We start from the raw sequence: 56,662 nt of genomic DNA on the forward strand, positions 1-56,662 counted from the left end.
CGGGGGGAACCCGCCAACGGCGAAGGCCCCCCGCGCTTGCGAGAGGCCTTCGCTGTCTGTGCGCCGCCAGGGACTCGAACCCCGGACCCGCTGATTAAGAGTCAGCTGCTCTAACCAACTGAGCTAGCGGCGCCTGCTGACGTCGTAGACCTTAGCATCCTGATCGGCGGGAGGAAAAATCGATATCCGTACGGCTGCGCGGGCCGCCCGCACGGCCGCCCAGAGCAGGATCTCGGGGCCCGGCAGCCAGGGGTGGCGGGTGTCCGGGGCGACCAGCCAGCGGGAGTCGGGGGAGGCCGGCGGGGTGGTCGCGAGCAGGGGCGGGACGGTCACCGCGTCGCCGTTGCCGTGGCACAGCAGCGGCGGGATCGCTCCCGTGCGGCCGAACTCCTCCCAGCGCAGCAGTGAGGGCAGCCGCTGGGCCGTGCCGGGCGCGGCGAACAGCAGCATCCGGCCCCGGAAGGTCGCCACCGGCCCGGAACCCGGCCCCTCGTCCCACAGCCGGTCGACCATCCTGCGCGCGAAGACCGCCGGTGCGCTGACGACGTCGAAGGCCGTGCCGCACGGGAGCACCACCGGGGCGTCGGGGTGCTCCTTCCAGAGGGCGAGCGTGCTGCGCGGGTACGTCCCTGCCGAGGCGAGCCAGGCGGCCCCGTCCGCGGTGACCCCGCTGACGTCGTAGCGGTCGGAGAACGGGTCGATGCGTTCGCTGCTCATGACATCCAGGTCTACCCGCTGTGAACGCACCGCTCCTCACGGTTGCCGGAAACCGGGACAGGTGGGAGAGAAGAGGAGTATCTTGCCCACCTGGCATATGCCAAAGCGAAGTGGACCGTATTCACACCGGGTCCGCGGAGCCCCGCCCTTCGGCCCCGCTCATCAGGTCCCGTCCGTACTCGACCATCTTCTTGGCATAGTCCTCGGTCCACTCGGCGCGTTCCGCGATGTCCGCCGGCGTCAGCCGGTCGAACCGCCGGGGGTCCGCCAGCTGGGCGGCCGCCATCGCCTGGAACTCCACCGCCCGGTCGGCCGCCGCGCGGAACGCCTGCGCCAGCTCCGTCGAGCGGGCCAGCAGCGCCCGCGGATCGTCGATCGACTCCAGGTCGAAGAAGTGCTCGGGGTCGGAGGCCGCCTCCGCGGGCTCGAAGAGCAGGGGCGCGGGGCGTAGCCGCGGTTCGTTCCGACGCGGCGTGGGCTCCGCCATGTCTTCTCCTCCTCGTACGTCGCAATCGACCCGTCCAGGACCGCCGGGCCACCGTCCATTGTCCCGCGCCCACGCAAGTGGGCCCGGAACCCCAGGTCCCTCAAGGCCTGAACGCCACCCGATGTTCCCCGAGCCGCGCCGGCACCGCGGTCACGGCCGCCAGCTCACCCGGTGCTCGGCCAGCCGTGCCAGTACCGCGTGGTTCGCCTCCCAGCCATCAGGGAACTTCACGAGGGTTCCCAGCTGCACCGGCTCCGTGGACGGGTAGTCGTCCAGGAGCTCGCTCACCCCAGCCCGGCAGACCACGATGCAGGCGTGGCGGTGGCGGGAGGCGAGGACGCACAGGCGGCCTGTTTCCAGGTGGAAGGCGGTGGCGTCGGGGCGCCCGGAGAGAGGGTGGAGGACCACCGTGACGTCGTATTCGCGGCCCTGGAGACGGTTCGCCGTGTCGACGGTGACGTCCGTGACCCCCAACTCCGCGAGCGCCGCGCGGATCGCCGCCGCCTGGTCGCGGTGGGCCGTGCCGACGGCGATCCGGTCGGCGGTGAGCGGCGCGGGCTCCTCGGGCGCGCGCTCCGAGGTCGCTGCACCTCCCCGGTCCAGCAGCCGCCGTACGACGGTCGCCACCGCCCGCACCGCCTCGGGGTCCGTGCGCGGAGTGTGCCGCGCGGGCAGCTCCAGCAGGCCCCAGCCCGATACGGCCGCCTCGTCGATCACCCGGTCGGGCCCGGAGCCGTCGGAGGGGACGGCGAAGGCGAGACGGCGGTCGCCGTGGTCCGTGCCGCTGCGGAAGGGTGTGTACGGGTAGAAGGCGTCCGAGACCAGGGGGGCCGCGGAGGCCGGAAGGCGCCAGGACACCGGAAGGCGGTGCTGCGGCAGTTCCGGGTTGTGGGCCAGCAGGGTGGTCACGGCGGAGGCCGAGGGGTCGTACGAAAGCCCCGCCCACTGCTCGCTGCCCACGATGGAGAAGGGGTCGAGCTGCCCGGGGTCGCCCACGAACAGCGCCCGCTCGAACAGCCCCGCCACGGCGAGCAGTGCGTCCGAGCGCATCTGGTACGCCTCGTCCACGATCGCGTGCCGCCACGGCTCGTCGACCTTCACATGCGCCCACTTCGCGGCCGTGGAGACGACGACCGCGAGCCCGGTCAGCTCGCCCGCCTTCGCCGACTTGCGTACGTTCGGCAGGTCGTCGAGCGCCTTGTCGTACGGGTCGGTGTCGCTGCTGTGCAGACGGCCGACCGGGAGCTCGGTGTTCTTTTCCGCGAGCCGCAGAACGAGGTCGTCGACCTGGGCGTTCGTCTGGGCGACGATCATCAACGGGCGTCCCGCATCGGCCAGTTCGAGGGCCGCACGGACGACGAGCGTGGACTTTCCGGCACCGGGCGGCGAGTCGACGACCACGCCCCGGTGGGTGCCGTGCAGGGTGTCGCGGAGGATGGCGTCGGTGGCCTCGGCCGCCAGGGCGCCCGGATCGAATGCGGTGGTGGTCACAGCATGTCCTCCGCGGTCAGGGGATCGGCGGCCTCCGCGGCGGCCTCGCCCGGCGGGCCGCCGTGCGTCCACGGCGTCTCCTCCGGGTCGGGCAGTTTCGGACCGCCCCGCTGCTCGTGCTCGAAGAGGGTGAAGCAGAGCCGGTCGCCCTTCTCGGGCACCGAGCCGGCCTCGGGCTCCTTGCCGCGGCCCATCTTGTCGACGACACGCAGCACGAGCAGATCCTCCGCCTCCCGCCCGACGAACTCCGCCGCCTGCGGCTTGCCGCCCAGCGAGCGGTACACCTTGACCCGCTCGCCCAGGTGCGGACGGTCCTCCGTCCGCACGGTGACCAGCGGGCGGGGGCTCGGCCGCTTGCCCTCGCTGTACGCCATCACGACATCCGTCACCTCCCCGGCGAACGCCTCCCCGGACAGCCGCCGGCCCGCCATCACCAGCGGATCGTCGAGCGCCTCCTGGGCCTCGAGACGGGCCTGTTCGCGCTCGCGTGCGGCGAGCTTGTTGGCAGCGGTGACCGCGTCGTCGCGGCGCGGCTGCGGCGGCTCGCCCGCGGCGATCCGGTCGCGGTGGCCGGTGAACGACCAGCGGTCGCGCGTCCACCGCTCCTCGACATGCGCCCCGTCGGGCAGCGCCCGCAGCAGGTCGAGGCCCTGCCACACCTTCTCCCAGGTGGGCAGGGTGCGGCTCAGCACCAGCTCGCGGATCTCCCGCTCCGCGGCGGTGAGTTCACCGAGCCGGTCGTCCGCCTCCAGACCGTCCTCGGCGACCGCGAGGGCGGAACGCGCGCGGTCGTAGCGCTCGATCGCGGGCGCGAGCAACTTGTTGTCGAACGCCGGGTCGGTGGCCGGTCCGGCGGGCGGGCAGAGCAGTTGGCCCTTGGCGTCGCGGGCCAGCTCGGCATGCAGGGCGGCCTCGGCGCCCGTCGAGCCCTCCGGAGGGTCGATCCACGCGAGCAGGGCGCCCAGATGCTGGTCCTCCAGGGTGGACTGCCCGGTCGCCCAGTGCCGGGCCAGGACATCCGTCATCGCCAGCAGGAGGGAGGATCCGGGGACGCGGGCGCGCTCCCCGAAGTGCGTCAGCCAGCGGCCGAGCAACGGCACGCGCGGGGGCGCGGGATACGGCGCCTCCGGGTCCTGCTCCGCCGTACGCCGGAAGCGCATGGAGCGGCCGAGGAGCCGTACGAAGTCGACGCCCGCGCGGCTCGGCACGATCAACTGCGGGGCGTCCGCGCACAGCTCGACCTCGACCTTGACCCGCTTGCCGGTCTCCGGATCGGTCTCGCCCCGCTCGGCGGCCTCCACGTCCTGCGCGTACGCGTCGAGATACGGCAGGACCACATCGGCCAGCTCGGCCAGGAACGCGAACCTGAGGTCGCGGTCGCGCGGCTGCGGTACGGCCAGCAGGCGCGGCGCGTCCCGGTCGGTCCCCACGAGCGCGCCGAGCGGGGCGCCGGCCTCGCCCGCGGTGGTGAGCGGCACGAAGACGAGGGGCCGCTCGGACAGATGCCGGTGCCGGACGGTGGCGGCGGCCTGTGCGCGGCCGGTGCGCACCGCTTCCAGGCGGGCGAGGGTGGAGATCAGTGACACGGGGTGACCTCCTCACCGAGGGGAGCGAGGGCTTCGGCACGCAGTCGCGCCGCCCTCCGCAGCGCCGCCACCGCCGGGTCGTCCGGGTCGCCGCTCTCGCCGCGGGCCGCCGACAGGACCTCCTCGACCGTCGTCAGGCCGCCCAGTTCGGCGCGGACCGAGCGGCCCAGGGAGGTCACCGCGCCGGCCGCGCGGGAGCGGTCGCGGCAGTGGAAGGCCAGCTCGCAGGCGGACAGGCACTCGGGCGCATACGTGGCCGGGACCGACTCCACGGCCGAGGTCAGCTCGTCGGCGGGCAGCTGAGGGGAGAAGCAGGTGCCCTCGGGGAGCGTGTCGGCGATGTCCTCGATACGGGTGAGACGGGCCAGCTGGCGGCCGGTGACCGCGCGCTGCTTGCGCACGTCGACGGCCGAGGCGGTGGGGAGGTTGGAGAAGTCCTTGGGGCAGACGAGGAGGATCCGGTGCCGCACCTCGGGGACGGGGTCGAGGCGGGCGGCGACCTCTTCCAGAGCCAGCACGTACACCGCCGCCTGGCGTGCCGCCGCGCCCACCTTCGCCGGGTCCGCGCTGCCGTCCAGCATCGGGAAGGACTTGATCTCCACGACGGTCCAGCTGCCGTCGGGATGCACCACCACGGCGTCCGGCTCCAGGAACGCGGGGGAGCCCGCCACGTCGAGCGCGAGCATCGGGTGGTCGAGGAGCGTCCAGCTGCCCGCGGCCGCGGCGGCCTCGCGCAGTGCCAGCGCCGTACGGGCCGCGCGGCCCTCGGGTCCGGTCGCGGAGAGGTCCGGCACCCGCGCCTCGGCGGGCGGCTCCGCGCGCCGGTCCAGCTTCTCGTGCACCAGCCTGAGCAGCTCCGCGCCGCCGTCCGCCTTGACCTTCGCCTCGAACGCGTTGCCCCGCGTGAACGCGAACTGCGACTGCCCGAAGACCGAAGGGGAACCCAGCGCGCTCGCCACCGCCGCCTTGTTCACCCCGGCGCCGTCCAGGATCGCGCGCCGTCTGCACCCGGGGTTGGCGGCGAGGGCGGCCAGGGCGCGCGCGTCCAGCGCCTTGGCCGGTACGTCCGGACCGCGCAGCTCAGCGAGCCGCTGCCGGAGCGCCTTCCCCCGCGTCCGTGGGAGAGGCACCCGGCTCGGCTCCGGATCCGGTCCGGGACTCGCGCTGCCGTGGAATTCGCTCACCCGCGGAAGTCTGGCATCCGGCACTGACAATTGAGGAACCTGCGACCTGAGCGCCCCCTGCGCCGAAGGACAGCCGCTGCTTGATCCCGTCCGCGCCCCGCAGGACGTACGGCGTCAGGACCAGCCCGACGCCCATCACGGCCGCACCCGCGACCGCGTCGAGGAAGTAGTGGTTCGCGGTGCCCATGACCACGATCGTGGTGAGCAACGGGTAGGCGACGGCGGCGGCCTTCGTCGTACGCGTCCTGCCGTACCGCCACAGCATGACCCCGCACCACAGGGCCCAGCCCACGTGCAGACTCGGCATGGCGGCGTACTGGTTCGTCATCCCCCCGAGGCCGCGCGGGGCGCTGGCCTCGCTGCCCCACCAGCCGTACGAGCTGTACTGCGCCATCGTGTCGACGAAGCCGTGGCCGACGGAGAGCAGGCGCGGCGGGCAGGTCGGCAGCAGGGTGAAACCGATCAGGCCGAAGAAGGTGGACGTCATCAGCCAGGTGCGGGCCGCGCGGTAGCGGACGGTGTGCGATCTGAACAGCCAGACCAGGATCGCCGGGGTGACCAGGTAGTGCAGCGACGCGTACCAGAAGTCCGCCGGGACGCCGAGCCATGCCTCGCGGGTGAAGAGCCGGTTGAGCGGGTGCTCGGCGTTGATGTGCAGGAACTTCTCGATGTGCAGGATCGTCACGCCGTGGTCGACGGCGCCCGAGGTGTCACCGCGGGCGAGGAGGCGGCCGGCCGAGTAGCAGGCGTACACCAGCAGGATCAGCGGGAGCTCGGTCCACCAGCGCAGGCGGGTCTGCGGGGTCGCTGCCTCGATGCCCGGTGTCGTCTCGGTCCTCGGCATCCGATCGCCTCCCCCTTCGTTCTCGCGCGGCGCCCGGCGGGCCGGGCGTGCCACTTTACGGCGTACGTGCGCACCCGCTTCGGGCGCCCCGGACCTCAAAGACGCAGAGATCGCCCGCCAGGTTGCCCGCCACCAGCGTGCGCGATGATGGACTGGTTCCGCCTGCGATTTCTCCCGGAAGGCCTTTCAGCTCATGGCACCGCGCATTCTGCTGGCCCGGCACGGACAGACCGCGTGGTCGCTGTCCGGCAAGCACACGGGCAGGACCGACGTGCCGCTCCTGGAGGAGGGCCGGCGGGGCGCCAAGCTGCTCGGCGAGCGGCTGCAGCGGGGGCCGTTCGAGGGGCTTCCCGGGGTGGCCGTCCGTACCAGTCCGCTGGCACGCGCGCGTGAGACGTGTGAGCTTGCGGGGTTCGGGGAGCGGGCCGTCGTGTGGGACACGTTGATGGAGTGGGACTACGGGGCGTACGAGGGGATGACGCCCGAGGAGATTCAGGCTGCGCGGCCGGGGTGGCTGATCTGGCGGGACGGGGTGCCGGAGGGGGAGTCGCTGGCAGAGGTGACCGCGCGGGCCGACGAGGTGGTGGCGTGGGCGCGGGGGGAGGATCGGGATGTGCTGGTGTTCGCGCACGGGCACATCTTGCGGTCGATCGGGGCTCGGTGGTTGGGGCTGCCGTTGGACTTCGCCGCGCGGATTCGGTTGAACCCGACGTCGCTGTCGGTGCTGGGGTGGGCTTATGGCGAGCCTGCTATTGAGAGCTGGAACGACCTGGGGCACTTGACCGGGGTGTGAGCTGTGACCGGCGGTGTCGCTGGCGGGCGGGGGTGTCGCTGGCCGGCGCTTGCCGGGTGCCGCTCTCTTTGGGACGGGTGCCGCCCTTGGCGGCACGATCGCCCGCAGCTACGGCGGCAGGGTTGGCCGCACTACGGCGGCGCGGTTGGCCGCAGCTACGGGGTTCGGGGCTGGTTGGCGTGGCGGTCCAGGAAGGTTGACACGCCTGATGCCCGGCGGTGCGGAAGCAGCACCCTCGCCGTGCCCGCCAGCATCGTCTGGACCCGGGAGGACTGGACCTGGTCCAGGAGGTCCAGTACCTGCATTCCGGCTGTCGCCGCCTCGTCCGGGCGGCCGCCTCTGGCCAGGTCGTCCGCCAGTTCTGCCGTGTAGAGGGCGATGTTGCGGGTGAAGTGCGGGTTCTGGAGCTGGGCCGCGCGGCGCGCGTGGCGGGCGGCGCGGGGCCAGTCGCCCAGCGTCGACCAGCACTGCGCCTCCAGGCCCTCCAGCTCGGCCTCGCCGTAGAAGCTCATCCACTCGGGGTCGGCGTCCGAGGGGCCTCGCTCGAAGAGGGTCTGCGCGCGGACGAGCGCCTGTTCGCAGGCGGTGCGGTCGGCGAGTCCCGCCCAGCCGCCCGCCTCGCGCAGCGCGAGCAGCGACATCAGCCGGGCGGAGCCCAGGGGGCGCGCGACGCGTTGTGCGGCCTGCGCGGCCCGGACCGCCTCGCGCGGGCGTCCGGCGTCGCGCGCCAGGAACGCCGTGTTGCAGAAGGCGTGCGCCTCCAGGGCGTCGTCGCCGGTCATCCGGGCGGTCGCGAGGGCCTCCGCGTAGTGCGAACGGGCATCGTCGAACCGCCCCGAGTCGTGCGCCAGCCAGCCCACGGAGATGGCGAGTTCACCGGCGCCCGAGTGGAGACGGTCGGCGGTCGTCTGCCGGGTCGCCCCGGCGTCCAGGAGCGCATAGGCGGCGCGCAACGGAGCCGACGCGCGCCGGTAGAGCCCGTCCGCGCCGTGCCGGTCGTCGAGCAGCCGGATTCTGCGTACGGCCTCTTCGAGTGCGTACGCGTCGTTCGCGCCGGGGCGGCGGACGGGACGTCCCGCTGCCGCGGCGTCGAAGGCGAGCCCGATCGGGCCCAGCGAGGCGGCGGCCACCGTGGCGCCACCGCCGGTCATGAATGCGCGACGCAGCACGTCGCTCTCCTCGTAGTTCTCGTGAAGCGCAGGGCTCTCGTGACGGCCATGCGGGTCGTAAGGGACGTGCGGGTGGTAAGGGACCTGCGGGTGGTAGGGGACCTGCGGGTCCGGGGTGTCCTGCGTTTCATACGGCTCGTACGCCCCCCGTGTCTCACCGGTGGGGTGCGCCCGGCGTCCGCGGACGGACGAGCGGGGCGCGAAACCCAGGTCGGTGAGCGTGCGGCCGGGGAACATGTGCAGGAACACCCGTTCGTATGCGTAGTTGGGGCAGCGGATCTCGCCCGCCTCGACCCGGCCGATGTAGCGCGCGTCGCAGCTGACCCGCTCCCCGATCTCGCGCGCGGCCCGGCGCACCGCGGCGGCGAACTCGGCCGGCGAGCGCTGTCCGCGCAACTGCCGGAAGACGAGGTTCGGCCGCGGTGGCCTGGGGGGCGTGGGCTGGGACGAGGTCAGGTGTGACGACGCCATGGCCGGGTCCTCTCTTGCGAACCGTCGAACCATGCCGGATTCAGGGTGGGTTGTCCGTGTAGAGCCCTGTCTCCAGCGGGGAAGAACGTACCTGCTGTGTCGGACCGCTCACGCTGGGTTTGGCTACAAACCGGATATCTCATGCGGGATCTGCCATGAACTGCCATCCTTTGTGGCTGACTTCCGCCGTAGCCGTTGACGCGGCAGCCGCGTTGAACCCTGCGGACCGGGAGCCGCCCGACTCCCGACCCGCTTCGTTCAAGGAGGGGTTCCGTGGTGGAGGCCGGGATGGACACCAGACAGAGCGTCGTTCCTCGTACGCCGCCCGCGACCGTGGCGCATGCCCCGGCCCCGGCGCGCGGCGAGCCGCCCCTCCCGGACGGCGCGTGCGACCTCGTCACCGTGCCCACCCGGCAGGGGCTGGAGGCCGTCGACATCCTGCGGCGCGGCGCGGGCGACGCGGTCGGCCCCGTCCTGCACGACGACGACTGCAACACCCTCGGCTTCGTCGTGCCGCCCGGTACGGCCGCTGCCTGGGACGTCCCCGGCAGCACCTGTACGGAGACCGACGGCCGCGGTCTGAGACTGAACCCCGAGCCGCCCGAGGGGGGCTCGGACTGGCTGCTCCCGCCCGGTGAGGCCGATCTCGCGACCGACCCGGCGGTTCTGCGCGCCGCCCTGGGCGAAGCGGCACGGATCATCGAGGCCGCGGACAACTGCCGCTGACCCGGTCGCTCGTGCCACCCCGTGCAGGCGTGGCCGCCCGGCGCCGCCGATAATGGGGCAATGGGAAAGTCCAGGAACCCCCGGCGCGGAAGCGGCGGCGCCGAGGCGGTCGTCGAGGCCGTCGACGGCGGGCTCGCCGAGCTCATGCCGGACCGGGACCGGGCGCGGGCCTGGACGCTGCTGATCGACGGGGCGCCGCAGTCGCACGTCGATCTGGACGACCCCTCCTACCTCTCCTTCGAGTACCAGCGCCGGCTCGGGCATGTCATCGACCTCGTCGCACCGGCCGGGAAGCCCGTGCACGCCGTGCACCTCGGCGGCGGAGCACTCACTCTCGCCCGCTATGTCGCCGCCACCCGCCCCCGCTCCACCCAGCAGGCCGTCGAGCGGGACACCGCGCTCGTCCAACTGGTCCGCCGTGAGCTGCCGTTGGACCCGAACGCCCGGATCAGGGTGCGTTCCGTCGACGCCCGCGAAGGGCTCGCCAAGGTGCTCGACGGCTGGGCCGACCTCGTCATCGCCGATGTGTTCAGCGGGGCCCGCACCCCGGCCCACCTCACCTCGACCGAGTTCCTCGACGACGTCCGCCGGGTCCTGAAGCCGGGCGGCTGCTACACCGCCAACATCGCCGACGGGCCGCCGCTCGCCCACCTCCGCGGCCAGATCGCCACCGCGGCCGCCCGTTTCCCCGAACTCGCGCTGGTCGCCGACCCGACCGTGCTGCGCGGCAAGCGCTTCGGCAACGCGGTCCTCGTCGCCTCCGACGCCCCGCTGCCGATCGCGGAACTGACCCGCAGGGCGGCCTCCGACCCGCACCCCGGCCGCGTCGAACACGGCCGCGCGCTCCTCGACTTCACCGGCGGGGCGCCCGCGGTGACGGACGAGGCGGCGGTCGCCTCACCGGCGCCGCCGCCCTCCGTGTTCCGTTGACCAGTGGTTCCCGGCTAGTAGGTCCCGATCTCCACATGCGGCGGCCCGTCGTGCCAGGTGCAGATCACCGAGACCTTGTTGGTGCCCGAGGTGAACTCCACCCGGATCCAGGTCTCCGTCTTCCACGTCTGCATCGACCAGCCGGTGTCCGGGGTCGCCATGACGAGCGTCGCCGCACTCCTGCCGAGGTCGAAGACCACCCGACCGCCGTCGGTGTCGTAGCTCTTGACCTGGCCGGATGCGGTGGGTGTCGGGGTAGGGCTCGGGGTCGACGGCGTGGGCGTCGGGGAGGGCGTGCGCGAAGGCCTCCTGGACGGTGACGGCGACGGCCGCCTCGTCGACGACGCCAGCGGCTGCGACTCCTGAGTGGTCGCGTCCGCCGCCGCGATCGGCAGGGCCCGCGGCGGGTCGTACGCCGTGCCCGCCATCACCGTGTGGACACCCCACCACGACAGCGTGACCGCCGCGCCCGTGGCGAGCGACCAAGCCAGTACGTGTACGAGTCCTCTGCGCATCGCGGGCCATACTGCCTCACGCGTCCCACCAGCCGCACACGGTCGGAGTTATCCACAGGCCCCGATACGGCCTGCCCGCATGGCGTACGGTGCCGCGCATGGCAAGTGTGCTCGTGGTCGAGGACGACCAGTTCGTACGTTCGGCGCTGATCCGGCACCTGACCGATGCCGCTCACACCGTGCGCAGTGTCGGGACGGCGCTGGAGGCGCTGCGCGAGGTCGCCCACTTCCGTTTCGACGTGGTGATTCTGGACCTGGGACTGCCCGATCTGGACGGGTCCGAGGCCCTGAAGATGCTGCGCGGCATCACCGACGTGCCGGTGATCATCGCCACCGCGCGGGACGACGAGACGGAGATCGTCCGCCTGCTCAACGCGGGCGCCGACGACTACCTGACCAAGCCGTTCTCCGTCGAGCACCTGTCCGCGCGGATGTCCGCGGTCCTGCGACGGTCCCGGTCCGCCCCCGCGGACGCCATGCCCTCCACCGTCCTGCGGGTTGGCGGCCTCACCGTCGACCCGCTGCGCCGCCAGGCCGAGCTGGACGGTATGCGGCTCGACCTCACCCGCCGCGAGTTCGACCTGCTCGCCTTCCTGGCCGGCCGGCCGGGCGTCGTCGTACCCCGCAAGGAACTCCTCGCCGAGGTGTGGCAGCAGTCGTACGGCGACGACCAGACCATCGACGTCCATCTGTCCTGGCTGCGGCGGAAGCTGGGCGAGACGGCGGCGCAGCCCCGCTATCTGCACACGCTGCGGGGCGTCGGCGTGAAGCTGGAGCCGCCCGCCTCCGGGGGAGCGGAGCCGCCGCGATGAGATGGGCACTGGTCAAGGTCTGTCTGGCGGTCACCGCCATGGTCGTGGTCGCCTTCGCGGTGCCGCTCGGGCTCGTCGTCAAGGAGATGGCCCGTGACCGTGCGTTCTCCAACGCCGAGCGGCAGGCGGCCGCGGTCGCCCCGGCGCTGTCCATCACCACCGAGCGCGACCAGCTGGAGCGGGTCGTCGCCTCCGCCGGTTCGGACTCCGGGATGGCGGTGCACATACCGGCGGCCGCCGGACAGTCCGCCGTCGACATCGGGCGGCAGCGCGCCGCCGGCGAGGACATCGCGACCGTGCGCAAGCTGGGCCGCGCCTCCACCACCGCGGTCTCCGGCGGCTCCACACTGCTCCAGCCGGTCGCACTCAGTACCGGTGCGATCGCCGTCGTCGAGGTGTACGTCCCCGAGTCCGAGGTCAGCAACGGCGTCGGTACGGCGTGGGCGGTGCTCGCGGGGGTGGGGATCGCCCTGATCGTCGGATCCGTCGCGGTCGCCGACCGGCTGGGCGTACGGATGGTGCAGCCCGCGCAGAAGCTGGTCGAGAGCGCGCACGAGCTGGGGGAGGGGAAGCTGGGGGCACGGGTGCCGGAGGAAGGACCGACCGAACTGCGGCTGGCGGCGGTCGCCTTCAACTCCATGGCCGACCAGGTCGTACAACTCCTCGCGAACGAGCGGGAGCTGGCGGCCGATCTGTCCCACCGGCTGCGCACCCCGCTGACCGTGCTGCGCCTCAACGCGGCCTCGCTCGGTGAAGGACCGGCCGCCGAGCAGACCCGGGCCGCCGTCGCCCAGCTGGAGCGCGAGGTCGACACCATCATCCGCACCGCCCGGGACGCCAAACCCCAGACCGCGGCCGCCGGTCCCGGCGCCGGATGCGACGCGGCCGAGGTGGTCCGCGAGCGGATGGCGTTCTGGTCGGCGCTCGCCGAGGACGAGGGCCGCAAGTGGCGGATGGCAGGCGCCGACCATCCGGTGCGCATACCCGTGGCCCGGGCGGACCTCGCGGCCGCACTGGACGCCCTGCTCGGCAACGTCTTCCGGCACACCGCCGAGGGCACGGCCTTCGCGGTCGACCTGCACAACGGCGAGGACGCGGTGATCGTGCTGGTCTCCGACGCCGGCCCCGGGATCCAGGACCCCGAGGCCGCCATGGCGCGCGGGCGGGGATCCGGCAGCGACGGATCCACCGGGCTGGGCCTGGACATCGTGCGCCGGCTCGCCGAGTCGACCGGCGGTGACGTGCGGATCGGGTCCTCGGTCCTCGGCGGGACCGAGGTGCGGATCTGGATCCAGCTGGACGGGCGGGAGCGGACGCCCGGACGGGGCCACCGCTCCGTACGGCGACGCAGACAGAAGAAACTCGTCTAGAAATTGGTCTCTACCTTTAACCGTCCCCGATCCCTTCCTTAAGCGCACCCTAAGATCCTCAACCCCCGTCCGGATCAGGCGCTTTGCCCGGTTCCGGCTCGCTAGCGTGCTGCCGCACCCACCCCCGGGGCACCCCGTGAATCCCCGCGAACAGCGAAGGCAGGCACGCGCATGAGCACGCACCGGCGCAGGATCAGTGGCAGGAACAAGGCGATCGGCGGAGCTGTCGCCGCGGCCGTGATCGGTGGCGGCGCGCTCCTGCTCACCGGTACCGCGCAGGCGGCCGGAGTGGCCGCCGCGTACACGAAGACCAGCGACTGGTCGACCGGCTACACCGCGCAGTACGTCGTCACGAACAACACCGCGCAGACGGAGAAGAGCTGGAAGCTGGAGTTCGACCTGCCGTCCGGCGCCAGGCTGAGCTCGCTCTGGAACGCCGAGTCCAGCGTGAGCGGACAGCACGTCACCGTGACGCGGGCCAAGTGGGACACCGACGGCCTCGCGCCCGGCAAGTCCGTCACCGTCGGCTTCGTCGTCAACGGCACCGGCAACCCAAGCAGTTGTCTCGTCGACGGCGCCAAGTGTTCCGCCGACGACGGCCCGACGCCCGAGCCGAGCGGCCGCCCGACCCAGTCCCCGACCCCCACCCCCACTCCCACCAGGACGGCGACCCCCACGGCCACCCCCACCCCGACCCAGAGCTCCGGCACCGGCACCACGGCGGGCGCGGGCTTCGCCCCCTACGTCGACACCTCCCTCTACCCCGCCTTCGACCTCCTCGCGAGCGCCGACGCGACCGGCGTGAAGAACTACAACCTCGCCTTCATCACCGACGGCGGCGGCTGCACACCCAAGTGGGGCGGTGTGACCGACCTCGGCAGCGACGGGGTGGCATCCCAGATCGGCGCCCTGCGCGCCAAGGGCGGTGACGTCCGCGTCTCCTTCGGCGGCGCCTCCGGTTCCGAACTGGCGACGACGTGCTCCTCGGCGGACGCGCTCGCCACGGCGTACGGCAAGGTCGTGGACCAGTTCAAGCTGACCAAGGTCGACTTCGACGTCGAGGGCGGCGCGCTCCCCAACACCACGGCGAACACGAACCGCGCGAAGGCGATAGCCAAGCTCCAGGCGGCCCACCCCGACCTGGACGTCTCCTTCACCCTCCCGGTCATGCCCGAGGGCCTCACCCAGGACGGGGTGAACCTCCTCTCCAACGCCAAGTCCAACGGCGCGAAGATCAACACCGTCAACATCATGGCGATGGACTACGGCGCCTCCTACAGCGGCGACATGGGCACCTACGCCGAGCAGGCGGCCACCGCCACGCAGGCGCAGGTCAAGAGCGTGCTCGGCCTCTCCGACGCTGCCGCCTGGAAGACGGTCGCGGTCACCCCGATGATCGGGGTCAACGACGTCTCGTCCGAGATCTTCAAGGTTGACGACGCCACCCAGCTGACGGCCTTCGCCAAGACCAAGGGCCTCGGCGGCCTGTCGATGTGGTCGGCGACCCGCGACAAGCAGTGCGCCGGCGGGACCAAGCCCACCGCCGACGCCACCTGCAGCTCGATCACCCAGGACAAGTTCGCCTTCTCGAAGGCGTTCGGAGCCTTCAACTGACCACCGTGCAACGGGGGTTGACGCGCCCCGGCCGGACTTCCCCCCACCCGGCCGGGGCGCGGCGTCCCCCTCGGGCGCCGCGCCCCCGCTGTGGGCTCCCGCCCCCGGTCAGTCCGCCGCCACAGGAGGCAACGTCCCCGTCCGAGCAGCCTGCCCGTACCAGAGGGCGCTCGACTTCGGCGTACGAGTCAGCGTGGCGTAGTCGACGTACACCGCCCCGAAGCGCTTCTCGTACCCGTACGCCCACTCGAAGTTGTCCATCAGGGACCACAGGTAGTACCCGCGGACATCCGCGCCGTCGGTGATCGACCGGCGCACCGCCGCGAGATGCTTCTCCAGGTAGGCGATGCGCTCGGGGTCGTGGACGCGGCCGTCGGAGTCGGGCTTGTCGTCGTAGGCCGCACCGTTCTCGGTGATGTACAACGGCAGTCCGGGCGCCTCCCTCGTGTACCGCATGATCAGCTCGTGCAGGCCGGTCGGGTCGATCGTCCAGCCCATCTCGGTGCGTTCGCCCGGGGTCTGGTGGAAGGCGACGTCGTCCGCGCCCGGCCACGGGGAGTGGTCGCTGGCGCCGTGGCCGTCGGCGCGCGGGTTGCTCGGGTCCGCCTCGGCCGCCGAGACCAGCGTGGGCGTGTAGTAGTTGAGACCCAGCGCGTCCAGCGGCTGGTGGATCGCGCCGAGGTCGCCGTCGAGGACGTACGACCAGTCGGTGATCAGCTCGGTCGCCGCGAACAGCGACTCCGGGTACGCCCCGTGCAGGATCGGGCCGTGGAAGACGCCGTTGGCCAGGTCGTCGATCTTCCGCACCGCCGCCAGGTCCCCCGGGTCCTGCGGCGAAAGGGGCCTGACCACCGAGGAGTTGAGGCTGAGCGCGACCGAGTTGCGGGCCGGCATCACCGACCGCAGGGCCGAGGTGCCGAGCCCGTGCGCCAGGTTCAGGTGATGAGCGGCCCTCAGGGACGCCTCCGGGTCCGTCCGGCCCGGCGCGTGCACCCCGGAGCCGTAGCCCAGAAACGCGCTGCACCACGGCTCGTTCAGGGTGATCCACTGCTCCACCCGGTCGCCCAGCGCCTCGCCCACGATCTGCGCGTACTCGGCGAACCTGAGCGCCGTGTCCCGCTCCGGCCAGCCGCCCGCGTCCTCCAGTTCCTGCGGCAGGTCCCAGTGGTAGAGGGTGACGGCCGGCTTGATGCCGTGCTCGAGCAGCTCGTCGACCAGCCGCCGGTAGAAGTCCAGGCCCACCTGTACGGCGGGCCCCCGGCCCGTCGGCTGCACCCGCGACCAGGAGATCGAGAAGCGGTACGCGGACAGGCCCAGCTCGGCCATGAGCGCCACGTCTTCGCGGTACCGGTGGTAGTGGTCGACAGCGATGTCACCGTGCTCGCCGCCGGCGGTCTTGCCCGGCGTATGGCTGAAGGTGTCCCAGATCGAGGGCGTACGACCGCCCTCCCGCACCGCCCCCTCGATCTGGTACGCGGAGGTCGCGGCACCCCAGAGGAAGGCGGGGGGAAAGGTCACCGGGGTCGCCGGCTGTGCGGACTCAGGCATGGAAGCGCTCCCATAAGTGGTCGTCGAGACCGAAGAGTTGGAGGGGTGGGGGAGGGACAGGGGGAGGAACGGCGGGAGAAGAGGGGCCGAGGCGGCGCTGACCCGGCCCCCAGGCGACGTACAACGACTACGGCAGCACCGGAACGCAGCCGGGACGCCGAACCGTCAGCCCTTGATCGCGCCCTGCATGATGCCGCCCACGATCTGCTTGCCGAACAGGATGAACGCGATCAGCAGCGGCAGCGTGCCCAGCAGCGCGCCCGCCATGATCACCGCCTGGTCGGGGACATAACCGGTGCCGAGCGAGTTGAGGGCGACCTGCACGGTCGGGTTCTGCTGGTTGAGGGCGATGATCGGCCACAGGAAGTCGTTCCAGGCGAACACGAAGGTCAGCAGGCCCAGCACGGCCATCGCGGGACGGGCCGCGGGGAAGACCACGTGCCAGACGACTCTCAGGCTGCTCGCCCCGTCCACCCGGGCCGCCTCGATCAGCTCGGTGGGCAGCGCCTGCACCAGGTACTGCCGCATGAAGAACGTGCCGAAGGCGCTGACGAGGGTGGGCAGAATGACCGTCTGCAGCTGGTTGGACCAGCCCAGGTCCGCCATCCACAGATACAGGGGTACGACGGCCAGCTGCGGCGGGATCATCATGGTGCCGATGGTCAGCAGCAGTAGGGTGCTCGAGAACCTGAACCGCAGCTTGGCGAAGGCGAACCCGGCGAGCGTGGAGAACAGGACCGTACCGATGGTGATGGTCCCGGCGACGATCGTCGAGTTGACCATCGCGGTGCCGAGCCCGGCCTGGTCCCAGGCGGCCTGCAGGTTCTTGAACAGGTTCGCGCCGAACCACAGGGGCGGCGGTGACTGCGCGAGCCGCTCGTTGTTGCGCGAGGCCGCGATGGCCGTCCAGACCAGCGGGGCCAGCGAGATCAGTGCGAAGACCGTCAGGACGACATAGGTGACCGGGCCCGCGTGCATCTGCTTGCCCGCGCCGAGCACCCTGCGGCGTCCGGGGCCACGGCGCTCGCCCTTCCCCTTCGCCTGAGGGAGTGTCAGTTCACTGGTCGTCATGGGACTTCCTCAACCGTCGGGTGATCAGCAGGTTGATCGCGGCGATGACCAGCAGGATCAGGAACATCGTCCAGGCGATCGCGGAGGCCTTGCCGAGGTTGCCGATGCCCCAGCCCTGGTCGTACATGTACAGGCCGAGCGTCTGGTACTGGTGCGCGGAACCGCCCTTCGAGCCGCTGACCCCGCCGAACAGGAGCGGCTCACCGAACAGTTGGGTCGCGCCGATCGTGGAGACGACCACCGTGAACAGGATTGTCGGCCGCAGCATCGGGATCGTCACATGGCGGAACTGCTGCCAGCGGCCCGCGCCGTCGATCGCCGCCGACTCGTACAGGTCGGAGGGGATCGCCTGCATCGCCGCGAGGTAGATCAGCGCGTTGTAGCCCGTCCACCGCCAGATCACGATCGTGGAGACGGCGAACTGCCCGCCCCAGTCGGACTCGCGCCAGTTGATCGGGTGGACACCCACGAAATGGAGCAACCAGTTGACCATGCCGCCGTCCCACGAGTACAGCAGCGTGAAGACCAGCGTCGCCGCCGCCACCGAGGTGGCGTACGGGGTGAGCATCACGACCCGCCACAGAGTCGAGCCGCGCAGCTTGTAGTTGAGCAGATGGGCGATCCCGATCGCCATCAGCAACTGCGGAACGGTGGAGATCACGCCGATGCTGAACGTGTTCTCCAGGGCGTTCCAGAAGAACTCCGAGGACAGCAGGTGCTGGTAGTTGTCCAGGCCGGCCCAGGTCTGGTGGTCCAGACCGGACAGCTGCACGTTGTGCAGCGAGTACCAGGCCGTATAGAGGAGCGGGACGAGTCCGAAGGCCCCGAAGATGATGAAGAAGGGGGCGATGAACGCGTACGGGGACGCCTTCATGTCCCAGCGGTACAGCCGGCTGCGCCATGAGTCGGGGCCCGGCGGTGTACCGCGACCGTGAGCGCCCCGGGCCGCGCCCGGCGGGGTGCCGGGCGCGGCCTCGGCGCTCGACGCGGAATGCGCGAGAGCCTGCTGGGAGCTGGTCACTGGCCGAGCACGTCCTTGACCTCGTTCTTGGCCGCGTCCCAGCCCTGCGCCGGGCTCTTGCCCTTCTGCTCGACCTGGAGGATGCCGACGTCGGTGATCGCCGTGTTGATCGGCTGGTCCTTGATGCCGAAGTACTGGACCGGGATGGTCTTCGCCGAGTCGGCGAAGATCTGCGTGATCGGCGCGTTCGAGAAGTAGGCCGTGGTGTCCGCGGCCGGCTTCAGGTTCGCGTACGCCGACGGGGTCGACGGGAAGCTGGCCTGCTTGGCGAAGACCTTCGCCTGCTGCTCGGGCGCGGTCAGCCACTTCGCCAGGGCGATGGCCTCCTTCTGGTGCTTGCCCGCCGTCGGCACGCCGAGGAAGGAGCCGCCCCAGTTGGACGCGGTCGGGGCCGCCGCCACGTCCCAGTTGCCCTTGCCGGAGGCGCCGGACTTCTGCTCGATGTAGCCGATCATCCATGCCGGGCAGGCCACCGTCGCGAAGGTGCCCTTGGCGTAGCCCTGGTCCCAGGTCGGGTCGAACTGCTTCAGCTTCGCCGACATGTCGCTGGTCGCCACGGACATGGCGACGTCCCAGGCCTTCTTCACACCGTCGGACTTGTCCCAGACGACGTTGCCGTCCTTGTCGTAGTAGCGCTCCGACCCGCCGCCGAGGGCCGCGTTGTAGACGGAGGAGGCCGAGTCCACGAACTTGGTGCCCTTGGGCGCCTTCTTCATGTACTCCTTGCCGAGGGCCACGTACTTCGCCCAGTCGCCCTTCCACTGCGCGGCGAGCTTGGTGCGGTCCGTCTCCAGACCGGCCTTCTTGAAGAGGTCCTTGCGGTAACAGATCGCCATCGGGCCGACGTCGGTGCCGAGTCCGATCAGCTTGCCGTCCTTGGTGGTGGCCTGCGCGTTCTTCCAGTCCAGCCACTGGGACTTGTCGACGTCCTTGCCGAGGTCGACGAACTTGCTGCCCTGCGTCTGCACGGCCTCGGTGATGTTGCCGACCTCGATCGCCTGGATGTCGTCGGTGCCGGAGCCCGCCTGCAGCCGGGTGAGGACCTTCGGCCAGTACACGTCGGTACGGGTGGTGACGTTCTCCTTGATGCTGATGTCCGGGTGCAGCTTCATGTACTCGTCGTAGAGACCGGCCTGCTTGTAGCCGAACACACCGAAGGTGCCGATGGTCAGTGTGGTCTTGCCCTTGCCGTTGCCGCCGCTGTCGTTCGACGAGCCGTCGTCCGAGTCCTTGGAGCAACCGGCCAGCAGTCCCGTGGTCAGCGCGGCGACGGCCGCGAGGGCCATCAGCCGGTGGGACCGGCGGGTACTCGTGCGCATTGCGTCCTCCTGTTGCCTGACGTGCCGACCCCCCGGCCAACTGCACTGTTGGGCCCGTTCTACACGCTGCGGCTCGGGCGGGGAACGTGCGGGATGTGTATGTGTCAGGTACTGTGGGAGCGCTCCCACAAGTGATGTGTTGAAGGTTCGCGGGTTCGAGCGGGGGTGTCAAGGGAGTCGGCATGGCGAGATGCGTTCAGTTATCGGGCCGTTAACTGGACGAGAGGACTCCGGTGCGTGAGCGCTCCGCCGGCCGGCCGGTACGCCCTCTGCGGGTACGCCGTGGCCGGTCGCTCCCCCACTCTCGGCTTCGCTCGAGCGGGGGGACCCCCATTGCGGCGAAGCCGCATGTCGATGCAGTCCCGCGCCCCTTCGGGACGCTGGGCGGGAGCCCCCGGGGACGTTCACGGATCCCCCGGGACTGTTAGATTCCAGGCCAGCTGTAATAACGGCGGAAGGCGGAGCCAGATGCGGAACCGGAGCGGTGGTCGACCCACCCTCGAAGAGGTTGCCGCCCGCGCCGGCGTGGGCCGCGGCACGGTCTCAAGGGTGATCAATGGCTCGCCGCGTGTCAGCGACGCGACCCGCGCGGCGGTCGAGGCGGCGGTGGCCGAACTCGGATACGTCCCCAACACGGCCGCTCGCGCCCTTGCGGCGAACCGCACGGACGCGATCGCCCTGGTCGTTCCCGAGCCGGAGACCCGCTTCTTCGCGGAGCCGTACTTCTCGGACATGCTGAAGGGGGTCGGCGCCGAGCTGTCCGAGACGGAGATGCAGCTCCTGCTGATCTTCGCGGGCAGCGACCGCGAGCGCCGCCGCCTCGCGCAGTACCTCGCCGCCCACCGCGTGGACGGCGTCCTTCTGGTCTCGGTGCACGCGGACGACCCGCTTCCCGACCTCCTCGCGCAGCTGGAGATCCCCGCCGTGATCAGCGGCCCCCGGTCGGCCGCCGAGACCCTGACCTCGGTGGACTCGGACAACTACGGCGGTGGCCGCTCGGCGGTGGAGCACCTGCTCTCCCGGGGCCGCCGCAAGATAGCCCACATCACCGGCCGCCTCGACGTCTACGGCGCCCAGCGCCGCGTCGACGGCTACCGCGACGCCCTGCGCGACGCGGGCCAGGAGGCCGACGAACTCCTCATCGAACCGGGCGACTTCACCGAGGAGGGCGGCCGCCGGGCGATGACCAGACTGCTCGCCCGCTGCCCCGACCTGGACGCGGTCTTCGCGGGCTCCGACGTGATGGCGGCCGGCGCCCGCCAGGTCCTGCGCGAGGAGGGCCGGCGCATCCCCGACGACGTGGCGCTCGTCGGCTACGACGACTCGGCCATCGCCCGCCACATGGACCCGCCCCTCACCAGCGTCCGCCAGCCCATCGAGGAAATGGGCCGCCGCATGATCGACCTCCTCCTCGCCGAGATCGCCGACCGCCGCCCGGCCGTCTCCCGCGGCCTGGAACGCCGCCAGATGGTCCTTGCGACGGAACTGGTGCCGCGTACGTCTTCCTGACTCCCGCCCGGGCTGCGCGTCTGCACGGCGAAAGGGAGCGGCCGAGCCGCGCCCCCCCGTACATGTGCCTGCGGGCTCGTCGCAGAAGCCCGGCCCGCCCGGGCCACGGCCGCGGTCCCACGCTCCGCCTCCGAGGCGCGGCTCTGACAGGGGGTGCCGACGACCCGGGCGATCTTCGCGACCGTCCCGGTGATCGTTGCCCGGACGGTGCCCGTCGGCCGGGAGGGGACGGCAGCCATCCCGTCGGTGTGCGAGACGGGGAAAAGGACCCGGAAACGAATCAGCCGGTGACCCTGTCTTCAGGGTCACCGGCTGATTACTCAGGGTGAGTGACGGGACTCGAACCCGCGACATCCTGGACCACAACCAGGTGCTCTACCAGCTGAGCTACACCCACCACGACCGGCGGTTTACTTCGTGGTTTTCCGACCGGCCGAGAAAAAGTGTACAGGGTCCGAAGGGGTGCTCGCGCACGCCTTGTGCCGCGCCCCCTCGGGGGCGTTACTCCGCAGGCAGGACGTGCTTGGCGGCGATGGACCTGGCGGTGTCGGAGTCGGGGCCGGGCTGCGGCACGAAGATCGCCTCGCGGTAGTAGCGCAGTTCCGCGATGGACTCGCGGATGTCGGCGAGGGCGCGGTGGTTGCCGTTCTTCTCGGGGCTGTTGAAGTAGGCCCGCGGGTACCAGCGCCGGGCGAGCTCCTTGACGCTCGACACGTCGACGATCCGGTAGTGGAGATAGTCCTCGAGCGTCGGCATGTCGCGGAGCAGGAAGCCGCGGTCGGTTCCGACCGAGTTGCCGCACAGCGGGGCCTTGCCGGGTTCCTTGACGTGTTCGCGGACGTAGGAGAGGACCAGTTCCTCCGCGTCGGCCAGCGTCGTGCCGCCGGCGAGTTCGTCCAGCAGCCCGGACGCGGTGTGCATCTGACGCACCACCTCCGGCATCGTCTCCAGTGCCTTGGACGGCGGACGGATGACGATGTCGACACCCTCACCGAGGATGTTCAGCTCGGAGTCGGTGACGAGGGCGGCTACCTCGATGAGAGCGTCGTCGGACAGCGAGAGGCCGGTCATCTCGCAGTCGATCCACACCATGCGATCGTTCATGCGACCACCCTAAGGCTGGCGCCCGCAAAATCGGCCCCTCCGGTGTTCGAGGAGCAGGGGTACGGGAGGAGGGGGCGGTGGCCTCGGCCACCGCCCCCTCCTCGCCGTCAGGTACCGCTGCGCTGCCCCGGCAGGCTCGCCCGGCTCGTCACATAGGCCTCGCGGCCGTTCTCCGCAGCGGCCGCGGCGGAAAGCGACGGACCCGAGCCGACGGCACTCGCCGCGGCGCGCCGGCTCTGGATCGGAACCGGCCCCTCCGGATGCAGCAGGGGCGCGGGTCCCGGCGCCCCGGCCGCACCTTCCACGTCGGCAGGCTTGTCGCCCTGCGGACGGCGAGCCCGGTACGCGGCACGGTAGGCCGCCGGGGACGAGCCCAGCTGACGGCGGAAGTGCCCGCGCAGGGCCACCGGCGAGCGGAAGCCGCAGCGGCCCGCGACCTCGTCCACCGAGTAGTCCGACGTCTCAAGGAGGCGCTGCGCCTGCAGCACCCGCTGGGTGATCAGCCACTGCAGCGGAGCGCTGCCGGTGAGCGAGCGGAACCGGCGGTCGAAGGTGCGCCGGCTCATGTAGGCGCGCGCGGCGAGGGTCTCCACGTCGAACTGCTCGTGGAGGTGCTCCAGCGCCCAGGCGACGACCTCCGCGAGCGGGTCGGCGCCGATCTCCTCTGGTAAAGACCTGTCGAGGTAGCGCTCCTGACCGCCCGACCGGCGCGGCGGCACCACCAGACGCCGGGCCAGTGCGCCCGCCGCCTCGTTGCCGTGGTCCGTCCGCACGATGTGGAGACAGAGGTCGATTCCGGCCGCCGTACCGGCGGAGGTCAGCACATCGCCGTCGTCGACGAAGAGCTCTCTCGGATCGACGTGCACCGACGGATAGCGCTTGGCCAGCGTCGGTGCGTACATCCAGTGTGTGGTCGCGGGGCGGCCGTCCAGCAGGCCCGCCGCCGCCAGCACGAAGGCGCCGGTGCACAGCCCGACTATGCGGGCGCCTTCCTCGTGCGCCCGGCGCAGTGCGTCGAGCGCCTCCTCCGGCGGCGGAGACGTGATCGAGCGCCAGGCCGGCACGACGACCGTGCCGGCGCGCGATATCGCCTCCAGGCCATGTGGCGCGGTGAGTTCCAGGCCCCCTGTGGTCCGCAGCGGGCCTTCCTCGCCGCCGCACACCAGCAGTCGGTAGCGCGGCACGCCGGCGTCCTGGCGGTCGATTCCGAACACCGACAGCGGTATGGAACTCTCGAAGATGGGGCCGCCGCTGAACAGCAGCACCGCGACGATCTCCTTGCGGCGTCGCCCGGAAAGCTTCCGGGCCGCGGCTTCCGGCGCGGCGGTGGAGTCGTGGCTCATACTGCTAAGCCCCCCTCGGTGGTCGCGGCTCCTCGGTTGTGTCGCTCCTGCACGTTTCCCCTCGGTCCTGCACGAGTCCCCCGCCGTAAGACGTCAAGATCGAATCTACTGTGTCGCGCGGTGCCGGTGTGACCGGTTCGGCAACCGGCACAATGTCGACATGGCAACTTGGCGTGAAGCATTCGATCACGAAGCGTTGCACTCGCGGGCCGTGCAGGGAAGTGCGCCTTGTCGCAGTGGCCAATCCACGTAGGGTACGCCGGGCCCCCGCACCCCTTTCTCTGCAGGTGGAACGGGGGTTGGGGGGTGGTCGGGGCACGGGATGCACCGGGTCAGGAAGTTGGCTGAAAAGCATCGGACGCGTGCGCGGAAACCGGTCAGCCGACCGGTGTACTTCCCCCAGTGTGACGCCTCCCTCTGTGAGCACCCGTGCCGCTCCTGTGATGGCGGCCCCGACGGGAGGGTGATTCCTCGCTCCGTGGGCGGGCCGCCACGCGCTCGGACTGGCGCAGCAGCAGCCGGCACACCGCGGTGACGGCGGCGAGACCGAACGCCGTGCCCGCGGCGCCGGCGAGCGAGCTGCCGTACCAGAGAAGGACCACCGGGACGAGGACACAGCTGAACGCCGCCCAGCGGACGACATCGGTCACGGTGTCCTGGGGCGGGGCGGTCGCGCGGGGAGTCTCGGGGGTGGGGTGCGGTCCGGACATGCGTGCTCCCTGGTGCCTGGGTCTCGGTGTTCAACGCGTGTTCGACCGGGCGGTCACTGTGCGCCGAGGCCACCGGCCCCCCGGACAAGTGAACCCTGTGCAAACCGCCTGTACAGGGCAGCAACCATTGCGTTACGGGCGCACCTCGTGCATGCTCCCTGGAACCCCCACGCACCGTGGGCGGGATCTGGGCTAAGGAGGCGTGCCGCCGTACCCTTGGGGGTATGGGGTTGGGAAGATGATTCCCGGACACAGCTCCGCCGCACCCGACCGCATCCATCAGTGAGCTCCGCTCGCGGGCCCTTCCATAAAGGATCAAAACGCCGAGACAGCCATGGCCGGTCACGAATTCTTCGAACCCGCGGACCGCAAGCGCCCCGTCGCCGATCCCACGGCGGCCGAGCCCCAGGCGGCCGAAGAGCCACGCCATTCCTGCGATCCAGCCTTCAAGCACGGCGTAGTCGTCGGCTTCGACGGTTCCACGTCCAGCGAGCGCGCCCTCGCCTATGCGATCGGCATGGCCCACCGTTCCGGATCGGGCCTGATCATCGTGCACGTCGCCAACCGGCTGCCCACCACGGTGTGGGCCGGCTGTGAGCCACCGGTCTTCGTCGACGTGCCGGACCACCGCACCGAGGTGCTGGGGCTCGAGCTCGCGTGTGCGGACTATCTGGCCGAGGTGCCCTGGATCCTGGTCGAGCGCGGCGGCGACATCTGCCACGAACTCGAAGAGGTGGGGCGGGAGTACGAGGCGGACGCGATCGTCGTCGGCTCCACGCAGGGCATCGTGGGGCGGATTTTCGGCTCCGTCGCGGGGCGGCTCGCCAAGCGGGCGAAGCGGCCCGTCGTTGTCATTCCGTAACTCCTCGTTCTCCCAGGTGAGATGCGATCCGGGAAGGGTCCGCCTGCTTTGTGCGGCGCGCAAATCTACTCGCGCGTAGAGGTGTTTGTGCCTTTGTGAAGGGCATATATCGGTCACCGCACAACTGCACATGCATGAAGGGAGCCCGCCGTGGACAACGACGTCTCTGCGGGAAGCGGAACCACTACCGTGGTCGGCCGACTCGCCCTGGGTATCACCCTGTTGGCGTTCGGACTCGGATACACCCACGTGATCAATGGCGTGTCGGCCGCTGACGCCGTCTCACTGGCCCACTACGTAGGCGGCGTTGCGCTCTTCGTCGCCGGACTCCTCGCCTTCCGCGACGGTGACTCCGTCAACGGTACGGCGTACTCGGCGCTCGGCGCGCTGTGGTTCACCTGGGCCGTGACGGCCGGCAACTCGATGTCCGCCAACGCGGCGGGGCTGTTCCTGGCCCTGTTCGCCCTCGTGGCCCTGACGTTGACCCTCGCGGGTGGGGATCAACTCACGCAGGGCACGTACGGGTTGTTCTTCGTCTCCCTGGTGCTTCTCGCCATCGCGCAGTTCGCGACCAGCGGGTCGCTCGCGAAGGTGGGCGGCTGGTTCGCCGTGGCTGCCGGGGCGGTTGCCTGGTATGCGGCCACGGCGGCGTTGGCTCACTGGCCGACGGTGCTTCCTCGGCGTGCTGCCGGTCGGGGTGTGACGGCCACCGGCTAGCTGCGCAGGCCGGGGGTTTGGGCGGCCCCCGGCAAATGGAGCGGACCCCCCGTGCTTGGTGGCAACACGTGGGGGTCCGTTCTGTTGTTTGGCCTCTGCGGGTGCGTCGTGGTTGCTCGCGCCCACGCGGCGGAGCCGCACATCGATACGGCCCCGCGCCCCTAAAGGCCAAAGCCGCTACTCGACCGTCACCGACTTGGCGAGGTTCCTGGGCTTGTCGATGTCCCTGCCCAGGGCCAAAGCCGTGTGGTAGGCGAGGAGTTGGAGGGGGATGCCCATCAGGATGGGGTCGAGTTCGTCCTCGTTCTTCGGGACGACGATCGTCTCGTCGGCCTTCTCCTCGTGCTGGTGGGCCACCGCGAGGATGCGGCCGCTGCGGGCCTTGATCTCCTCCATGGCGGCGCGGTTCTTCTCCAGGAGGTCGTCGTCGGGGACGATCGCGACCGTGGGGAGGGCCGGCTCGATGAGGGCCAGCGGGCCGTGCTTGAGCTCGGAGGCCGGGTAGGCCTCGGCGTGGATGTACGAGACCTCCTTGAGCTTGAGGGAGGCCTCGCGGGCCACCGGGTAGCCCCGGACGCGGCCGATGAAGAGCATCGAGCGGGCGTCCGCGTACTGCTCGGCCAGCTTCTTGATCTCCTCCTCCTGCGCCAGGATCTCGGTGATCTGCTGCGGGAGCTTGCGCAGGCCCTCGATGATCCGCTTGCCGTCGCGGACCGAGAGGTCGCGGGTGCGGCCCAGGTGCAGGGCGAGCAGGGCGAAGGCGACCGTGGTGTTGGTGAAGCACTTGGTCGAGACCACGCAGACCTCGGGGCCGGCGTGGACGTAGATGCCCGCGTCCGCCTCGCGGGCGATCGCCGAGCCCACCACGTTCACGATGCCGAAGACCCGGGCGCCCTTGCGCTTCAGCTCCTGGACGGCCGCGAGGACGTCGTAGGTCTCGCCCGACTGGGAGACGGCCACGTAGAGGGTGTCGGGGTCCACGACCGCGTTGCGGTAGCGGAACTCGGAGGCCGGCTCGGCGTCCGCGGGGATGCGGGCCAGCTCCTCGATCATCTGGGCGCCGATCATGCCCGCGTGGTAGGAGGTGCCGCAGCCGAGGATCTTCACCCGGCGGATCTGGCGGGCCTCGCGGGCGTCCAGGTTGAGGCCGCCGAGGTGGACGGTGGAGAAGCGGTCGTCGATGCGGCCGCGCAGCACGCGGTCCACGGCGTCGGCCTGCTCGTGGACCTCCTTGTGCATGTACGTGTCGTGGCCGCCCATGTCGTACGAGGCGGCTTCCCACTCCACGGTGGTGGGCTCCGCCGTGGTGCGGGTGCCCTCCGTGGTGTACGTGCGGAAGTCGTCGGCCTTGAGGGTGGCCATCTCGCCGTCGCCGAGAGTCACTATCTGCCGCGTGTGGGCGACCAGGGCGGCGATGTCCGAGGCGACGAACATCTCCTTCTCGCCGATGCCGAGGACCACCGGAGAGCCGTTTCGGGCCACCACGATCCGGTCCGGGAAGTCGGCGTGCATCACCGCGATGCCGTAGGTGCCCTCGATGACCCGGAGGGTCTCGCGGACCTTCTCCTCCAGCGTCTCGGCCTGGGCGCGGGCGATGAGGTGGACGAGGACCTCGGTGTCCGTCTCGGAGAGGAACTCGACGCCGTCGGCCTCCAGCTTGCGGCGCAGGTCGGTGGCGTTGTCGATGATGCCGTTGTGGACGACGGCGACCTTGCCCTCGGCGTCGAGGTGCGGGTGCGCGTTCACGTCGGAGGGGGCGCCGTGGGTGGCCCAGCGGGTGTGGGCAATGCCGGTCGTGCCCTTGAAGCGGGCCGGGACCTTGGCCTCCAGGTCGCGGACCCGCCCCTTGGCCTTGACCAGCTTCAGGCCGGCCGTCTTGGGGGACGTCACGACGATGCCGGCCGAGTCGTAGCCGCGGTATTCGAGGCGCTGCAGGCCCTCCAGCAGGAGGGGGGCCACATCACGCTTCCCGATGTATCCGACGATTCCGCACATATATACGTAGTCCTAGCCGTAGACGATGCGGCGCAACTGCCTGAGCGTAAGCTCCGGCGGCGCGACCGCCCGGTATTTCAGGTCCGCCTCGATCCGTTCGAAGATCTCCGCGTTCACCAGGCCCTGGGCCTGCAGCTCGCGGTGGCGGCGACGGACGTACTCCACGGTCGTCTCGTCGAAGTAGGCGAGCACGTCCTGGATCACCCGCAGTGCCTCGCCCCTGCTGAGGGGCGTGGACCGCGTCAGGTGATCAACAAGTTCGTCGTGCACCCGGTAGATCCTGAGCTACCGAAGGCCGTTCCGCAAGAATCCTGCCCGATATCGGGCAGACCTCTGGTGTGGATCTTTGGTGCTCTTATGAATCTCTGTTTGCAGACTGTCCATCCTGAGTCTTGTGTGCCGTTGCTCATGTCGACGAGTTTCAGACGCCATGGACATACCTCGTATGGGAGTACCGGAGCAGCTGGCCGAGCGCATGAGCATGGCCGAGCAGCACGAGTACCTGCGCGCGAGATTCTCGCGGCGCAACCTGATGAGAGGCGGCGCCGTGACGATCGGCGCCGTCGCCGGTGGCGCGTTCGTGCCGGGTGCCGTGGCCCAGGCTGCCGTACCCACGCAGCGGACCGCCCCCGCCACCGAGACGGTCGACGGCTCGCTCGTCGCGCCGTTCGGCCGCCACCTCGCCTACGGCAACGACGCCAGGACCGAGATGACCGTCTCCTGGCAGGTGCCGGTCGCGGTGAAGAAGCCCTTCATCCGCATCGGCGCCCACCCCTGGGACCTCTCCCGCAAGATCGAGGCCGAGGTCCGCAGCCTCTACACCCCGGCCGGTGTCGGCGCCAGCGGCGACCACACGCAGTACTACATCCACGCCAAGCTCACCCACCTGCGCCCGGGCAAGACGTACTACTACGGGGTCGGCCACCAGGGCTTCGACCCCGCCGAGCCGCACCTGCTCGGCACCCTGGGCACCTTCACCACCGCGCCCTCCCACAAGGAGCGGTTCACCTTCACGGCCTTCGGCGACCAGGGCGTCAGCTACCACGGTCTGGCCAACGACAGCCTGATCCTCGGCCAGAACCCGTCCTTCCACCTGCACGCCGGTGACATCGCCTACGCCGACCCGGCCGGCGCGGGCAAGACCGCCGACACCGGCTTCGACTCGCGGGTGTGGGACCAGTTCCTGTACCAGACCGAGTCGGTCGCCAAGTCGGTGCCGTGGATGGTGAGTTACGGCAACCACGACATGGAGGCCTGGTACTCGCCCAACGGCTACGGCGGCGAGGAGGCCCGCTTCACGCTGCCCGACAACGGGCCGGACAAGGCGAACCTGCCGGGCGTCTACTCCTTCGTCCACGGCAACACCGCGATCATCTCGCTCGACCCGAACGACGTGTCGTACGAGATCCCCGCCAACCTCGGCATCTCCGGCGGCACGCAGACCAAGTGGTTCGAGGCGCAGCTGAAGAAGTTCCGGGCGTCGAAGGCCATCGACTTCATCGTCGTGTTCTTCCACCACTGCGCCTACTGCACCTCCACCGCGCACGCCTCGGAGGGGGGCGTGCGCCAGGAGTGGGTGCCGCTGTTCGAGAAGTACACGGTGGACCTGGTCATCAACGGCCACAACCACCAGTACGAGCGCACCGACGTGATCAAGGGCAACCAGGTCACCAAGAAGCTGCCGATCGGCGAGACCGCGTACCCCGAGACCGAGGGTGTCGTGTACGTGACGGCGGGCGCCGCGGGCCGCAGCCTGTACGCGTTCACCGCCCCGGACTCCTACGAGGGGCACGAGCACGAGGTCGACTCCGTCGCCTCGTTCGTCAACACCAAGGACGGCAAGGTCAACGAGACCGTCGCCTGGTCCCGGGTGCGCTACCTCAACTACTCCTTCCTGCGGGTGGACGTCGAGCCCGCGCCGCGCGGCCACTACGCCAAGCTGAAGGTGTCGGGCATCGCCGAGACCGGTGACCGCATCGACCACTTCACGGTGGCGCGCAAGGCCAAGTAGGCGTACACCCGGAAGGCGGGGCGTACGCGTCACAGGCGGTCCTCACCCGCGCTACAGGCGCTTGAGGACCGCCTGTTTGGCCATCGTGAACTCCTCGTCCGTCAGGACACCCGTGCGGTGCAGCTCACCCAGTTCCCGCAGCCGCCGCAGCAGCGCGTCGTGGTCGTCCCGGGGCGGCTCCTGAAGCTGCTTCGGCCGTACGTCCACGGGGGCCGCCGACGGATGCGGCAGCCGGGCCTGCACCGCCGCCGCGACCAGCGCCATCAGCGGGTCCTTCTTGAAGCCCCACAGCTCCACGGAGTGGGGGTCGTACTTGGGCGGCGCCTTGGTGGCCGCGCCCCGCACGGTGAAGCGCAGATGCCCGTTCTCCAGGCCGGCCGCGGGCTGCCACTCCACGGCGACGACATCGGTGACGGCCAGGGTGCGGGCGCCGGCGGCGGCCTTGGCGTCCTCCGTCTTCCAGTTCCACTCCAGGCGGATCTGCTCACCGTCGAAGCTGGCGGTGCCGTCCCCGGCGGAGACGGAGAGCGGCACGGACGGGCCGGGGAGCAGGTACGCGTCCACCGGCTCGGACGCGACCTCGTCCAGCAGCAGGGCATTGCGGACCTCGTCCGTGAAGTACTCGGCGACGCCGTAGCGGTCGGACTCGACCAGCAGTTGGTAGGGGTCGTTGGGCTCGGTGAGGCGGCCTCCGGAGGCATGCAGGAGCGGGTCGGCGCCGTCGCGCAGCCGCAGCCTCAGCCGTCCCGACTTCTTGCCCTGCTCGAAGGAGATCCCCGCCAACGCGCCCAGCGGGACGATGAGTTCACCCAGGGTGCGGCGGAGCAGGCTGACGTTTCTGTCCCGCCCGGGCGTCAGCCGAAGGGCATCGCCGTCGAAGACCCACGTGCCGTCCCTCTGGATGATTTCCGCCATGGGGGGATTGTTTCATCGGATCTGCGAGAGAGTGGTCTCTACCAATCGGAGGGAGCGCATGTGAGACTGCACCGCGTTCTGGTGTCGCTTTTGCTCGTGGCGGCGGCCGGCACTTTCTCGGTAGGAGCGACCATGCTGACGAAAGCGAGCCCGACCCCGCTCGGCCGGGTGGTCCCGGCCCCCGCGTCGGTCAAGCCCTGGGGCTCCCCGTACCGCATCACCGGCGCCACCGCCATCCGCGTCGACGACTCCCCGCGGGTGCGCCGGATCGGCGAGTACCTCGCGGACATCCTGCGCCCGTCGACCGGCTACCGGCTGCCCCTGGTCCACTGGGGCCACGGCGGCATCCGACTGCGGCTGGAGCAGAAGACGAAGGACGGGCCCGGGGCGGAGGGCTACCGCCTGGACAGCGCAGAGAGCGGCATCACCATCACCGCCACCGAGCCCGCCGGCCTCTTCCACGGCGTCCAGACCCTGCGCCAGCTGCTCCCGGCGGCGGTCGAGAAGGACTCCGTGCAGCCGGGTCCCTGGCTGGTGGCGGGTGGCACGATCAGGGACAGCCCGCGCTACGCCTACCGCGGCGCGATGCTCGACGTCTCCCGGCACTTCTTCACCGTGGCCCAAGTCAAGCGCTACGTGGACGAGTTGGCGCTGTACAAGATCAACAAGCTGCATCTGCACCTCAGCGACGACCAGGGCTGGCGCATCGCCGTCGACTCCTGGCCACGGCTTGCGACCCACGGCGGCTCCACGGAGGTGGGCGGCGGCCAGGGCGGCCACTACACCAAGGCCGACTACCAGGAGATCGTCCGGTACGCCGCCTCCCGCTATCTGGAGGTGGTCCCCGAGATCGACATGCCCGGCCACACCAACGCGGCCCTCGCCTCGTACGCCGAACTGAACTGCAACGGCACGGCACCCCCGCTGTACACCGGCACCGACGTCGGCTTCAGCTCGCTGTGCGTCGGCAAGGACGTCACGTACGACTTCGTGGACGACGTCATCCGTGAGCTGGCCGCGATCACGCCCGGCCGCTATCTCCACATCGGCGGCGACGAGGCGCACTCCACCAGCCACGAGGACTATGTGAAGTTCATGGACCGGGTGCAGCCGGTCGTCGCCGAGTACGGCAAGACGGTGATCGCCTGGCACCAGATCACCGGCGCGCACCCGGCGAAGGGGGCCCTGGCCCAGTACTGGGGTCTGGACGACACCGACGCGGCGGAGAAGGCGCAGGTCGTGAAGGCCGCGCAGAACGGGACCGGGCTGATCCTCTCGCCCGCCGACCGGATCTACCTCGACATGAAGTACACCGAGGACACCCCGCTCGGGCAGGACTGGGCCGGCCTGGTGGAGGTGAAGCGGTCGTACGACTGGGACCCCGGCAACTACCTCGCGGGAGCGCCCGGTTCGGCCATCCGGGGCGTCGAGGCGCCGCTGTGGACCGAGACGATCGTGACGGACGCCGACCTCGACTCCATGGTGTTCCCGCGGCTCGCGGGGGCGGCCGAGCTCGGCTGGTCGCCGGCTTCCACGCACGACTGGGACGCCTACAAGGTGCGGCTTGCTGCGCAGGCTGCGCGGTGGGATGCGCTGGGGATCGGCTACTACCGGTCGCCGCAGGTCCCGTGGCCGGCGAACTAGGCCGCACATACTGAACGGGCACCCCGGAGGACCGTACTCCGGGGTGCCCGTCCGCTGTGATCAGAACCCCGCGACGGGATTCTTCAGGGTTCCGACCAGTTGGAGGGCGCCCGACGGATCCGTCAGGTCGACCATCTGCCGGTTGTTGCGCAGCTGGAGCCGGTTGAGGCAGGACAGCGCGAACTCCGGGGCGAACATGTCGTACCGCTCGAACTTCTCGGCGAGTTCGGGCACCGACGCCTGGTACGCGCGGGTGACCTCCGCGACCGTCCGCCAGAAGTCGTCCTCCTCCAGGATTCCCTCGGCGGCGAGGTTCGCGGCGAGGAAGCGGAAGAAGCAGTCGAAGACGTCCGTGAAGACCGACAGGAGTTTCGTGTCCTCCGGGACGTCCACGCGCAGCCGCTCCACCGTCGGCGGCAGCACCGCGTCCGGGTCCATGACGGCGATCTCCTCGGCGATGTCCTTGTAGATCGCCCGCTGCACGACCCCGTCCTTCAGGACCAGGATCACGTTCTCGCCGTGCGGCATGTAGACCAGGTCGTAGGCGTAGAAGCTGTGCAGGAGGGGGATGAAGTACGCCCGCAGGTAGTGCCGCAGCCACTCGGCCGGCGCCAGGCCCGACTGCTCGATCAGCGCGCCGGCGAAGGACGCGCCCTCGTGGTCGACATGGAGGAGTGAGGCCATGGTGGCGAGCGACTCGCCGTCCCGGAGGCCGGGAACCGGGCTCTCGCGCCACAGCGCCGCGAGCATCTTGCGGTACGGCGAGTAGCGGTCCGCGGCCTTCTCGTACTCCAGGTGCCGGTAGCCGACGGCGGCCCGCTCACGGATGATCGACAGGCCGGTGGACTTCAACACCGGGTCGCCCTCGATGAGCTGGGCCAGCCAGTCGTTGATGGCGGGGGTGGCCTCCATGTAGGCGGCCGACAGCCCGCGCATGAAGCCCATGTTGAGGACCGACAGGGCGGTCTTCACATAGTGCTTCTCGGGGTGCGAGCTGTTGAAGAAGGTCCGGATGGACTGCTGCGCCAGGTACGCGTCGTCGCCCTCGCCCAGGCACACCAGGTGCCGGCGGGCGACCTCGGAGGCGAAGGTGACGGTGAGCTTGTTCCACCACTGCCAGGGGTGGACAGGGATGAGCAGGTAGTCGGCGGGATCCAGGCCCTGCTCGCGCAGGATGCCGTGGAACCGCTCGACGGTCTGCTCGCCCAGCTCCTCCCGCACGAAGGTCTCGTACTCGACCCCGGCCCCCGCCGTGAAGGCGGCGCGCGAGCGGTGCGCGGCCAGCCACACCAGACGGACGGGGCTCGCCGTCTCGGGGGCGTACGAGAGGTACTCGTGGATGCCGAAGCCGAGCCGTCCGCTGTTGGCGACGAAGCAGGGGTGGCCCTCGGTCATACCGGTCTCGACGGCCTGGAAACCGGAGCGCGCCAGCTCGGCGGCCGGGATCTGCGGCTTGGTGAGCTTGTAGCAGGTGCCGGAGAGGGTGGAGGAGATCTCCTCCAGATAGACGGGGAGGATCTCGTCGCTCAGGCCCAGTGCCTTCTGGAGCTCGATGAAGAAGTCCAGGGCGGCGAGGGGGAGTTCGGTGCCGTCGCGGTGGCGGGTGATCGAGCCGGCGTCGATCTGCCAGTGGTCGAGGGCGCGGATCACCGCCGTGAAGGTGTACCGGGTCAGGCCGTCGTCGCTGCGGACGACGTATCGGCCGTCCTGCTGCTCCGGCGTGATCAGGCGCTCGTGCGCGAACTCGGCGAGGGCCTTGCGGACCAGGAGGCGGTTGGCCTGCTCCCAGCGTTCGGGGGAGAGGTGGGCGACGGTGTCGGCGAGGGTCACGCGGGCACCCCCGTCGTGGCGAAGAACTGCTCGCGGGTGCAGAAGCTCAGCAGGGCCCTCTTCTCCGGCTTCCGGATCTCGCGTTCGGGCACGAACCCGACGGCCTCGTTCAGGGCGTGGACGGCCGTGTTGGAGACGTCCGGCTCGACGACGACGCGCCGCACCGCCGGGTCCTCGAAGAGGCGTGCCATCACAGCGGTGATGACGGCCCGGGTGAAGCCGTGCACGGGTGTGCCGGTGGCGGGGGTGAGGAAGTGCATGCCGATGTCGCCCGGCTGCGGCTCGTACAGGCCGACCAGTTCGCGGTGGGCGGGGTCGTAGTACTCCATCAGGAAGGCGGGTTCGCCGTCCCTGCCGAGCCCGAGCAGCGCGTGATGGTGCTCGTCGGCGGCGATCTCCATGTAGGCGCGCTCGACGTCCTCCAGTCTGGCGTCCTGCATCATCCAGAACGCGGCCTTGGGGTGGGTGACCCAGCCGTGCAGGAGTTCGGCGTCGGTCAGCGGGTCGAGGGGGCGGAAGGTGAAGGTCGTCGGGCTCATGCGGTGAACTCCTGGAACGCGATGGTCTTCTCGACCGGGTAGTACTCGGTGCCGAGCAGCTCGCGGATGATGCAGCTGTTGCGGTAGGCGCCCATGCCCAGGTCGGGGCTGGTGATGCTGTGGGTGTGCACGCCGGCGTTCTGCAGGAAGACGCCCCGGCCGGTGGTGTCGATGGCGTAGTTGCGGGCGATGTCGAAGTTGCCGTGCGAGTCGTAGAGCAGCCGGTCGCGTACGGGCTTCAGGAACTCCGGCTCGGTGTACTTGTAGCCGGTCGCCAGGATCAGTCCCTCGGACTCGATCTCGTAGTCCTTCTCCTGCTCCTCCTGGCGGAAGGAGAGCGTGTACGCGCCGTCCTCGTAACGCGCGCCGGTCAGCGCGGAGTTGGTGAGCAGACGGGTGGGCACGGGGCCGCCGAGGTTCTTCCGGTAGAGCAGGTCGAAGATCTCGTTGATCAGATCGCCGTCGATGCCCTTGAACAGGCCCTTCTGCTCGGCCGTGAGCCGGTAGCGGGTGGCCTCCGGAAGCTCCCGGTAGTAGTCGATGTACTCCGGGGAGGTCATCTCCAGTGTGAGCTTGGTGTATTCGAGGGGGAAGAAGCGCGGCGAGCGGGTGACCCAGTTCAGCCGGTAGCCGTGCACGTCGATCTCGCTGAGCAGGTCGTGGTAGATCTCCGCGGCGGACTGGCCGCTGCCGACCAGCGTGATCGACTCCTTGCGCTGCAACTGCGCCTTGTGCCGCAGATAGCGGGAGTTGTGGATGAAGTCGCCGCCCAGGCCCTGGCAGGACTCGGGGATGTGCGGTGGGGTGCCCGTGCCGAGGACGAGGTGGCGGGCCCGGTAGAGGTCTCCGGACTCGGTGCGGACGAGGTAGTGCCCCACGCCTTCGTCGTACGTCACCTCGGTGACCGTCGTGCCGAAGCGGACGCTGCTCAGGTGGTTCGCGGCCCAGCGGCAGTAGTCGTCGTACTCGACGCGCAGCGGGTAGAAGTTCTCCCGGATGTAGAACGAGTACAGCCGCCCCTTCTCCTTCAGATAGTTGAGGAAGGAGTACGGCGAGGTCGGGTCGGCGAGGGTGACCAGGTCCGACAGGAACGGGGTCTGGAGATGGGCGCCGTCCAGGAACATGCCCGCGTGCCACTCGAAGTCCGGCTTCGACTCCAGGAAGACACCGTCGAGCTCGGCGATCGGCTCGGTCAGACAGGCCAGGCCGAGGTTGAACGGGCCGAGCCCGATCCCCACGAAGTCATGGGTTCCGGCGGGGTTTTCAGGACGCGCGGTCAAGGGACTCTCCCAGGTACTGCTCGGCGTGGCCGGCTATCAGGTCCAGGACGGCGGCGATGTCGTCGGTCGTCGTCTCGGGGTTGAGCAGGGTGAACTTCAGGTAGTGGCGGCCGCCCACCTTGGTGCCCGCGACCACCGCGTCACCGGAGGCGAACAGGGCCCTGCGGGCGTACAGGTTGGCGCGGTCGATCTCGGCCGGGTCGGTGACGGCGGCCGGGATGCAGCGGAAGACGAGGGTGGAGAGGGACGGCTGGACGACCACGTCGAAGCGGGGGTCGGCGGCGAGCAGCTTCCAGCCTTCCCCCGCCAGGTCGCAGACCTCGTCGAAGAGGGCGCCGATGCCGTCGGCACCCATCACGCGCAGCGTCATCCACAGCTTGAGGGCGTCGAAGCGGCGGGTGGTCTGGAGGGACTTGTCGACCTGGTTGGGGATGCGTTCCCGCACCATGCGGCGGGGGTTGAGGTACTCCGCGTGGTAGGTCGCGTGGCGCAGGGTGGAGGCGTCCCGCACCAGCACGGCGGACGAACTCACCGGCTGGAAGAAGGACTTGTGGTAGTCGACGGTGACCGAGTCGGCACGCTCGATGCCCTCGATACGGTCCCGGTACTTGAGGGAGGCGAGCAGCCCGCAGCCGTATGCGGCGTCGACGTGCAGCCAGGTGCCGTACTGGGCGCACAGCTCGGCGATCTCCGGCAGCGGGTCGATGGAGCCGAAGTCGGTGGTGCCCGCGGTGGCGACGACGGCCATGGGGACCAGCCCGTCCCTCCGGCAGCGCTCCAGCTCACGGGCGAGCGCGACGGTGTGCATCCGCTTGTCGTGGCCGACGGGGATGGAGACCACCGCGTCCTGGCCGAGGCCCAGCAGTTTGGCGGACTTCTGCACGCTGAAGTGACTGACCTCGGAGGCGAAGACACGCAGTCTGGCCAGGGAGTCGGTCTTGGCCTCCTCCCTCGCCAGCAGCAGCGCCTGCAGGTTGGAATGGGTGCCGCCGGAGGTGAACACACCGTCCGCGGCGGGGCCGAGACCGATACGGGCGGTGGTCCAGTCGATGAGCTTGCGCTCGATCAGGGTGCCGCCGGCCGACTGGTCCCAGGTGTCCAGGGAGGAGTTGACGGCGGACAGGACGGCCTCGCCGAGCACCGCCGGGATGACGACCGGGCAGTTGAGGTGGGCCAGGTAGCGGGGGTGGTGGAAGTAGACCGCGTCGCGGAGGTAGACGTCCTCCAGCTCGTCCAGGACCGCGCCGGTGTCGCCCAGTGGCCGGTCGAGGTCGATGGCGTCGATCCGGGGAGCGAGGGTGTCGACGGTGACACCGGTGAACGGACGGTCGGTGGTGGCGAGTTTGGCCGCCACCCGCTCGACTCCTTCGGTCACGGAGCGGCGGTAGTGCTCCGCGGTCAGGTCATTGAGCAGGTGCGAGCGCATTGGGGGTCCTCCGGTGGGGACAGTCCGTGCGGGCGGAAGCGAGGGTGGCCCGATTAACTTAGGTAAGCCTAACCTAACTTGTTCTGGGTTGATCCTGCCCCTCCCGTGACCGCCGTCACTCCTGCTCGCGCAACTGCTCCTCGCTCAGGCCCTGTCGCCAGTAACCGACGAAGGTGACCCGCCGCCGGTCGAGGCCGCACTCCCCGATGAGGTGCCGTCGCAGCTGCTTCACGCTTCCGCTCTCACCCGCGATCCAGGCGTACGGATGCTCGGCGGGCGGCAGTCGGTCGGCGCGCAGGGCGTCGAGGGCCATGGGGGATCCCTCGGTGCCCTGCGCGTCCCGGACCAGCCAGGTGATCTCGGCCTCGGCCTCGGTCACCAGGTCCTGGATGTTCCCGGCGTCGTGCACCTCCAGCCAGACCCGGGCACGAGCGCCCGCCGGTAGCGACTCGAGGATCGCGGACACGGCCGGAAGGGCGGTCTCGTCCCCCCAGATCAGCATCAGATCGGTGTCCGCGGGCGGCCGGAAGCGGATCGCGCGATTGTTCGCGACCGCAGGCCCGAGCACTACGACACGATCACCGGCGGCGGCCCTCGCGGCCCACCGCGAGGCGGGGCCGGCGGGGGTGTGCAGCACGAAGTCGATGTCGATCTCGTCGGGGTCGCGGCGCAGGCTCCGCAGTGTGTACGAGCGCATCACCGCCCGTACGTCGTCCGGGAGTTCACGCCAGCCCTGCCACCAGCCGTCACCGAGCTCGTACGGTACGGCGGGCTCGCTCTGGCCGGGGTGCGGCAGGAAGAGGGACAGGGACTGGTCGCGTCCGTCGGAACGAAATGCCTGCAGGTCGTCCCCACCGAAGGTGACCCGTACCAGAGACGGCCCGAGCCGCCTCGTCCGCAAGACCTGGAGGGAGTAGAAACGGAACGGGGCGGCTACGACGGTGGTCATATGGGCTCCTGAGTTGCCGTCAGGTTGTAAGTGGGGGCAGGTGCACCAGGCTTAAGGGGCGCGGGGCTGCATCGATATGCGGCTCCGCCGCGTGGGCGCGACCAGCCACAATGGACCCGCAGATACCCACGGCCTCAAACGTCAACTGACCTTCTTGGCGTTCTCCAGCGCCTCGGCGAGATTCGTGAGCAGCGGCGTGCACTTGTCGTAAGACAAGATCGGCTCGGGCGACCGAGAGATGACCTGCCCCGCCTTCACCGCCGGCAGCTTCTTCCACGTCGCCTTGGTGATGTCGGCCGGCTGAATCGTCGAGGACCGGTCGTCCATCATGATGATGTCGGCCCGGTACTTGTCGACGTTCTCCCAGCTCAGCGACTCGAACCAGCCCCCGCCCTTGGCCTTCGCCTGCTCCGGCGGCTCGACGAAGTTCACGCCGAGCGCCTTGAAGTACTCCAGGTCGATCGAGAGGTTGGTGCCGGACACGTAGAAGAGGGCATCGCTCGCGGAACCGGCCATCACCTTGATGTCGGGCCTGGCCTTCGCGGCCTTGCGCAGCCGGGCGGCGGCCGCCTCGAACTTCTTCTTCGCCTCGGTGGCCCTGGCCGCCTTCATGTCCGCGCCGAGCGACTCCGCGAGCGCCCACATGCGCTGCAGCGGCTCGGTCAGCTGGCGGTCGTAGACGGAGATGCCGATGCTGGGGGCCAGCTTGGCGATCTTGTCCTTGGAGGCCTCGGGGACGTACCAGAGCGTGCCGGCGTCGTCGAACATCGTGGAGATGAGCACGTCGGGCGCGAGGGCCGCGTACTTCTCGACGTTGAACTGGTCCCAGACGTTGCCGAGGATCGTGACCTTGCTGATGTCCATGTCGCCGGCCTGGACGTCGGGCTTGCCGTCCGCGGTCCTCGTCGGGCCGAAGACGCCCTTGACGCTGATGCCGTAGTCGTGGAGAGCGGCGGCGACACCGGTGAACGCGACGATGTTCGCGGGCACTTCGTCCAGCTTCACGGTCTTGCCGCGGTCGTCCTTGAAGGACCAGGGGCCGGACTTGGCGGCGGTCGTCCCGTTGCCGGAGCCGCCGCTTTTCGCGTCGCCGTCGCCGCAGGCCGCGAGCACGGCCCCGAGGCCGAGGGCGCCGCCCGCGGCGAGGATGCCGCGTCGGGTCGGATGGGTGGCTCTGGCGTTGGACATGCTGTGGCTGCTTTCGAACAGGGCGGAACGCCCGCCGGACAACTTCGAAGGTAGGTTAGCCTAACCTCACTAGATGTCCAGGGGTGCGGGCGTTCCGGGCCCGAGCCTGTCAGCAGCCGGTGAGCCGGAGCCGCGGTGCCATGGCCGCGGTCAGCCCACCAGTCCCAACTCCCGTGCGATCAGCATTCGTTGGACCTCGCTGGTGCCCTCGCCGATCTCCAGGATCTTGGAGTCGCGCCACATCCGGGCCACCGGATACTCGTTCATGAAGCCGTAGCCGCCGTGGATCTGAGTAGCCTCGCGCGCGTTGTCGACGGCGACGGTGGAGGAGTAGAGCTTCGCGAGCGCGGCCTCCTTCTTGAAGGGGGCGCCGCTCACGAGACGGGCGGCCGCGTCACGCCAGGCGAGACGGGCGGTGTGGGCCTTCATCTCCATGTCGGCGATCTTGAACTGGATCGCCTGGTTGGAGCCGATGGGACGGCCGAAGGCCTGGCGCTCCTTCGCGTACTTCACGGATTCGTCCACGCAGCCCTGAGCCAGGCCGGTCGCGAGCGCGGCGATGGCGATCCGGCCCTCGTCGAGGATGCGCAGGAACTGGGCGTAACCGCGGCCCAGCTCGCCCAGCAGGTTGGCGGCCGGGACGCGGACGTCCGCGAAGGACAGCTCACGGGTGTCCGAGGCGTTCCAGCCGACCTTCGAGTACGGGGCCGCCACCGTGAAGCCCGGGGTGCCGGACGGGACGATGATCGAGGAGATCAGCGGCTTGCCGTCGGGCTTGCGGCCGGTCACCGCCGTGACCGTGACCAGACCCGTGATGTCCGTGCCCGAGTTGGTGATGAAGCACTTGGTGCCGTTGATCACCCACTCGTCCGTCTCCTCGTCCAGCCGGGCCGTCGTACGGGTGGCCCCGGCGTCGCTGCCGCCGTCCGGCTCCGTGAGGCCGAAGGCGCCGAGGATCTCGCCGGAGCACAGGCGGGGCAGCCACTGCTGCTTCTGCTCCTCGGTGCCGAAGAGATGAATCGGCATGGCGCCCAGGGAGACACCGGCCTCCAGGGTGATGGCCACGGACGAGTCCACGCGGGCCAGCTCCTCCAGCGCCACGCCCAGCGCCAGGTAGTCGCCGCCCATGCCGCCGTACTCCTCCGGGAACGGCAGCCCGAACAGGCCCATGCGGCCCATCTCGCGGACGATCTCGTAAGGGAACTCGTGGTGCTCGTAGAACTCGCCGATCTTGGGCGCCACGACGTCGTGTGCGAACTCCTCGACGGTGCGGCGGAGTTCCTCCAGCTCGGGTGAGAGTCGGTAGTCCATGGCTGTGATCACTGCTCCTGGTGGGAGAGGGCGCGGACGGTGCGGGACGGGCTGGGTCGGCCCAGTTGTTCGGCCATCCACACGCTGGTGGCGACGAGGCGGCCGAGGTCGACTCCGGTGTCGATGCCGAGACCCTGAAGCATCCACACGAGGTCCTCGGTGGCGAGATTGCCGGTGGCGGACTTGGCGTACGGGCAGCCGCCGAGTCCGCCGGCGGAGGCGTCGACGGTGGTGACGCCGTGCTGGAGGGCGGCCAGGGTGTTGGCGAGGGCCTGGCCGTAGGTGTCGTGGAAGTGCACGCCCACCTGCTCGACGGGGACGTCCAGTTCGGTCAGCAGGGCGCGTACGTGGCCCGGTGTCGCGACCCCGATCGTGTCGCCCAGACTCAGCTCGTCGCAGCCCATGTCCAGCAGGGCCCGGCAGACGCGGACGACCTGGGGGATCGGGACCGCCCCCTCCCAGGGGTCGCCGAAGCACATGGAGAGATAGCCGCGGACATGGACCTGCTGGGACTTGGCGCGGGCCACCACCGGCTCGAACATGGCCAGCGCCTCGTCCAGGGTGCGGTTGAGGTTGGCCTTGGCGAAGGACTCGGTGGCGCTGGCGAACACCGCGACGCGACCGGCGCCGAGCGCCAGGGCGCGATCCAGGCCGCGTTCGTTGGGCACGAGGACCGGCAGGTCCACCGGGAGATCGCTGATCTGCCCGAACAGCTGCTCGGCGTCGGCGAGTTGGGGCACCCACTTCGGATGTACGAAGCTCGTCGCCTCGATCGTCGTGAGCCCCGCGTCGGCCAGGCGGCGGACGAACTCCGCCTTCACCTCCGTCGGCACCGTCGACTTCTCGTTCTGCAGGCCGTCACGGGCGCCGACCTCGTGGATCCGCACCCGGGGAGGCAGGTCCGAGGCAGGTACGACCATGGGCAGCGTCATTTCTCCTCCTCGGCCGGCGTGATGACCGCGAGCACCTGGTCCATGGCGACCGTCGTGCCCGGGGTGACGTCCAGTTCGGCGACCGTGCCGGCGTGCGGGGCGGAGATGACGTGCTCCATCTTCATCGCCTCGACGACCAGCAGGCTCTGTCCGGCGCTCACCACGTCACCGACGGCGACCTTCACCACCGTGACCGTGCCGGGCATGGGGGCGGTGAGCGAGTCGGCGCCCGCATGCCGCGCACCCGTGAGGGACGCGGCGACCGGGTCGTGGTCGCGCACATGCCAGGCGTCGCCGTCGCGGCCGATCCAGTCGGCGGCGCGGTGGAAGGTGTGGCGGACTCCGTCGAGGGTGACGGACACGGTGTCCTCGGTGACGGTGTGGCTGCCGCGCGGCACGTACTCCACGGGGTCCTGCACCCGCAGGTGGAAGCCGACGGGCTTCGGCGTCCCGCCCAGACGCCAGCCGCTCGGCACGGAGAACGGGTCGGTCCAGCCCTCCCCGCGGGGCTCCAGGGCCTTCAGCCGTACGGCCGCCGCCGCCTCGTACACCTCCTCCGGCACGTCCGTGGGGACGAGGCCGTCCACCTCCCGCTCGACCAGCCCGGTGTCCAGCTCGCCCGCGACGACGGCCGGATGGGCCAGCAGCCGCCGCAGGAACCCGGCGTTGGTCTGCACGCCCAGCGTCACCGTCTCCGCGAGGGCGGCCCGCAGCCTGCGGATCGCCGTCTCCCGGTCCGGCCCGTACGCGATCACCTTGGACAGCATCGGGTCGTAGAGCGAACCGACCTCCGTGCCCTCGCTGAGCCCGGAGTCGGTGCGGATGCCGTCGCCCTGCGGCTCGCGCAGTCGCAGCACGGTGCCGCCGGAGGGGAGGAATCCGCGGGCAGGGTCCTCGGCGCACACGCGTGCCTCGATCGCATGCCCGGTCAGCGTGATGTCGCCCTGCTTGAAGGGCAGTTGCTCGCCCGCCGCCACCCGCAGCTGCCACTCCACCAGGTCGAGGCCGGTGATCAGCTCGGTCACCGGGTGCTCCACCTGGAGCCGGGTGTTCATCTCCATGAAGTAGTACGAGGACGGGTCTCCTCCCGGCACGATGAACTCCACCGTGCCGGCGCCGCGATACCCGCACGAGCGGGCGGCCTGCACCGCCGCCTCGCCCATCGCCGCCCGGGTCTCCTCGTCGAGGAGCACGCTGGGCGCCTCCTCGATGATCTTCTGGTGCCGGCGCTGCAGCGAGCACTCGCGCTCGCCGAGGTGCACCACGTTCCCGTGGCCGTCCGCCAGGACCTGGATCTCGATGTGCCGGGGCCGGTCCACCCACCGCTCCACCAGGAGCGTGTCGTCACCGAAGGAGGCGCGGGCCTCGCGGCGGGCGGCAGCGATCTCGTCCGCCAGCCGCTCCGCGTCCCGCACCAGCCGCATGCCCTTGCCGCCCCCGCCGGCCGACGGCTTCAACAGCACCGGCATCCCGATCTCCCGGGCGGCGCCCGCGAGTTCGGCGTCGGTCAGCCCGCTGCCGCTGGAGCCGGGCACGACCGGCACCCCGGCCGCCTTCACCGTCTCCTTGGCGCGGATCTTGTCGCCCATGAGGGCGATGGCCTCGGCGGGCGGCCCGATGAAGACGAGTCCCGCGTCGGTGCACGCGCGCGCGAAGCCGGCGTTCTCCGCGAGGAAGCCGTATCCGGGGTGCACCGCCTGGGCGCCGGTGCGGGCGGCGGCCTCCAGCATCCGCTGAACCGACAGATAGCTCTCCGCCGCGGGCGCCGGGCCGATCCGTACCGCCGTGTCGGCCTCGCGGACGTGCCGTGCGTCGGCGTCGGCGTCGGAGAAGACGGCCACCGAGCGCACGCCCAGCGAGCGGAGCGTACGGATCACGCGGACGGCGATCTCGCCCCGGTTGGCCACGAGCACTGTGTCGAACATGGGTCCCCTCCTCACATCCGGAAGACGCCGAACTGGGGCTCACCCAGCGGCGCGTTGGCACAGGCGGTCAGCGCGAGACCCAGCACCTGGCGGGTCTCCAGCGGGTCGATCACGCCGTCGTCCCAGAGGCGGGCGGTGGCGTAGTAGGCATTGCCCTGGTGCTCGTACTGCCGGCGGATCGGTGCCTTGAAGGCCTCCTCGTCCTCCGCCGGCCAGTCCTCGCCCCGGGCCTCTAGCTGGTCCCGCTTGACGGTCGCGAGCACGGAGGCGGCCTGCTCGCCGCCCATGACGGAGATCTTGGCGCCGGGCCACATCCACAGGAAGCGGGGGGAGTAGGCCCGGCCGCACATCGAGTAGTTGCCCGCGCCGTACGAGCCGCCGACCACGACGGTCAGCTTCGGTACGCGCGTGCAGGCCACGGCGGTGACCATCTTCGCGCCGTGCTTGGCGATGCCGCCCGCCTCGTAGTCCTTGCCGACCATGAAGCCGGAGATGTTCTGCAGGAACAGCAGCGGGATGCCGCGCTGGTCGCACAGCTCGATGAAGTGGGCGCCCTTCTGGGCGGACTCGGAGAACAGGATGCCGTTGTTGGCGACGATCCCGACCGGATGGCCGTGGATCCGGGCGAAGCCGGTGACCAGGGTCTGCCCGAACTCCGCCTTGAACTCGGCGAAACGGGAGCCGTCGACCACGCGCGCGATGATCTCGCGGACGTCGTACGGGGTGCGGGGATCGACCGGCACCGCGCCGTACAGGCCGTACGGATCCACCTTGGGCTCCGCGGCCGTCGCGACCTCCCAGGGCAGCGGTCCGCGCGCGGGGAGCGTGGCGGCGATGTTCCGCACGATCCTGAGCGCGTGCGCGTCGTCCTCCGCCAGGTGGTCCGTCACACCGGAGATCCTGGAGTGCACCTCGCCGCCGCCGAGCTCCTCGGCGGTCACCACTTCACCGGTGGCGGCCTTCACCAGGGGAGGCCCGCCCAGGAAGATGGTCCCCTGGCCCCGGACGATGACCGCCTCGTCGCTCATCGCCGGGACATACGCCCCGCCGGCCGTGCACGACCCGAGGACCGCGGCGATCTGCGGGATCCCGGCCCCGGACATCCGGGCCTGGTTGTAGAAGATCCGGCCGAAGTGCTCGCGGTCCGGGAAGACCTCGTCCTGCATGGGCAGGAAGGCGCCCCCGGAGTCGACCAGGTAGATGCAGGGGAGGCGGTTCTCCAGGGCCACCTCCTGGGCGCGCAGGTGCTTCTTCACCGTCATCGGGTAGTACGTGCCGCCCTTGACGGTGGCGTCGTTGGCGACGACCACGCACTCGCGCCCGCTGACCCGCCCGATGCCCGCGATGACCCCGGCGGCCGGTGCGGCCCCCTCGTACATCCCATCGGCGGCCAGGGGCGCCAGCTCCAGGAACGGCGACCCGGGGTCGAGCAGTGTGTCCACCCGGTCCCTGGGCAGCAGCTTCCCGCGCGCGGTGTGCCTGGCCCGCGCCTTCTCGCCGCCGCCGAGCCGGGCCGCGGCCAGCTTGCCGCGCAGCTCCTCGACGAGCGCGCGGTGCGCCGCCTCGTTGGCCCGCCAGGCCTCCGACGCGGGGTCTGCCGCGCTCGTCAGCTCCGGTGCCTCGTGCATCCTGCGGTCCCCTCACCCAGTGGTCGACTGTTAATGAGCGTTAACCATTTCCTTCAGGTTAACGACCGCTAACCTCCCTGTCTAGAATTACCTTCATGGCCACCAGAACCGACGCCCCCACCCGCCGCGAGCAGATCCTCAAGGAGGCCGCGCGGCTGTTCGCCGAGCGCGGTTTCCACGGGGTCGGAGTCGACGAGATAGGTGCCGCCGTCGGCATCAGCGGCCCCGGCCTCTACCGCCACTTCGCGGGCAAGGACGCGATGCTCGCGGAGCTGCTGGTGGGGATCAGCGGCCAGCTGCTGACCGGTGCCAAGCGGCGCCTGGCGGAGGCGGACGGGGGCCCCGCGGACGCGGTCCTCGACTCGCTCATCGAAGGGCACATCGACTTCGCGCTCGACGACCGCCCCCTGATCACCCTGCACGACCGTGAGCTGGACCGCCTCCGGGACAGCGACCGCAAGCTGGTGCGCCAGCTCCAGCGGCAGTACGTCGAGCTGTGGGTGGAGGTGCTGCGCAAGGTCTATCCGGGCATCGCGGAACCCGCCGCCCGTTCCGCCGTGCACTCCGTCTTCGGCCTCCTGAACTCGACCCCGCACCTGGGCCGCCCCGGCTCGCTGCCGGGCCGCGGGGCGACGGCGGAGCTGCTGCACCGGATGGCACGGGGGGCCTTCGCGGCGGCCGCGGCGGAGTGACGAGCGTTACGGGATCACCTCTGGACGCCTCTCCTTACCCGCCGGTACCTTGGTGTCTGAGCAAGCGCTTAGACACGGACTCAAAGACCAGGTGGAGGTGGCGGGAGTGCGCCGTACGGTGTTCAACGAGGACCACGAGGCGTTCCGGGAGACCCTGCGCGCCTTCATCGAGGCCGAGGTCGTCCCGGTCTACGACGAGTGGTTCGCCGCCGGCCAGGCGCCGCGCGACTTCTACTACAAGCTGGCCGAGCTCGGCATCTTCGGCATCCGCGTGGACGAGGAGTACGGCGGCGCCGGCATCGACTCGTACAAGTTCGAGGCCGTGATGTACGAGGAGACCGCGCGCGCGGGCGTACAGTTCGGCGGCTCCGGTGTGCACGTGCTGCTCGGCCTGCCGTACATCAAGATGCTCGCCAGCGACGAGCAGAAGAAGCGCTTCCTGCCGAAGTTCGTCTCCGGCGAGGAGATGTGGGCCCTCGCGATGACCGAGCCGGGCACCGGCTCCGACCTCGCGGGCATGAAGACCACCGCCAAGCTCTCCGAGGACGGCACGCACTACGTCCTCAACGGCGCCAAGACCTTCATCACCGGTGGCGTCCACGCCGACCGTGTGATCGTCTGCGCCCGCACCTCGGCGCCCACCGCCGAGGACCGCCGCTTCGGCATCTCCCTGTTCGCCGTGGACACCAAGTCCGAGGGCTACTCCATCGGCCGCAAGCTGGACAAGCTGGGCCTGAAGACCTCCGACACCGCCGAGCTCGCCTTCGTCGACGTCAAGGTCCCGGTCGAGGACCTGCTCGGCGAGGAGAACAAGGGCTTCTACTACCTGGGCCACAACCTCGCCTCGGAGCGCTGGGGCATCGCCTTCGGCGCCTACGCGCAGGCCAAGGCCGCCGTGCGGTTCGCCAAGGAGTACGTCCAGGAGCGCACCGTCTTCGGCAAGCCGGTCGCCTCCTTCCAGAACACCAAGTTCGAGCTGGCTGCCTGCCAGGCCGAGGTGGACGCCGCCGAGGCCGTCGCCGACCGCGCCCTGGAGGCCCTCGACGCCGGTGAGCTGACCCCCGCCGAGGCCGCCTCCGCCAAGCTGTTCTGCACCGAGGTCGCGCACCGCGTCATCGACCGCTGCCTCCAGCTGCACGGCGGCTACGGCTTCATGAACGAGTACCCGATCGCCCGCCTGTACGCGGACAACCGCGTCAACCGCATCTACGGCGGCACCAGCGAGATCATGAAGTCGATCATCGCCAAGGACATGGGTCTGTAAGGCCCAGGAAACCCCTAGAAATCACTGGCGGGTACAACTGTCTGCCATGAGCCAGGCACTACAGGGTCTCCTCGATCTGCTCGACCTGGAGCAGATCGAGGAGAACATCTTCCGCGGCCAGTCCCGGTCCGCCGTCGTCCCCCGCGTCTTCGGCGGACAGGTCGCGGCCCAGGCGCTGGTCGCCGCGGGGCGCACGGTCCCCGCGGACCGGCACGCGCACTCGCTGCACGCGTACTTCCTGCGGCCCGGGGACCCGGGCGCGCCCATCGTGTACACGGTCGAACGCATCCGTGACGGCCGCTCCTTCACCACCCGCCGGGCGATCGCGGTCCAGCACGGCAGGCCGATCTTCGCGCTGTCGGCGTCCTTCCAGGTCGACGAGGACGGCCTCGACCACCAGACCCCGATGCCGCCCGCGCCCGACCCGGCCACGCTGCCCACCTCCCACGAGCGGCTGCGCGGCTACGACCACCTCGACCCCGCGGTGGTGGAGAAGTTCCTCGAGGCACGCGAGGCCGTCGATCTGCGCTACGTCGAGGAGCCGCCGTACGGGAAGTTCGGCGAGCCGCGCGAGCCGCACTCCCAGGTGTGGTTCCGCACCAACGGCAAGCTGGACGACGACCCCTTGCTGCATGTCGTCCTCGCCACGTACGTCTCCGACATGACCCTGCTCGACTCGATCCTGCTCGCGCACGGCCGGGGCGGCTGGGCCGTCGGCGACGTGGTCGGCGCCTCGCTCGACCACGCCATGTGGTTCCACCGGCCCTTCCGCGCCGACGAATGGCTGCTCTACGACCAGGAGTCACCGACGAGCCACGGCGGCCGCGGCCTCGGCCAGGCCCGGATCTACACGCAGGACGGCCGGCTGGCCATCTCGGTGATCCAGGAAGGGCTGGTGCGGGTCCCGCGGTGACGGGACCCCCGGACCGTCAGGACAGCCCCGCCTCCGCCAGCAGAAACGCCGTCATCGGGTCGTAGTGGCGTGGGCTCGGTACGTGGTCGTCGAGGGGGACCGTCACCTGTACGGTGCCCTCGGCCTCGGCGAGGAAGAGCGCCGGGTCGTTGCAGTCGGCGTAGCCGACGGAGTCGACGCCGTGCTGGCCGGCGTAGCCCGCCCAGCCGTGGTCGGCGACGACCAGGTCCGGCAGCGGGCGGCCCTCCTCCTCGAGCGCCGTGAGGATGGCCTTCATCGGCTCGCCGGAATGCGTGTGCCACAGGGTGGCGCCGTGCTCCAGGACCGCCACGTCCGCCAGCTGCCAGACGTAGCCCTCGTCGGTCTGCAGGCCCTCCGGGATCACCACGATCTCGCAGCTGGCCTGGCGCAGGGCGGCGGCCGTGGCGCGGTGCACGTCGAGCAGGCCGCCCGGGTGGCCGGTGGCGAGCAGCACCCGCTGCTGCCCCTCGGCCGCCTTGCGCAGCCGGGCCGCCATCCGCTCCAGACCGCCCACCGTCAGCTCGGGGTCGATGGTGTCCTGGCCGTAGCGGTACTCGGGGTCGTCGTTCACCCCCACCCGCTCCGCCATCACCGCGAGCACGTCCTGCTCGTCGGTCCACCGGTCGCCGAGTTCCAGTCCGAGCCAGTAGTTGCGGACGCCGTTCGCGAGCTGTCGGTAGTGGGAGAGGTTGTTCTCGCGCGGGGTGGCGACGTCGCCCGCGATGCGGGTCTTCACGAGATGTTCGAGGAGCTCGGCGCGGCTGGGTGTCCCGGGTATCGGCATGCAACCCATTGTGAGGCAGTCGACTGTGCGATTCCCTGGCGTCCGGCGCGCTGGGACGCGCGTCACCTACTCAGCGAGATGGGCCTGCGTACCTATTGCCGCCGCAGCGCGAACCACAGCTCCATGCGTACGTCCGGGTCGTCCAGGTCCGTGTCGAGGAGTGTGGCGCAGCGGGCGATGCGCTGGCGGACCGTGTTGCGGTGCACGGACAGGGCGACGGCCGTACGGTCCCAACTGCCGTGCAGGGAAAGCCAGGTGCGCAGGGTCTCGGTCAGCGCGGGGGTGTCCGCGATCGGAGCGAGGAGCGTACGGGCGTGGGCCGCGGCCTCCTCGGACGGCACCAGGTCGGCGAGGCCCGCCCGGTCGCCGTGCCGGACCAGAGCCGCGCGGGTGGCGCGGGCGCGGGCCAGCGCGCGGGCGGCCTGGGTGTCGGCGGACGGCCACCCGGACGGGGCCGAGGGAGCGCTGACGCCCAGCGTCCAGCCCGGCTGTGCGGCCGGCTCGCGGTCGGCGGGCACCAGGACCCGTACGAGGTCCTCGGCCAGGTCGACCAGCGGCGACCCGAGGGTCGCGCCCAGGGCCGAGGCGGTCACCGGGTCGGGCGCCTGGGCGTCCGGCCGGGCGTGCACCACGAGCCAGGGGCCGGGCCCGAGGAGGGCGGCCACATCGGCCGGCGGCGTCCCCAGCAGCAGCCGTACCAGCGCGGACGACCGCGCCGCACCCGTGCCGCTCTGGTGCTCGCCGGTGAGGAGGGAGAGCAGGACCGCGGCCACGGAGGCGATGGTGTGGTCGCCGGGTTCCCGCTGCGGCGCGGCGACCCCGAGCACGAAGCCCTGCCCGGCGCCGAGGGCGTAGGCGGCGAGGTGGGTGCCGGCGGCCGTGTCGGTGGCGGAGGTGGGCGTCCCCGGACCGGAGGGGCGTACGACCTCCGCGAGCCGGGCCAGCGCCTCCCGGACGCCGGTCTCCACCGGACGCCCCACGGAGGCGATCTCCGTTCCCTCCGGCCCGTACAGCACCGCCCGGCCGCTCACCCGCTGGGCCAGCTGCCGCAGCACCGACGGCACCGGGTCCGGGCGGGAGGCCGCCGCCGCGAGGCTCTGCTGGGCCTCCGTCACCCGGCGCAGTTCGGCGAGGCGGGCCTGGGCCATCAGCTGCCAGACCGCCCGGGCGATGCCGGAGAACGTGGTCTGCGGAGGGACCTCGACGAGCGGCAGCCCGTGCGCCTCGCACGCCGCCACCAGGGCGCGCGGCACCGTGTCGTGCACGGGGGCCAGGCCGAAGCCGAGGGCCGCGCCGCCCGCCGCCACGATCCTCGACACATAGTCGTCGAAGTACGTGCCGGAACCGGCGGCTTCCGGGACATGAACCCCCGCGGTCAGCAGCAGCTCCCCGCCCAGCAGATACGGGTACGGGTCGGCCATCTCCGAGGTGTGCGCCCAGTGGATGACGATGCCGGGATCGGCCGGCCCGGCGATCTGCCGCAGGGCCAGGTCCTCACGGGCCAGGAGTGCCGACAGAGGCACGGGTGGCGTGGGTGGCGTGGCGGGAACCGCGGAGTCCGGCATGGTGTGCGCTCCCTCCACCCCGTACGGCTCGAATGGATGAAACGTACACTTCGCAGTCGCTTTTCAGCCACCTAGTGTCAGTGCTCATCACCCGCCGGCGAGACCGAGCGAAGGAGGGCCCTGTGGCCATCGACTACACAGTGATCGTCGTCTATCTGGCCGGAATGCTGGCCATGGGCTGGTGGGGCATGCGCCGCGCCAGGTCGAAGAGCGAGTTCCTGGTCGCGGGGCGCCGCCTCGGGCCCGCCATGTACTCCGGCACCATGGCCGCGATCGTCCTCGGCGGCGCGTCCACCATCGGCGGCGTCGGCCTCGGCTACCAGTACGGCCTCTCCGGTGCCTGGATGGTCTTCACCATCGGCCTCGGGCTGCTCGCCCTGTCCGTCTTCTTCTCCGCCCGCATCGCCCGCCTGAAGGTCTACACCGTCTCCGAGATGCTGGATCTGAGGTACGGCGGCCGCGCGGGCGTCATCTCCGGTGTGGTCATGTGGGCGTACACCCTCATGCTCGCGGTGACGTCCACCATCGCGTACGCCACGATCTTCGACGTCCTCTTCGACATGAACCGCACCCTCGCGATCATCCTCGGCGGTTCGATCGTGGTCGCGTACTCGACGCTCGGCGGCATGTGGTCGATCACGCTCACCGACATGGTGCAGTTCGTGGTCAAGACGATCGGCGTCCTGCTGCTCCTGCTGCCCATCGCGGTCGTCAAGGCCGGCGGTTTCTCCGAGATGAAGGCCAAGCTGCCCACCGCGTACTTCGACCCGCTGGGCATCGGCGGCGAGACGATCTTCACCTATGTCCTGATCTACACGTTCGGCATGCTCATCGGGCAGGACATCTGGCAGCGCGTCTTCACCGCCCGCAGCGACACCACGGCGAAGTGGGGCGGCACGGTCGCGGGCACCTACTGTCTGGCGTACGCCCTCGCCGGCGCCGTCATCGGTACGGCAGCCAAGGTGCTGTACCCGAAGCTGGGCAGCCCGGACGACGCCTTCGCGACCATCGTCAAGGAAGAACTCCCGGTCGGTGTGCGGGGGTTGGTGCTGGCCGCCGCACTCGCCGCCGTGATGTCGACCTCGTCCGGCGCGCTGATCGCCTGCGCGACCGTGGCCAACAACGACATCTGGTCGCGGCTGCGGGGAGCCGTACGGAGGTCCGAAGGCGAGCACGACGAGGTCAAGGGCAACCGCGCCTTCATCCTGATCATGGGCCTCGCCGTGATCGGTACGGCGATCGCGCTCAACAACGTCGTCGAGGCGCTGACCGTGGCGTACAACCTGCTGGTCGGCGGGCTCCTCGTGCCCATCCTGGGCGGGCTGCTGTGGAAGCGCGGCACCGTGCAGGGCGCCCTCGCCTCGGTGATCGTCGGTGGCCTCGCGGTCATCGGCCTGATGGCCGGCTACGGAATCCTCGCCAACGAGCCCGTCTACTACGGTCTTCTGTCGTCGCTTGTCGCGTATGTGGCGGTCTCCCTGGGGACGAAGCCCACGGACGAGCTTGTCCTCGCCGCCTGGCGCGAGCGTCTCGCGGGGCGCTCCTCCGAACTCGCGTCCGAACCGGTCCCGGCTGCCCAGTAGAGTCGTACGAGAATCAGTATTTATCACTCCATACGCGATGAAGCGTAGGAAAGAAGGCATCAGGTCATGAGCAGTAACGAGACGCCCCGCGGCCCCGTCGACTCCTCCCGCATCCCGCGGTACGCCGGACCCGCGACCTTCGCCCGGCTGCCCCGCCTCGACGAGGTCGGCCGCGCCGATGTCGCCGTGGTGGGCGTGCCGTTCGACTCGGGCGTCTCGTACCGGCCGGGCGCCCGCTTCGGCGGCAACGCGATCCGCGAGGCGTCCCGGCTGCTGCGGCCCTACAACCCGGCGCAGGACGCGTCCCCGTTCGCGCTGGCGCAGGTGGCGGACGGCGGGGACATCGCGGTGAACCCGTTCAACATCAACGAGGCCGTGGAGACCGTCGAGGCCGCGGCGGACGAGCTGCTGGGGACGGGCGCCCGCCTGATGACCCTCGGCGGCGACCACACCATCGCGCTGCCGCTCCTGCGCTCGGTGGCGAAGAAGCACGGCCCGGTCGCCCTGCTCCACTTCGACGCCCACCTCGACACCTGGGACACGTACTTCGGCGCCGAGTACACGCACGGGACCCCGTTCCGGCGGGCCGTGGAGGAGGGCATCCTCGACACGTCCGCGCTCTCCCACGTGGGCACGCGCGGCCCGCTCTACGGCAAGCAGGACCTCACCGACGACGAGAAGATGGGCTTCGGCATCGTCACCTCGGCAGACATCTACCGCCGGGGCGCCGACGAGGTCGCCGACCAGCTGCGGCAGCGCATCGGCGACCGCCCGCTGTACATCTCGATCGACATCGACTGCCTCGACCCGGCCCACGCACCCGGCACGGGCACCCCGGAGGCGGGCGGCATGACCTCCCGCGAGCTGCTGGAGATCCTGCGCGGCCTGGCCTCCTGCAACCTGGTCTCGGCGGACGTCGTCGAGGTGGCCCCCGCGTACGATCACGCGGAGATCACGTCGGTGGCCGCGTCCCACACGGCGTACGAACTGACCACGATCATGTCCCGCCAGATTGCCGAGGCCCGCGCGAAGTGACCCACGACCACGACCTGGAACTCCGCCCGACCGAGGCGCAGATTTCCGCCGCTCTGAACCCTCCTCCCGGCCGAAACGGCGGAGACCTGGTCGTGGAGACGCTCGCCGGACTCGGCGCGACGACGGTCTTCGGCCTGCCCGGCCAGCACGCGCTGGGCATGTTCGACGCGCTGCGCCGCTCGGCGCTGCGGTATGTGGGCCTGCGGGTGGAGAACAACGCGGGGTTCGCGGCGGACGCGTACGGCCGGATCACGGGCGAGGCCGCACCACTGCTCCTGTCGACCGGCCCGGGAGCCCTGACCTCCCTGGCCGCGTTGCAGGAGGCGGCCGCGGCCTCGGCGCCCGTGCTGGCGATCAGCAGCCAGATCCCGACGGCGGGGCTGGGCGGCGGCAGGCACGGCTATCTGCACGAACTCCCGGACCAGGCGGCCTCGTTCCGGGGCGTGGTGAAGTCGGTCCACACGGTCCGCACCCAGTCCCAGATCCCCTCCGCGATCGCGGCGGCCTGGAAGTCGGCCCTGACCGCCCCGCACGGACCGGTGTGGGTGGAGATCCCGCAGGACGTACTGCTGGCGCAGACCTCGCTGCCGGTGGTGACGGGGGTGGACGCGACGCCGGAGGACGTGGTGCCGCGCCCGGAGCTGACGGCCGTGGCCGCCGACCTGCTCTCCCGCGCCGAACGTCCGGCGATCATCGCGGGCGGGGGAGTGGTACGGGCGGACGCCTCGGGCAAGCTGCGGCAGCTGGCGGAGGTGTTGCAGGCGCCGGTGGTGACGACACCGGGCGGCAAGGGGGCCTTCCCCTGGAAGCATCCGCTGTCCCTCCAGTCCTGGATCGAGGACCGCCACACGACGGACTTCCTGGAGGACGCGGACGTCCTGCTGGTGGTCGGCTCGGGCCTGGGCGAACTCTCCTCGAACTACCACACGTTCAAGCCCCGCGGCCGGGTGATCCAGATCGAGGCGGACCTCGGCAAGCTGGAGTCCAACCACCCGGCGCTGGGGATCCACGCGGACGCGCGCCTGGCGTTGCAGGCGCTGCTGGAGACGGTGGAGGAACGGGAGGACACCGGCGCCGCCGAGCGCGTGCGTGAGGTGCTGGGCAAGGTGGCCGAACGCATCGCCTCCCAGGAACTCACCCTGGAACAGGACGTGTTGACCTCCGTCCGCCGGGCGCTGCCCGCCGACTCGCCGTCCTTCTGGGACATGACGATCCTCGCCTACTGGGCCTGGTCGGCCTTCGACGCCAAGGGCCCCAACCTCCTGCACTCCGCCCAGGGCGCCGGCGGCCTCGGCTACGGCTTCCCGGCGGCCCTGGGAGCAGCGGCGGCGGACCCGACGCGTCCGGTCCTGGCGGTGTCGGGCGACGGCGGTGCCCTGTACTCGATCGCGGAGCTGGCGACGGCCCGCCAGTACGACCTGAACGTCACCTGGCTGATCGTCGACGACGGCGGCTACGGCATCCTGCGCGAGTACATGACGGACGCCTTCGGCGAGGCGACCGCGACGGAGCTGACGCGGCCGGACTATGTGGCGCTCGCCGAGTCGTTCGGGGTGCCGGGGGTGCGTACGACGCCGGAGACCCTGGAGGGGGACCTGGCGAAGGCGCTCGCGGCGCCGGGCCCGTCTGTGGTGGTTCTTCCGGCGGTGCTGCGGATGTTCGCGGCGACGCATCTGGGGTGAACTTGGCTGCGTGACCCAGACGGCAAGATCGTCAACCTCTACCAGGAGGCGTGACGGGGGCTCGGGCACGTGAGCTGGTGCGGCTGCTGACAATGCCGGGTCTGACGCTTGATGGAGGGTCAGGCGCTGTTCGTGACGGGCTCGGGGCTCGGTGAGGACGGTTGGGGCGGACGGTGCTCAGGGGGTTTGGGTTCTCCTCCGTACGTCTTTTTCTGTGTACGTCGGTAGTAGTAGCAAGACCGCCCTGCAGAGGGATTCGCCGATTGGCGTGGACACGAAATGGTCGTTCCGTCCTGGAAGTTGATCGAAAGGAACGGTCATCGTGCGGAGAGGACGCATGGCGCCCTTGCTCGCAGTCGCGGTCACGGCAGTGCTGGGCCCCGCGCTCGTACCGGCGCAGGCATCCGCGGCGCAACCATTGAAGAGATTCGAGGATCAGAGGCTCTCCTGGCGCCGGTGTGACGCCCAATCACCGGCCGCGTTCCAGTGCGCGACGGTCAAGGTCCCGCTCGACTACAGCCGCCCCGACGGCAAGACCATCAAGCTGGAAGTGTCCCGGCTGAAGACCAGCGTCCCGGGCAAGCGGCACGGCGTGCTTCTCTTCAACCCCGGCGGACCGGGCGGCGAGGGCCTGGACATGCCCGTCTACATGAAGGACGCGCTGCCCAAGAAGGTCCGGGAGCAGTACGACCTCATCGGGTTCGATCCGCGCGGCGTGGGCCGCAGCAGCCCGGTCACCTGCGGTCTCACGGGCTCGGAGCAGAACTTCGAACACGCCTACCACCCCGAGACGTTCAACCGTGACGTCAAGTGGGCCAAGAACGTGGCCGACAAGTGCCGTGCCAGGAACGGCGACAAGCTGCCGTACATCACCACCCGCAACACCGCCCGCGACATGGACGTCATCCGCACCGTCCTGGGCGAGAAGAAGCTCTCTTACCTGGGCTACTCGTACGGGACCTACCTGGGCGGCGTCTACGCGCAGATGTTCCCCCGGCGGACCGACCGCTTCGTGCTGGACAGCGCGGTCGACCCCGCCCGGGCCTGGCGCGCCATGATCCAGATCTGGGCGGAGGGCACCGAACCGGCGTTCACCCGCTGGACGAAGTGGACCGCGCAGCACCACCGCACCTACAAACTCGGCACCACCCCGGCCAAGGTGAAGAAGACGTTCTGGGACCTGATAGCCCGGGCCGACCGCACTCCCATCGAGGACGGTGACCAGAAGATCACCGGGGACGACATCCGCGCCATGCTGCGTGCCGAGTTCTTCACCCCCAAGTCCGCCGCCCAGGCGGTCGTCGACCTCAAGAACACCGCCGACGGCCACGCGCCCGCCCACCGTTCCCCCGCGCCGGACGACCGCCGCGAGCCCAGCCGGTCCGCGGCTGCCGCCGCACAGATCCCGGACGACAACGGAACCGCCGCCTTCTGGAGCGTGGTCTGCGGTGATACGGCGGCCTGGCCGCGCGACCCCGAGCAGTACCGGCGGGACGCGATCCAGGACAAGGCCAAGTACCCGCTCTACGGCGACTTCGGCTCCAACATCATGCCCTGCGCGTTCTGGGGCAAGCCGAGCGAGCCCGTCACCACGGTGGACAACAAGGTCGGCCTGCTCACCGTCCAGAACCAGTGGG

48 protein-coding genes and 2 tRNA genes (1 of these 50 cut by a window edge) are annotated in these 56,662 nt (G+C 70.6%); 18 read left to right on the top strand and 32 right to left on the bottom strand.

Annotation, left to right across the window (positions count from 1 at the left end; translation table 11 throughout):
* Window positions 1-59: 59 nt before the first annotated feature.
* The 7 genes from ACWC1K_RS15015 to ACWC1K_RS15045 all read right to left on the bottom strand — a co-directional run bounded on the left by ACWC1K_RS15015 (window position 60) and on the right by ACWC1K_RS15045 (window position 6,309).
* Window positions 60-133: transfer RNA gene (locus ACWC1K_RS15015), tRNA-Lys, on the bottom strand.
* A complete protein-coding gene (locus ACWC1K_RS15020; protein WP_450831496.1) occupies window positions 124-717 on the bottom strand; it encodes a bifunctional DNA primase/polymerase in 594 nt (197 codons plus the stop codon). Before ACWC1K_RS15020 ends, ACWC1K_RS15015 begins: the two co-directional genes overlap by 10 nt.
* Window positions 718-838: 121 nt before the next feature.
* A complete protein-coding gene (locus ACWC1K_RS15025) occupies window positions 839-1,204 on the bottom strand; it encodes a hypothetical protein (RefSeq protein ID WP_030943902.1) in 366 nt (121 codons plus the stop codon).
* A 150-nt stretch (window positions 1,205-1,354) separates the two neighbouring features.
* Entirely contained in the window at window positions 1,355-2,695 is a 1,341-nt protein-coding gene (locus tag ACWC1K_RS15030) for an AAA domain-containing protein (protein ID WP_450831497.1), read from the bottom strand.
* Window positions 2,692-4,281, bottom strand: coding sequence for a hypothetical protein (locus tag ACWC1K_RS15035; RefSeq protein ID WP_450831498.1), 1,590 nt, complete (start codon window positions 4,279-4,281; stop codon window positions 2,692-2,694). Before ACWC1K_RS15035 ends, ACWC1K_RS15030 begins: the two co-directional genes overlap by 4 nt.
* Window positions 4,272-5,411 carry a hypothetical protein gene (locus ACWC1K_RS15040; RefSeq protein WP_450831499.1) on the bottom strand — a complete coding sequence of 380 codons (1,140 nt, stop codon included), beginning with the start codon at window positions 5,409-5,411 and terminating at the stop codon, window positions 4,272-4,274. Before ACWC1K_RS15040 ends, ACWC1K_RS15035 begins: the two co-directional genes overlap by 10 nt.
* Window positions 5,362-6,309, bottom strand: a complete 948-nt coding sequence (locus ACWC1K_RS15045; protein ID WP_450831500.1) for a phosphatase PAP2 family protein — start codon at window positions 6,307-6,309, stop codon at window positions 5,362-5,364. Before ACWC1K_RS15045 ends, ACWC1K_RS15040 begins: the two co-directional genes overlap by 50 nt.
* Before the next feature lie 193 nt (window positions 6,310-6,502).
* Here ACWC1K_RS15045 and ACWC1K_RS15050 point away from each other — a divergent pair, with 193 nt between their 5' ends.
* Window positions 6,503-7,102 (top strand): histidine phosphatase family protein, encoded by a 600-nt coding sequence (locus ACWC1K_RS15050; protein WP_450831501.1) that lies wholly within the window; start codon window positions 6,503-6,505, stop codon window positions 7,100-7,102.
* Window positions 7,103-7,257: 155 nt separating this feature from the next.
* Here the strand turns inward: ACWC1K_RS15050 and ACWC1K_RS15055 are convergent, their stop codons facing one another.
* Window positions 7,258-8,742, bottom strand: coding sequence for a hypothetical protein (locus ACWC1K_RS15055; protein WP_450831503.1), 1,485 nt, complete (start codon window positions 8,740-8,742; stop codon window positions 7,258-7,260).
* 288 nt (window positions 8,743-9,030) lie between these two features.
* Between ACWC1K_RS15055 and ACWC1K_RS15060 the strand changes: the two genes are divergently transcribed.
* Both ACWC1K_RS15060 and ACWC1K_RS15065 read left to right on the top strand, forming a co-directional pair.
* Complete coding sequence (locus ACWC1K_RS15060) at window positions 9,031-9,468, top strand: hypothetical protein (protein WP_450831505.1); 438 nt, start codon at window positions 9,031-9,033, stop codon at window positions 9,466-9,468.
* A 60-nt stretch (window positions 9,469-9,528) separates the two neighbouring features.
* Entirely contained in the window at window positions 9,529-10,398 is an 870-nt protein-coding gene (locus tag ACWC1K_RS15065) for a spermidine synthase (RefSeq protein ID WP_450831507.1), read from the top strand.
* A gap of 14 nt (window positions 10,399-10,412) precedes the next feature.
* Here ACWC1K_RS15065 and ACWC1K_RS15070 read toward each other — a convergent pair whose 3' ends face one another.
* The gene (locus ACWC1K_RS15070; protein ID WP_450831509.1) at window positions 10,413-10,913 is read right to left on the bottom strand and encodes a hypothetical protein; all 501 of its coding nucleotides are present in this window, start codon (window positions 10,911-10,913) and stop codon (window positions 10,413-10,415) included.
* A gap of 98 nt (window positions 10,914-11,011) precedes the next feature.
* Here ACWC1K_RS15070 and ACWC1K_RS15075 point away from each other — a divergent pair, with 98 nt between their 5' ends.
* The 3 genes from ACWC1K_RS15075 to ACWC1K_RS15085 all read left to right on the top strand — a co-directional run bounded on the left by ACWC1K_RS15075 (window position 11,012) and on the right by ACWC1K_RS15085 (window position 14,709).
* Window positions 11,012-11,725: a response regulator transcription factor gene (locus tag ACWC1K_RS15075; protein ID WP_450831511.1), complete on the top strand. Its 714-nt coding sequence runs from the start codon at window positions 11,012-11,014 to the stop codon at window positions 11,723-11,725.
* Window positions 11,722-13,095, top strand: a complete 1,374-nt coding sequence (locus ACWC1K_RS15080; protein ID WP_450831513.1) for a sensor histidine kinase — start codon at window positions 11,722-11,724, stop codon at window positions 13,093-13,095. Before ACWC1K_RS15075 ends, ACWC1K_RS15080 begins: the two co-directional genes overlap by 4 nt.
* Window positions 13,096-13,266: 171 nt before the next feature.
* Complete coding sequence (locus ACWC1K_RS15085; RefSeq protein ID WP_450831515.1) at window positions 13,267-14,709, top strand: glycoside hydrolase family 18 protein; 1,443 nt, start codon at window positions 13,267-13,269, stop codon at window positions 14,707-14,709.
* 108 nt (window positions 14,710-14,817) lie between these two features.
* Here the strand turns inward: ACWC1K_RS15085 and ACWC1K_RS15090 are convergent, their stop codons facing one another.
* From ACWC1K_RS15090 to ACWC1K_RS15105, 4 genes are all read right to left on the bottom strand, one after another.
* Window positions 14,818-16,257: a GH1 family beta-glucosidase gene (locus tag ACWC1K_RS15090; protein WP_450831517.1), complete on the bottom strand. Its 1,440-nt coding sequence runs from the start codon at window positions 16,255-16,257 to the stop codon at window positions 14,818-14,820.
* A 165-nt stretch (window positions 16,258-16,422) separates the two neighbouring features.
* Window positions 16,423-17,328: a carbohydrate ABC transporter permease gene (locus tag ACWC1K_RS15095; protein WP_450831519.1), complete on the bottom strand. Its 906-nt coding sequence runs from the start codon at window positions 17,326-17,328 to the stop codon at window positions 16,423-16,425.
* On the bottom strand, window positions 17,315-18,349 hold the full coding sequence (locus ACWC1K_RS15100) for a carbohydrate ABC transporter permease (RefSeq protein ID WP_450831521.1): 1,035 nt from the start codon (window positions 18,347-18,349) through the stop codon (window positions 17,315-17,317). The genes ACWC1K_RS15095 and ACWC1K_RS15100 overlap by 14 nt, the downstream gene beginning before the upstream one ends.
* A complete protein-coding gene (locus ACWC1K_RS15105; protein WP_450831522.1) occupies window positions 18,346-19,668 on the bottom strand; it encodes an ABC transporter substrate-binding protein in 1,323 nt (440 codons plus the stop codon). The genes ACWC1K_RS15100 and ACWC1K_RS15105 overlap by 4 nt, the downstream gene beginning before the upstream one ends.
* A gap of 468 nt (window positions 19,669-20,136) precedes the next feature.
* On the opposite strand from ACWC1K_RS15105, the gene ACWC1K_RS15110 reads away from it, so the two are divergent.
* A complete protein-coding gene (locus ACWC1K_RS15110; protein ID WP_450831524.1) occupies window positions 20,137-21,177 on the top strand; it encodes a LacI family DNA-binding transcriptional regulator in 1,041 nt (346 codons plus the stop codon).
* Window positions 21,178-21,501: 324 nt separating this feature from the next.
* On the opposite strand, the gene ACWC1K_RS15115 is transcribed toward ACWC1K_RS15110, so the two are convergent.
* The 4 genes from ACWC1K_RS15115 to ACWC1K_RS15130 form a co-directional block, all read right to left on the bottom strand.
* Window positions 21,502-21,574, bottom strand: a tRNA-His gene (locus tag ACWC1K_RS15115).
* Between the two features lie 104 nt (window positions 21,575-21,678).
* The gene (gene orn / locus ACWC1K_RS15120) at window positions 21,679-22,281 is read right to left on the bottom strand and encodes an oligoribonuclease (RefSeq protein ID WP_450831526.1); all 603 of its coding nucleotides are present in this window, start codon (window positions 22,279-22,281) and stop codon (window positions 21,679-21,681) included.
* A 107-nt stretch (window positions 22,282-22,388) separates the two neighbouring features.
* Complete coding sequence (locus ACWC1K_RS15125) at window positions 22,389-23,624, bottom strand: helix-turn-helix domain-containing protein (RefSeq protein WP_450831528.1); 1,236 nt, start codon at window positions 23,622-23,624, stop codon at window positions 22,389-22,391.
* Window positions 23,625-24,001: 377 nt separating this feature from the next.
* Window positions 24,002-24,334, bottom strand: coding sequence for a hypothetical protein (locus tag ACWC1K_RS15130; RefSeq protein WP_450831529.1), 333 nt, complete (start codon window positions 24,332-24,334; stop codon window positions 24,002-24,004).
* Window positions 24,335-24,668: 334 nt separating this feature from the next.
* Here ACWC1K_RS15130 and ACWC1K_RS15135 point away from each other — a divergent pair, with 334 nt between their 5' ends.
* Window positions 24,669-25,196 (top strand): universal stress protein, encoded by a 528-nt coding sequence (locus ACWC1K_RS15135; protein WP_115908015.1) that lies wholly within the window; start codon window positions 24,669-24,671, stop codon window positions 25,194-25,196.
* Window positions 25,197-25,346: 150 nt separating this feature from the next.
* Window positions 25,347-25,913, top strand: a complete 567-nt coding sequence (locus tag ACWC1K_RS15140; protein WP_115908016.1) for a GPR1/FUN34/YaaH family transporter — start codon at window positions 25,347-25,349, stop codon at window positions 25,911-25,913.
* Between the two features lie 177 nt (window positions 25,914-26,090).
* Here ACWC1K_RS15140 and glmS read toward each other — a convergent pair whose 3' ends face one another.
* Together glmS and ACWC1K_RS15150 are read right to left on the bottom strand one after the other, a co-directional pair.
* Window positions 26,091-27,908: a glutamine--fructose-6-phosphate transaminase (isomerizing) gene (gene glmS / locus ACWC1K_RS15145; protein WP_450831531.1), complete on the bottom strand. Its 1,818-nt coding sequence runs from the start codon at window positions 27,906-27,908 to the stop codon at window positions 26,091-26,093.
* A gap of 12 nt (window positions 27,909-27,920) precedes the next feature.
* A complete protein-coding gene (locus ACWC1K_RS15150; protein ID WP_232646768.1) occupies window positions 27,921-28,178 on the bottom strand; it encodes a hypothetical protein in 258 nt (85 codons plus the stop codon).
* A 175-nt stretch (window positions 28,179-28,353) separates the two neighbouring features.
* Here ACWC1K_RS15150 and ACWC1K_RS15155 point away from each other — a divergent pair, with 175 nt between their 5' ends.
* Entirely contained in the window at window positions 28,354-29,919 is a 1,566-nt protein-coding gene (locus tag ACWC1K_RS15155; protein WP_450831817.1) for a fibronectin type III domain-containing protein, read from the top strand.
* A 51-nt stretch (window positions 29,920-29,970) separates the two neighbouring features.
* Here the strand turns inward: ACWC1K_RS15155 and ACWC1K_RS15160 are convergent, their stop codons facing one another.
* The gene (locus ACWC1K_RS15160) at window positions 29,971-30,834 is read right to left on the bottom strand and encodes a DUF4429 domain-containing protein (RefSeq protein WP_450831533.1); all 864 of its coding nucleotides are present in this window, start codon (window positions 30,832-30,834) and stop codon (window positions 29,971-29,973) included.
* A 132-nt stretch (window positions 30,835-30,966) separates the two neighbouring features.
* On the opposite strand from ACWC1K_RS15160, the gene ACWC1K_RS15165 reads away from it, so the two are divergent.
* The gene (locus ACWC1K_RS15165) at window positions 30,967-32,478 is read left to right on the top strand and encodes a beta-N-acetylhexosaminidase (RefSeq protein ID WP_450831535.1); all 1,512 of its coding nucleotides are present in this window, start codon (window positions 30,967-30,969) and stop codon (window positions 32,476-32,478) included.
* Window positions 32,479-32,538: 60 nt separating this feature from the next.
* On the opposite strand, the gene ACWC1K_RS15170 is transcribed toward ACWC1K_RS15165, so the two are convergent.
* The 10 genes from ACWC1K_RS15170 to ACWC1K_RS15215 form a co-directional block, all read right to left on the bottom strand.
* On the bottom strand, window positions 32,539-34,308 hold the full coding sequence (locus ACWC1K_RS15170; RefSeq protein ID WP_450831537.1) for an IucA/IucC family protein: 1,770 nt from the start codon (window positions 34,306-34,308) through the stop codon (window positions 32,539-32,541).
* The gene (locus ACWC1K_RS15175; protein ID WP_450831539.1) at window positions 34,305-34,847 is read right to left on the bottom strand and encodes a GNAT family N-acetyltransferase; all 543 of its coding nucleotides are present in this window, start codon (window positions 34,845-34,847) and stop codon (window positions 34,305-34,307) included. Before ACWC1K_RS15175 ends, ACWC1K_RS15170 begins: the two co-directional genes overlap by 4 nt.
* On the bottom strand, window positions 34,844-36,127 hold the full coding sequence (locus ACWC1K_RS15180) for a lysine N(6)-hydroxylase/L-ornithine N(5)-oxygenase family protein (RefSeq protein ID WP_450831541.1): 1,284 nt from the start codon (window positions 36,125-36,127) through the stop codon (window positions 34,844-34,846). The genes ACWC1K_RS15175 and ACWC1K_RS15180 overlap by 4 nt, the downstream gene beginning before the upstream one ends.
* Window positions 36,111-37,553 (bottom strand): lysine decarboxylase DesA, encoded by a 1,443-nt coding sequence (gene desA / locus ACWC1K_RS15185; RefSeq protein WP_450831543.1) that lies wholly within the window; start codon window positions 37,551-37,553, stop codon window positions 36,111-36,113. The genes ACWC1K_RS15180 and desA overlap by 17 nt, the downstream gene beginning before the upstream one ends.
* Window positions 37,554-37,668: 115 nt before the next feature.
* Window positions 37,669-38,502 carry a siderophore-interacting protein gene (locus ACWC1K_RS15190; RefSeq protein WP_450831544.1) on the bottom strand — a complete coding sequence of 278 codons (834 nt, stop codon included), beginning with the start codon at window positions 38,500-38,502 and terminating at the stop codon, window positions 37,669-37,671.
* Window positions 38,503-38,643: 141 nt separating this feature from the next.
* Window positions 38,644-39,690 (bottom strand): ABC transporter substrate-binding protein, encoded by a 1,047-nt coding sequence (locus ACWC1K_RS15195; RefSeq protein WP_450831546.1) that lies wholly within the window; start codon window positions 39,688-39,690, stop codon window positions 38,644-38,646.
* Between the two features lie 150 nt (window positions 39,691-39,840).
* Entirely contained in the window at window positions 39,841-41,001 is a 1,161-nt protein-coding gene (locus ACWC1K_RS15200) for an acyl-CoA dehydrogenase family protein (RefSeq protein WP_450831548.1), read from the bottom strand.
* 8 nt (window positions 41,002-41,009) lie between these two features.
* Window positions 41,010-41,933, bottom strand: coding sequence for a hydroxymethylglutaryl-CoA lyase (locus ACWC1K_RS15205; protein WP_450831549.1), 924 nt, complete (start codon window positions 41,931-41,933; stop codon window positions 41,010-41,012).
* Window positions 41,930-43,858 (bottom strand): acetyl/propionyl/methylcrotonyl-CoA carboxylase subunit alpha, encoded by a 1,929-nt coding sequence (locus ACWC1K_RS15210; protein ID WP_450831550.1) that lies wholly within the window; start codon window positions 43,856-43,858, stop codon window positions 41,930-41,932. The genes ACWC1K_RS15205 and ACWC1K_RS15210 overlap by 4 nt, the downstream gene beginning before the upstream one ends.
* Before the next feature lie 11 nt (window positions 43,859-43,869).
* Entirely contained in the window at window positions 43,870-45,486 is a 1,617-nt protein-coding gene (locus tag ACWC1K_RS15215) for a carboxyl transferase domain-containing protein (RefSeq protein WP_450831552.1), read from the bottom strand.
* 95 nt (window positions 45,487-45,581) lie between these two features.
* Between ACWC1K_RS15215 and ACWC1K_RS15220 the strand changes: the two genes are divergently transcribed.
* The 3 genes from ACWC1K_RS15220 to tesB all read left to right on the top strand — a co-directional run bounded on the left by ACWC1K_RS15220 (window position 45,582) and on the right by tesB (window position 48,355).
* Complete coding sequence (locus ACWC1K_RS15220; RefSeq protein WP_450831553.1) at window positions 45,582-46,178, top strand: SACE_7040 family transcriptional regulator; 597 nt, start codon at window positions 45,582-45,584, stop codon at window positions 46,176-46,178.
* Window positions 46,179-46,284: 106 nt separating this feature from the next.
* The gene (locus ACWC1K_RS15225; RefSeq protein WP_099929076.1) at window positions 46,285-47,442 is read left to right on the top strand and encodes an acyl-CoA dehydrogenase family protein; all 1,158 of its coding nucleotides are present in this window, start codon (window positions 46,285-46,287) and stop codon (window positions 47,440-47,442) included.
* A gap of 46 nt (window positions 47,443-47,488) precedes the next feature.
* The gene (gene tesB / locus ACWC1K_RS15230) at window positions 47,489-48,355 is read left to right on the top strand and encodes an acyl-CoA thioesterase II (RefSeq protein WP_450831554.1); all 867 of its coding nucleotides are present in this window, start codon (window positions 47,489-47,491) and stop codon (window positions 48,353-48,355) included.
* A 16-nt stretch (window positions 48,356-48,371) separates the two neighbouring features.
* Here the strand turns inward: tesB and ACWC1K_RS15235 are convergent, their stop codons facing one another.
* Both ACWC1K_RS15235 and ACWC1K_RS15240 read right to left on the bottom strand, forming a co-directional pair.
* The gene (locus ACWC1K_RS15235; RefSeq protein WP_450831556.1) at window positions 48,372-49,160 is read right to left on the bottom strand and encodes a phosphatase; all 789 of its coding nucleotides are present in this window, start codon (window positions 49,158-49,160) and stop codon (window positions 48,372-48,374) included.
* A 92-nt stretch (window positions 49,161-49,252) separates the two neighbouring features.
* Window positions 49,253-50,725: a PucR family transcriptional regulator ligand-binding domain-containing protein gene (locus ACWC1K_RS15240; protein ID WP_450831557.1), complete on the bottom strand. Its 1,473-nt coding sequence runs from the start codon at window positions 50,723-50,725 to the stop codon at window positions 49,253-49,255.
* Window positions 50,726-50,847: 122 nt separating this feature from the next.
* Between ACWC1K_RS15240 and ACWC1K_RS15245 the strand changes: the two genes are divergently transcribed.
* From ACWC1K_RS15245 to ACWC1K_RS15260, 4 genes are all read left to right on the top strand, one after another.
* On the top strand, window positions 50,848-52,308 hold the full coding sequence (locus ACWC1K_RS15245) for a sodium:solute symporter (RefSeq protein ID WP_450831559.1): 1,461 nt from the start codon (window positions 50,848-50,850) through the stop codon (window positions 52,306-52,308).
* A gap of 66 nt (window positions 52,309-52,374) precedes the next feature.
* Complete coding sequence (gene speB, locus ACWC1K_RS15250) at window positions 52,375-53,343, top strand: agmatinase (protein ID WP_093721207.1); 969 nt, start codon at window positions 52,375-52,377, stop codon at window positions 53,341-53,343.
* Window positions 53,340-55,025, top strand: coding sequence for a thiamine pyrophosphate-binding protein (locus tag ACWC1K_RS15255; RefSeq protein WP_450831560.1), 1,686 nt, complete (start codon window positions 53,340-53,342; stop codon window positions 55,023-55,025). The genes speB and ACWC1K_RS15255 overlap by 4 nt, the downstream gene beginning before the upstream one ends.
* A gap of 337 nt (window positions 55,026-55,362) precedes the next feature.
* Window positions 55,363-56,662, top strand: partial view of an alpha/beta hydrolase gene (locus ACWC1K_RS15260; protein ID WP_450831561.1) — the 5' portion only. 266 nt of this gene lie beyond the right edge of the window; the window shows 1,300 of its 1,566 coding nt (coding positions 1-1,300); it begins with the start codon at window positions 55,363-55,365; its stop codon lies beyond the right edge, outside the window.

The organism is Streptomyces sp. NPDC001492 (assembly GCF_053597275.1).

Bases quoted from the DNA above. Each gene is read 5' to 3' on its own strand.
- ACWC1K_RS15205 (WP_450831549.1), bottom strand. From the start codon at position 41,933: ATGACGCTGCCCATGGTCGTACCTGCCTCGGACCTGCCTCCCCGGGTG.
- ACWC1K_RS15070 (WP_450831509.1), bottom strand. From the start codon at position 10,913: ATGCGCAGAGGACTCGTACACGTACTGGCTTGGTCGCTCGCCACGGGC.
- glmS (WP_450831531.1), bottom strand. From the start codon at position 27,908: ATGTGCGGAATCGTCGGATACATCGGGAAGCGTGATGTGGCCCCCCTC.
- ACWC1K_RS15065 (WP_450831507.1), top strand. From the start codon at position 9,529: ATGGGAAAGTCCAGGAACCCCCGGCGCGGAAGCGGCGGCGCCGAGGCG.
- ACWC1K_RS15050 (WP_450831501.1), top strand. From the start codon at position 6,503: ATGGCACCGCGCATTCTGCTGGCCCGGCACGGACAGACCGCGTGGTCG.
- ACWC1K_RS15110 (WP_450831524.1), top strand. From the start codon at position 20,137: ATGCGGAACCGGAGCGGTGGTCGACCCACCCTCGAAGAGGTTGCCGCC.
- ACWC1K_RS15055 (WP_450831503.1), bottom strand. From the start codon at position 8,742: ATGGCGTCGTCACACCTGACCTCGTCCCAGCCCACGCCCCCCAGGCCA.
- ACWC1K_RS15240 (WP_450831557.1), bottom strand. From the start codon at position 50,725: ATGCCGGACTCCGCGGTTCCCGCCACGCCACCCACGCCACCCGTGCCT.
- ACWC1K_RS15045 (WP_450831500.1), bottom strand. From the start codon at position 6,309: ATGCCGAGGACCGAGACGACACCGGGCATCGAGGCAGCGACCCCGCAG.
- ACWC1K_RS15025 (WP_030943902.1), bottom strand. From the start codon at position 1,204: ATGGCGGAGCCCACGCCGCGTCGGAACGAACCGCGGCTACGCCCCGCG.
- ACWC1K_RS15210 (WP_450831550.1), bottom strand. From the start codon at position 43,858: ATGTTCGACACAGTGCTCGTGGCCAACCGGGGCGAGATCGCCGTCCGC.
- ACWC1K_RS15235 (WP_450831556.1), bottom strand. From the start codon at position 49,160: ATGCCGATACCCGGGACACCCAGCCGCGCCGAGCTCCTCGAACATCTC.
- ACWC1K_RS15195 (WP_450831546.1), bottom strand. From the start codon at position 39,690: ATGTCCAACGCCAGAGCCACCCATCCGACCCGACGCGGCATCCTCGCC.
- ACWC1K_RS15155 (WP_450831817.1), top strand. From the start codon at position 28,354: ATGGGAGTACCGGAGCAGCTGGCCGAGCGCATGAGCATGGCCGAGCAG.
- ACWC1K_RS15075 (WP_450831511.1), top strand. From the start codon at position 11,012: ATGGCAAGTGTGCTCGTGGTCGAGGACGACCAGTTCGTACGTTCGGCG.
- speB (WP_093721207.1), top strand. From the start codon at position 52,375: ATGAGCAGTAACGAGACGCCCCGCGGCCCCGTCGACTCCTCCCGCATC.
- tesB (WP_450831554.1), top strand. From the start codon at position 47,489: ATGAGCCAGGCACTACAGGGTCTCCTCGATCTGCTCGACCTGGAGCAG.
- ACWC1K_RS15200 (WP_450831548.1), bottom strand. From the start codon at position 41,001: ATGGACTACCGACTCTCACCCGAGCTGGAGGAACTCCGCCGCACCGTC.
- ACWC1K_RS15085 (WP_450831515.1), top strand. From the start codon at position 13,267: ATGAGCACGCACCGGCGCAGGATCAGTGGCAGGAACAAGGCGATCGGC.
- ACWC1K_RS15165 (WP_450831535.1), top strand. From the start codon at position 30,967: ATGCTGACGAAAGCGAGCCCGACCCCGCTCGGCCGGGTGGTCCCGGCC.
- ACWC1K_RS15090 (WP_450831517.1), bottom strand. From the start codon at position 16,257: ATGCCTGAGTCCGCACAGCCGGCGACCCCGGTGACCTTTCCCCCCGCC.
- ACWC1K_RS15175 (WP_450831539.1), bottom strand. From the start codon at position 34,847: ATGAGCCCGACGACCTTCACCTTCCGCCCCCTCGACCCGCTGACCGAC.
- ACWC1K_RS15080 (WP_450831513.1), top strand. From the start codon at position 11,722: ATGAGATGGGCACTGGTCAAGGTCTGTCTGGCGGTCACCGCCATGGTC.
- orn (WP_450831526.1), bottom strand. From the start codon at position 22,281: ATGAACGATCGCATGGTGTGGATCGACTGCGAGATGACCGGCCTCTCG.
- ACWC1K_RS15190 (WP_450831544.1), bottom strand. From the start codon at position 38,502: ATGACCACCGTCGTAGCCGCCCCGTTCCGTTTCTACTCCCTCCAGGTC.
- ACWC1K_RS15060 (WP_450831505.1), top strand. From the start codon at position 9,031: ATGGACACCAGACAGAGCGTCGTTCCTCGTACGCCGCCCGCGACCGTG.
- ACWC1K_RS15020 (WP_450831496.1), bottom strand. From the start codon at position 717: ATGAGCAGCGAACGCATCGACCCGTTCTCCGACCGCTACGACGTCAGC.
- ACWC1K_RS15215 (WP_450831552.1), bottom strand. From the start codon at position 45,486: ATGCACGAGGCACCGGAGCTGACGAGCGCGGCAGACCCCGCGTCGGAG.
- ACWC1K_RS15135 (WP_115908015.1), top strand. From the start codon at position 24,669: ATGGCCGGTCACGAATTCTTCGAACCCGCGGACCGCAAGCGCCCCGTC.
- ACWC1K_RS15160 (WP_450831533.1), bottom strand. From the start codon at position 30,834: ATGGCGGAAATCATCCAGAGGGACGGCACGTGGGTCTTCGACGGCGAT.
- ACWC1K_RS15125 (WP_450831528.1), bottom strand. From the start codon at position 23,624: ATGAGCCACGACTCCACCGCCGCGCCGGAAGCCGCGGCCCGGAAGCTT.
- ACWC1K_RS15130 (WP_450831529.1), bottom strand. From the start codon at position 24,334: ATGTCCGGACCGCACCCCACCCCCGAGACTCCCCGCGCGACCGCCCCG.
- ACWC1K_RS15095 (WP_450831519.1), bottom strand. From the start codon at position 17,328: ATGACGACCAGTGAACTGACACTCCCTCAGGCGAAGGGGAAGGGCGAG.
- ACWC1K_RS15220 (WP_450831553.1), top strand. From the start codon at position 45,582: ATGGCCACCAGAACCGACGCCCCCACCCGCCGCGAGCAGATCCTCAAG.
- desA (WP_450831543.1), bottom strand. From the start codon at position 37,553: ATGCGCTCGCACCTGCTCAATGACCTGACCGCGGAGCACTACCGCCGC.
- ACWC1K_RS15105 (WP_450831522.1), bottom strand. From the start codon at position 19,668: ATGCGCACGAGTACCCGCCGGTCCCACCGGCTGATGGCCCTCGCGGCC.